64 protein-coding genes and 1 other RNA gene (1 of these 65 only partly in view) are annotated in these 55,845 nt (G+C 39.2%); 34 read left to right on the forward strand and 31 right to left on the reverse strand.

Annotated features, from left to right (window positions below; all coding sequences use genetic code 11):
* Positions 1–307: 307 nt before the first annotated feature.
* From AAEY62_RS03865 to AAEY62_RS03875, 3 genes are all read right to left on the reverse strand, one after another.
* Positions 308–736 carry a secondary thiamine-phosphate synthase enzyme YjbQ gene (locus AAEY62_RS03865; RefSeq protein ID WP_010554254.1) on the reverse strand — a complete coding sequence of 143 codons (429 nt, stop codon included), beginning with the start codon at positions 734–736 and terminating at the stop codon, positions 308–310.
* Positions 733–1,200, reverse strand: a complete 468-nt coding sequence (locus AAEY62_RS03870; protein WP_350634614.1) for a chemotaxis protein CheX — start codon at positions 1,198–1,200, stop codon at positions 733–735. Before AAEY62_RS03870 ends, AAEY62_RS03865 begins: the two co-directional genes overlap by 4 nt.
* A 75-nt stretch (positions 1,201–1,275) precedes the next feature.
* The gene (locus AAEY62_RS03875; protein WP_007580267.1) at positions 1,276–1,713 is read right to left on the reverse strand and encodes a transcriptional repressor; all 438 of its coding nucleotides are present in this window, start codon (positions 1,711–1,713) and stop codon (positions 1,276–1,278) included.
* 95 nt (positions 1,714–1,808) lie between these two features.
* On the opposite strand from AAEY62_RS03875, the gene AAEY62_RS03880 reads away from it, so the two are divergent.
* The 8 genes from AAEY62_RS03880 to AAEY62_RS03915 all read left to right on the forward strand — a co-directional run bounded on the left by AAEY62_RS03880 (position 1,809) and on the right by AAEY62_RS03915 (position 7,483).
* A complete protein-coding gene (locus tag AAEY62_RS03880) occupies positions 1,809–2,429 on the forward strand; it encodes a MarC family protein (protein WP_024589771.1) in 621 nt (206 codons plus the stop codon).
* Between the two features lie 123 nt (positions 2,430–2,552).
* Positions 2,553–3,485 carry a tRNA dihydrouridine(20/20a) synthase DusA gene (dusA, locus tag AAEY62_RS03885; RefSeq protein WP_024589770.1) on the forward strand — a complete coding sequence of 311 codons (933 nt, stop codon included), beginning with the start codon at positions 2,553–2,555 and terminating at the stop codon, positions 3,483–3,485.
* Positions 3,486–3,729: 244 nt separating this feature from the next.
* Entirely contained in the window at positions 3,730–4,410 is a 681-nt protein-coding gene (locus AAEY62_RS03890; RefSeq protein ID WP_024590182.1) for a PspA/IM30 family protein, read from the forward strand.
* Positions 4,411–4,419: 9 nt separating this feature from the next.
* Entirely contained in the window at positions 4,420–4,626 is a 207-nt protein-coding gene (locus tag AAEY62_RS03895) for a PspC domain-containing protein (protein ID WP_010554259.1), read from the forward strand.
* Between the two features lie 172 nt (positions 4,627–4,798).
* Complete coding sequence (locus tag AAEY62_RS03900; RefSeq protein WP_010554260.1) at positions 4,799–5,125, forward strand: hypothetical protein; 327 nt, start codon at positions 4,799–4,801, stop codon at positions 5,123–5,125.
* Between the two features lie 79 nt (positions 5,126–5,204).
* On the forward strand, positions 5,205–5,714 hold the full coding sequence (locus AAEY62_RS03905; RefSeq protein WP_024590184.1) for a copper chaperone PCu(A)C: 510 nt from the start codon (positions 5,205–5,207) through the stop codon (positions 5,712–5,714).
* A gap of 8 nt (positions 5,715–5,722) precedes the next feature.
* Positions 5,723–6,709, forward strand: a complete 987-nt coding sequence (locus AAEY62_RS03910) for a DUF2333 family protein (protein ID WP_007580283.1) — start codon at positions 5,723–5,725, stop codon at positions 6,707–6,709.
* Positions 6,710–6,712: 3 nt separating this feature from the next.
* Positions 6,713–7,483, forward strand: coding sequence for a TIGR04219 family outer membrane beta-barrel protein (locus AAEY62_RS03915; RefSeq protein ID WP_350634615.1), 771 nt, complete (start codon positions 6,713–6,715; stop codon positions 7,481–7,483).
* Positions 7,484–7,516: 33 nt separating this feature from the next.
* On the opposite strand, the gene AAEY62_RS03920 is transcribed toward AAEY62_RS03915, so the two are convergent.
* Entirely contained in the window at positions 7,517–8,404 is an 888-nt protein-coding gene (locus AAEY62_RS03920; protein WP_024594005.1) for a TIGR03899 family protein, read from the reverse strand.
* Entirely contained in the window at positions 8,373–8,954 is a 582-nt protein-coding gene (locus tag AAEY62_RS03925; protein ID WP_007580289.1) for an SRPBCC family protein, read from the reverse strand. Before AAEY62_RS03925 ends, AAEY62_RS03920 begins: the two co-directional genes overlap by 32 nt.
* A 111-nt stretch (positions 8,955–9,065) precedes the next feature.
* Between AAEY62_RS03925 and AAEY62_RS03930 the strand changes: the two genes are divergently transcribed.
* Positions 9,066–11,255, forward strand: a complete 2,190-nt coding sequence (locus AAEY62_RS03930) for a bifunctional diguanylate cyclase/phosphodiesterase (RefSeq protein ID WP_165721145.1) — start codon at positions 9,066–9,068, stop codon at positions 11,253–11,255.
* A gap of 130 nt (positions 11,256–11,385) precedes the next feature.
* Positions 11,386–13,563: a YgiQ family radical SAM protein gene (locus AAEY62_RS03935; RefSeq protein WP_350634616.1), complete on the forward strand. Its 2,178-nt coding sequence runs from the start codon at positions 11,386–11,388 to the stop codon at positions 13,561–13,563.
* Positions 13,564–14,020: 457 nt separating this feature from the next.
* On the opposite strand, the gene AAEY62_RS03940 is transcribed toward AAEY62_RS03935, so the two are convergent.
* The 13 genes from AAEY62_RS03940 to AAEY62_RS04000 form a co-directional block, all read right to left on the reverse strand.
* Entirely contained in the window at positions 14,021–14,572 is a 552-nt protein-coding gene (locus AAEY62_RS03940) for a protein disulfide oxidoreductase (protein WP_024590188.1), read from the reverse strand.
* Positions 14,573–14,628: 56 nt separating this feature from the next.
* Positions 14,629–15,987, reverse strand: coding sequence for a magnesium transporter (mgtE, locus tag AAEY62_RS03945; protein ID WP_010554268.1), 1,359 nt, complete (start codon positions 15,985–15,987; stop codon positions 14,629–14,631).
* Between the two features lie 130 nt (positions 15,988–16,117).
* Entirely contained in the window at positions 16,118–16,390 is a 273-nt protein-coding gene (locus tag AAEY62_RS03950) for an HPr family phosphocarrier protein (protein WP_002957937.1), read from the reverse strand.
* Positions 16,391–16,432: 42 nt separating this feature from the next.
* Positions 16,433–17,278, reverse strand: coding sequence for an RNase adapter RapZ (gene rapZ / locus AAEY62_RS03955; RefSeq protein WP_024590189.1), 846 nt, complete (start codon positions 17,276–17,278; stop codon positions 16,433–16,435).
* 18 nt (positions 17,279–17,296) lie between these two features.
* Complete coding sequence (gene ptsN / locus AAEY62_RS03960; RefSeq protein ID WP_024590190.1) at positions 17,297–17,749, reverse strand: PTS IIA-like nitrogen regulatory protein PtsN; 453 nt, start codon at positions 17,747–17,749, stop codon at positions 17,297–17,299.
* A 4-nt stretch (positions 17,750–17,753) separates the two neighbouring features.
* Positions 17,754–18,041, reverse strand: coding sequence for a ribosome hibernation promoting factor (gene hpf, locus AAEY62_RS03965; RefSeq protein ID WP_007580301.1), 288 nt, complete (start codon positions 18,039–18,041; stop codon positions 17,754–17,756).
* 25 nt (positions 18,042–18,066) lie between these two features.
* Positions 18,067–19,566: an RNA polymerase factor sigma-54 gene (locus AAEY62_RS03970; RefSeq protein ID WP_007580303.1), complete on the reverse strand. Its 1,500-nt coding sequence runs from the start codon at positions 19,564–19,566 to the stop codon at positions 18,067–18,069.
* A gap of 69 nt (positions 19,567–19,635) precedes the next feature.
* Entirely contained in the window at positions 19,636–20,361 is a 726-nt protein-coding gene (gene lptB, locus AAEY62_RS03975; protein WP_007580304.1) for an LPS export ABC transporter ATP-binding protein, read from the reverse strand.
* Positions 20,358–20,903, reverse strand: a complete 546-nt coding sequence (gene lptA, locus AAEY62_RS03980) for a lipopolysaccharide transport periplasmic protein LptA (protein WP_007580307.1) — start codon at positions 20,901–20,903, stop codon at positions 20,358–20,360. The genes lptB and lptA overlap by 4 nt, the downstream gene beginning before the upstream one ends.
* Positions 20,893–21,447, reverse strand: coding sequence for an LPS export ABC transporter periplasmic protein LptC (gene lptC, locus AAEY62_RS03985; RefSeq protein WP_350634617.1), 555 nt, complete (start codon positions 21,445–21,447; stop codon positions 20,893–20,895). The genes lptA and lptC overlap by 11 nt, the downstream gene beginning before the upstream one ends.
* A complete protein-coding gene (gene kdsC / locus AAEY62_RS03990) occupies positions 21,444–21,995 on the reverse strand; it encodes a 3-deoxy-manno-octulosonate-8-phosphatase KdsC (RefSeq protein WP_007580311.1) in 552 nt (183 codons plus the stop codon). Before kdsC ends, lptC begins: the two co-directional genes overlap by 4 nt.
* Entirely contained in the window at positions 21,996–22,967 is a 972-nt protein-coding gene (locus AAEY62_RS03995) for a KpsF/GutQ family sugar-phosphate isomerase (protein ID WP_350603129.1), read from the reverse strand. It abuts the gene before it with no gap.
* A gap of 3 nt (positions 22,968–22,970) precedes the next feature.
* Positions 22,971–23,939, reverse strand: coding sequence for a calcium/sodium antiporter (locus AAEY62_RS04000; protein WP_010554272.1), 969 nt, complete (start codon positions 23,937–23,939; stop codon positions 22,971–22,973).
* A 255-nt stretch (positions 23,940–24,194) separates the two neighbouring features.
* Here AAEY62_RS04000 and AAEY62_RS04005 point away from each other — a divergent pair, with 255 nt between their 5' ends.
* From AAEY62_RS04005 to murA, 7 genes are read left to right on the forward strand one after another with little or no spacing between them, the layout of a single operon-like run.
* Positions 24,195–25,010, forward strand: coding sequence for an ATP-binding cassette domain-containing protein (locus AAEY62_RS04005; protein ID WP_081709149.1), 816 nt, complete (start codon positions 24,195–24,197; stop codon positions 25,008–25,010).
* The gene (mlaE, locus tag AAEY62_RS04010) at positions 25,010–25,789 is read left to right on the forward strand and encodes a lipid asymmetry maintenance ABC transporter permease subunit MlaE (RefSeq protein WP_024590196.1); all 780 of its coding nucleotides are present in this window, start codon (positions 25,010–25,012) and stop codon (positions 25,787–25,789) included. Before AAEY62_RS04005 ends, mlaE begins: the two co-directional genes overlap by 1 nt.
* Positions 25,790–25,802: 13 nt before the next feature.
* Entirely contained in the window at positions 25,803–26,351 is a 549-nt protein-coding gene (gene mlaD, locus AAEY62_RS04015) for an outer membrane lipid asymmetry maintenance protein MlaD (RefSeq protein ID WP_024590197.1), read from the forward strand.
* 5 nt (positions 26,352–26,356) lie between these two features.
* On the forward strand, positions 26,357–27,037 hold the full coding sequence (locus AAEY62_RS04020; protein WP_007580315.1) for an MlaC/ttg2D family ABC transporter substrate-binding protein: 681 nt from the start codon (positions 26,357–26,359) through the stop codon (positions 27,035–27,037).
* Positions 27,030–27,323 carry an STAS domain-containing protein gene (locus AAEY62_RS04025; RefSeq protein ID WP_010554274.1) on the forward strand — a complete coding sequence of 98 codons (294 nt, stop codon included), beginning with the start codon at positions 27,030–27,032 and terminating at the stop codon, positions 27,321–27,323. Before AAEY62_RS04020 ends, AAEY62_RS04025 begins: the two co-directional genes overlap by 8 nt.
* Positions 27,324–27,328: 5 nt before the next feature.
* Entirely contained in the window at positions 27,329–27,586 is a 258-nt protein-coding gene (locus tag AAEY62_RS04030; protein WP_002957953.1) for a BolA family protein, read from the forward strand.
* Between the two features lie 13 nt (positions 27,587–27,599).
* Positions 27,600–28,859, forward strand: a complete 1,260-nt coding sequence (murA, locus tag AAEY62_RS04035; RefSeq protein ID WP_350634619.1) for a UDP-N-acetylglucosamine 1-carboxyvinyltransferase — start codon at positions 27,600–27,602, stop codon at positions 28,857–28,859.
* Positions 28,860–28,952: 93 nt separating this feature from the next.
* Here murA and AAEY62_RS04040 read toward each other — a convergent pair whose 3' ends face one another.
* The 3 genes from AAEY62_RS04040 to AAEY62_RS04050 all read right to left on the reverse strand — a co-directional run bounded on the left by AAEY62_RS04040 (position 28,953) and on the right by AAEY62_RS04050 (position 32,065).
* Positions 28,953–30,035 carry a trypsin-like peptidase domain-containing protein gene (locus tag AAEY62_RS04040; RefSeq protein ID WP_350634620.1) on the reverse strand — a complete coding sequence of 361 codons (1,083 nt, stop codon included), beginning with the start codon at positions 30,033–30,035 and terminating at the stop codon, positions 28,953–28,955.
* Between the two features lie 102 nt (positions 30,036–30,137).
* Entirely contained in the window at positions 30,138–31,490 is a 1,353-nt protein-coding gene (locus AAEY62_RS04045) for a Do family serine endopeptidase (RefSeq protein ID WP_010554276.1), read from the reverse strand.
* Positions 31,491–31,621: 131 nt separating this feature from the next.
* The gene (locus tag AAEY62_RS04050; protein WP_007580324.1) at positions 31,622–32,065 is read right to left on the reverse strand and encodes a Z-ring associated ZapG family protein; all 444 of its coding nucleotides are present in this window, start codon (positions 32,063–32,065) and stop codon (positions 31,622–31,624) included.
* 134 nt (positions 32,066–32,199) lie between these two features.
* Between AAEY62_RS04050 and zapE the strand changes: the two genes are divergently transcribed.
* From zapE to AAEY62_RS04090, 8 genes are all read left to right on the forward strand, one after another.
* Complete coding sequence (gene zapE / locus AAEY62_RS04055; protein ID WP_010554277.1) at positions 32,200–33,288, forward strand: cell division protein ZapE; 1,089 nt, start codon at positions 32,200–32,202, stop codon at positions 33,286–33,288.
* Between the two features lie 285 nt (positions 33,289–33,573).
* Positions 33,574–34,002: a 50S ribosomal protein L13 gene (gene rplM, locus AAEY62_RS04060; protein ID WP_007378318.1), complete on the forward strand. Its 429-nt coding sequence runs from the start codon at positions 33,574–33,576 to the stop codon at positions 34,000–34,002.
* A gap of 8 nt (positions 34,003–34,010) precedes the next feature.
* Positions 34,011–34,403, forward strand: a complete 393-nt coding sequence (rpsI, locus tag AAEY62_RS04065; RefSeq protein WP_024590200.1) for a 30S ribosomal protein S9 — start codon at positions 34,011–34,013, stop codon at positions 34,401–34,403.
* A gap of 580 nt (positions 34,404–34,983) precedes the next feature.
* Positions 34,984–35,574: a ubiquinol-cytochrome c reductase iron-sulfur subunit gene (petA, locus tag AAEY62_RS04070; RefSeq protein ID WP_024599269.1), complete on the forward strand. Its 591-nt coding sequence runs from the start codon at positions 34,984–34,986 to the stop codon at positions 35,572–35,574.
* On the forward strand, positions 35,574–36,839 hold the full coding sequence (locus tag AAEY62_RS04075; RefSeq protein ID WP_007580335.1) for a cytochrome b: 1,266 nt from the start codon (positions 35,574–35,576) through the stop codon (positions 36,837–36,839). The genes petA and AAEY62_RS04075 overlap by 1 nt, the downstream gene beginning before the upstream one ends.
* Entirely contained in the window at positions 36,836–37,585 is a 750-nt protein-coding gene (locus tag AAEY62_RS04080; protein WP_007580337.1) for a cytochrome c1, read from the forward strand. The genes AAEY62_RS04075 and AAEY62_RS04080 overlap by 4 nt, the downstream gene beginning before the upstream one ends.
* Positions 37,586–37,665: 80 nt before the next feature.
* The gene (sspA, locus tag AAEY62_RS04085) at positions 37,666–38,292 is read left to right on the forward strand and encodes a stringent starvation protein SspA (RefSeq protein WP_002957965.1); all 627 of its coding nucleotides are present in this window, start codon (positions 37,666–37,668) and stop codon (positions 38,290–38,292) included.
* Positions 38,292–38,729 (forward strand): ClpXP protease specificity-enhancing factor, encoded by a 438-nt coding sequence (locus AAEY62_RS04090; protein WP_007580339.1) that lies wholly within the window; start codon positions 38,292–38,294, stop codon positions 38,727–38,729. Before sspA ends, AAEY62_RS04090 begins: the two co-directional genes overlap by 1 nt.
* A 59-nt stretch (positions 38,730–38,788) precedes the next feature.
* Here AAEY62_RS04090 and dolP read toward each other — a convergent pair whose 3' ends face one another.
* From dolP to AAEY62_RS04110, 4 genes are read right to left on the reverse strand one after another with little or no spacing between them, the layout of a single operon-like run.
* Entirely contained in the window at positions 38,789–39,355 is a 567-nt protein-coding gene (dolP, locus tag AAEY62_RS04095) for a division/outer membrane stress-associated lipid-binding lipoprotein (RefSeq protein ID WP_350634622.1), read from the reverse strand.
* On the reverse strand, positions 39,348–39,941 hold the full coding sequence (locus AAEY62_RS04100) for an SIS domain-containing protein (protein ID WP_002957968.1): 594 nt from the start codon (positions 39,939–39,941) through the stop codon (positions 39,348–39,350). The genes dolP and AAEY62_RS04100 overlap by 8 nt, the downstream gene beginning before the upstream one ends.
* Positions 39,942–39,973: 32 nt before the next feature.
* Positions 39,974–40,345, reverse strand: a complete 372-nt coding sequence (locus AAEY62_RS04105) for a YraN family protein (RefSeq protein WP_010554278.1) — start codon at positions 40,343–40,345, stop codon at positions 39,974–39,976.
* A 19-nt stretch (positions 40,346–40,364) separates the two neighbouring features.
* Positions 40,365–42,242: a penicillin-binding protein activator gene (locus AAEY62_RS04110; protein ID WP_350585843.1), complete on the reverse strand. Its 1,878-nt coding sequence runs from the start codon at positions 42,240–42,242 to the stop codon at positions 40,365–40,367.
* Between the two features lie 61 nt (positions 42,243–42,303).
* Here AAEY62_RS04110 and rsmI point away from each other — a divergent pair, with 61 nt between their 5' ends.
* Positions 42,304–43,161, forward strand: a complete 858-nt coding sequence (rsmI, locus tag AAEY62_RS04115) for a 16S rRNA (cytidine(1402)-2'-O)-methyltransferase (RefSeq protein WP_024607458.1) — start codon at positions 42,304–42,306, stop codon at positions 43,159–43,161.
* Between the two features lie 42 nt (positions 43,162–43,203).
* An RNA gene (gene rnpB / locus AAEY62_RS04120) (RNase P RNA component class A) lies at positions 43,204–43,582 on the forward strand.
* Positions 43,583–43,657: 75 nt separating this feature from the next.
* On the opposite strand, the gene AAEY62_RS04125 is transcribed toward rnpB, so the two are convergent.
* Entirely contained in the window at positions 43,658–44,737 is a 1,080-nt protein-coding gene (locus AAEY62_RS04125; protein ID WP_350634623.1) for a mechanosensitive ion channel family protein, read from the reverse strand.
* Between the two features lie 117 nt (positions 44,738–44,854).
* Here AAEY62_RS04125 and AAEY62_RS04130 point away from each other — a divergent pair, with 117 nt between their 5' ends.
* Entirely contained in the window at positions 44,855–45,808 is a 954-nt protein-coding gene (locus tag AAEY62_RS04130; protein WP_007582878.1) for a YihY/virulence factor BrkB family protein, read from the forward strand.
* 3 nt (positions 45,809–45,811) lie between these two features.
* On the opposite strand, the gene AAEY62_RS04135 is transcribed toward AAEY62_RS04130, so the two are convergent.
* Positions 45,812–46,699: a LysR family transcriptional regulator gene (locus AAEY62_RS04135; protein ID WP_350634624.1), complete on the reverse strand. Its 888-nt coding sequence runs from the start codon at positions 46,697–46,699 to the stop codon at positions 45,812–45,814.
* Between the two features lie 89 nt (positions 46,700–46,788).
* On the reverse strand, positions 46,789–49,893 hold the full coding sequence (locus AAEY62_RS04140) for a bifunctional diguanylate cyclase/phosphodiesterase (protein ID WP_350634625.1): 3,105 nt from the start codon (positions 49,891–49,893) through the stop codon (positions 46,789–46,791).
* 201 nt (positions 49,894–50,094) lie between these two features.
* Here AAEY62_RS04140 and AAEY62_RS04145 point away from each other — a divergent pair, with 201 nt between their 5' ends.
* Together AAEY62_RS04145 and AAEY62_RS04150 are read left to right on the forward strand one after the other, a co-directional pair.
* Positions 50,095–50,937 carry a pirin family protein gene (locus tag AAEY62_RS04145; RefSeq protein WP_350634626.1) on the forward strand — a complete coding sequence of 281 codons (843 nt, stop codon included), beginning with the start codon at positions 50,095–50,097 and terminating at the stop codon, positions 50,935–50,937.
* A 21-nt stretch (positions 50,938–50,958) separates the two neighbouring features.
* On the forward strand, positions 50,959–51,933 hold the full coding sequence (locus tag AAEY62_RS04150; RefSeq protein WP_197236763.1) for a glutathione S-transferase family protein: 975 nt from the start codon (positions 50,959–50,961) through the stop codon (positions 51,931–51,933).
* Between the two features lie 3 nt (positions 51,934–51,936).
* Here the strand turns inward: AAEY62_RS04150 and AAEY62_RS04155 are convergent, their stop codons facing one another.
* Genes AAEY62_RS04155 through AAEY62_RS04165 form a run of 3 tightly spaced genes read right to left on the reverse strand, consistent with a single transcriptional unit; the run spans position 51,937 to position 52,981 of the window.
* Positions 51,937–52,179, reverse strand: coding sequence for a hypothetical protein (locus AAEY62_RS04155; RefSeq protein WP_024590207.1), 243 nt, complete (start codon positions 52,177–52,179; stop codon positions 51,937–51,939).
* A gap of 10 nt (positions 52,180–52,189) precedes the next feature.
* Positions 52,190–52,636: a threonine/serine exporter family protein gene (locus tag AAEY62_RS04160; RefSeq protein ID WP_024590208.1), complete on the reverse strand. Its 447-nt coding sequence runs from the start codon at positions 52,634–52,636 to the stop codon at positions 52,190–52,192.
* A 6-nt stretch (positions 52,637–52,642) separates the two neighbouring features.
* On the reverse strand, positions 52,643–52,981 hold the full coding sequence (locus tag AAEY62_RS04165; protein ID WP_010554292.1) for a hypothetical protein: 339 nt from the start codon (positions 52,979–52,981) through the stop codon (positions 52,643–52,645).
* Positions 52,982–53,478: 497 nt separating this feature from the next.
* On the opposite strand from AAEY62_RS04165, the gene mraZ reads away from it, so the two are divergent.
* The 4 genes in view from mraZ to AAEY62_RS04185 are tightly spaced (at most 28 nt apart) and all read left to right on the forward strand, a layout consistent with a single transcriptional unit that may run on beyond the window.
* Entirely contained in the window at positions 53,479–53,937 is a 459-nt protein-coding gene (mraZ, locus tag AAEY62_RS04170; protein ID WP_197187820.1) for a division/cell wall cluster transcriptional repressor MraZ, read from the forward strand.
* Between the two features lie 28 nt (positions 53,938–53,965).
* Positions 53,966–54,904 (forward strand): 16S rRNA (cytosine(1402)-N(4))-methyltransferase RsmH, encoded by a 939-nt coding sequence (gene rsmH, locus AAEY62_RS04175; protein WP_008167099.1) that lies wholly within the window; start codon positions 53,966–53,968, stop codon positions 54,902–54,904.
* The gene (gene ftsL / locus AAEY62_RS04180) at positions 54,901–55,227 is read left to right on the forward strand and encodes a cell division protein FtsL (protein ID WP_007582915.1); all 327 of its coding nucleotides are present in this window, start codon (positions 54,901–54,903) and stop codon (positions 55,225–55,227) included. The genes rsmH and ftsL overlap by 4 nt, the downstream gene beginning before the upstream one ends.
* On the forward strand, positions 55,224–55,845 hold the beginning of the coding sequence (locus AAEY62_RS04185; RefSeq protein ID WP_010554293.1) for a peptidoglycan glycosyltransferase FtsI. The gene runs 1,196 nt beyond the window's last position; the window shows 622 of its 1,818 coding nt (coding positions 1–622); its start codon is at positions 55,224–55,226; the stop codon falls past the right edge of the window. The genes ftsL and AAEY62_RS04185 overlap by 4 nt, the downstream gene beginning before the upstream one ends.

The following is a 55,845-nucleotide window of genomic DNA, read 5'->3' on the forward strand; positions in this document are numbered from 1 at the left end:
CGGTACTAGCTCAGTTGGTAGAGCGCGACCTTGCCAAGGTCGAGGTCACGAGTTCGAGCCTCGTGTACCGCTCCAATCTTTTTATATCCTTTCAAAATTTTCTGTATTAAAAATCATAAATAAAATTATAATTTAAAATCTCTCTTATCTACTTTATTCTATGTGCAATATTCAGCATTGAAGTTTTGGTTGTTAGAAGCTATCGCTTCGCGCGAGCTCTTCGCCTACAAGAAAGGTGTCGTACTTTGAAGTTATGAGATATGAGTGAGGTACAGAAGAGTTAATACTTTGAAACCTGAAGCTTTTGTTAAAATAGCTCCCCCTGAATAGTTGCTATAACTCGTCTAGAGCCACCAGAATCACGATGTTCACCTAAATAAATGCCTTGCCATGTACCTAACGCTAAATAACCATTTGAAATAGGAATACTTAGCTCGCAGCCTAACGTACTGGTTTTTATGTGTGCAGGCATGTCGTCGTCACCTTCATAATCGTGGCGATAATAAGGTTGACGCTCAGGAACGAATTTATTGAAATGGCTTTCCATGTCCATACGAACAGTGGGATCTGCATTTTCGTTTATTGTAAGGCTCGCTGAGGTATGCTGAATAAATAAATGTAACAAGCCTATTTTGTAACTCGCCAGTTCAGGAAGTTGAGATAATATTTCGTCATCAATTATATGAAAACCTCGCTGGCGAGGTTTTAATGTAATTTGCTTTTGCTGCCAACTCATAGTTTATCGAAGCTAACTTCAATGTTTGCATTACCAGCGTCACAGCTAAATGGCATGATGATTTTTTTACCTTGGCTTTTGTGAGTAATTGTATGACCCTTACCCGATACCACAATAGGCGTTGCCATATCAAAGTCGAAGCCTTTCTCGCCAAGTAAATTTTTAGCACCACCAGTTACCATGTTGGTTATTTCGCCAACCATATCGGTAACTTCTTCATCTATGGTATCAGGGCGTTCGCCAAGCATACGCTCCATGATGGTTAATGCTAATCCTTCATCAAATGTAATTGAAAATGATCCACGCGTTTGCGGGCCAACCATACCAATCAAACCTGATATATCACCACAGGCTATCTCATCAGTTTTAATGCGAGGTTTACCCGGCTTCAATTGAGTTTGAGCCATAGTGCTTAAAACATTAATTAAAGAAGATAAAAAAGGATTGATGAATTCTACATTCATAGTGGCTACTCTTAAATTTGTTCTGTGAAATGACTATATAGTTTGAGTATAGTCACTAAGGATAACTTTGAAGGATTATGATGCTCTGCAAGATTCACATTTACCATGTGCTTCTATTGTTTGCCCTGATACGACAAAGCCACCTTCGGCAGCTAGATTATTAAGCTCATGCGAAATTACACTCGAGTGTAATTCTTTAACAAAGCCACATGTATCGCAAATTAATAATTGTACCGGGTGAATATGATCAAAATGATGGCACAGCATAAATGCATTTGTGCTTTCAATTTTATGAATAAAACCTAGTTCAGCTAAAAAGTCTAATGCACGATAAATAGTTGCAGGTTTAGCACCTGTTTCAGTTACTTTTAATTGCTCAAGCAAATCGTATGCACCAACACCACCTTGTGCACTGGCTAATAGACGAAATACTTTCTCGCGGATAGGCGTAAAACGCGCACCACGGTTGTCACAAACTTGTTTTGCTTTACTTACGAGTGATTCTATATTCATCATTACTCTTATCCTTATGCTACCGTGATATACTAACATACTGTGTTGTAGTTGCAGCGTTTTTATTAAGCGCTTTTTACCTAGGAAACCCAGTAATGCACGAACTATTGGCTATATTTATTTTCTTTTTTGCGGTTATTGACCCCATTGGCACTGTACCTGTATTTATTGCAGTCACACGTGGTGATGATGAGAAATTTAAACGTAAAGTTATATTTAAAGCGGTAGGCGTATCTGCATTAGTGCTCTTATTTTTTGTACTCGCAGGTGAGCAATTACTTAACGCAATTGAAATTCCACTTTCGGCTTTTCAAATAGCCGGCGGTATCATATTACTTATTTTTGCGCTTTCAATGATATTTGGTGAAAGTAAACCTGAAGCCGAAATTAAAAGTGTACGCGACAGCACTGAAACCGCTATTTTTCCGCTTGCGATTCCGTCTATTGCGAGCCCTGGCGCTATGTTAGGCGCCGTATTAATGACTCGTAATGAAGAATATACCTGGGTTGAGCAATTACTAACGTCTTCAATGATGCTTGCTGTATTAGCGGTTGTACTAGTTTTGTTACTGCTTGCAACGCATGTACATAAATTAATTGGTGATAGTGGTGCAAGTATAATAAGCAGAATTATGGGGCTTATTTTAAGCTCGGTTGCCGTTACTAATATTTTAAATGGCATAGCCCATTATTTTGGCTTGCAGGTGTTCTCTTAACATTGATGCCTGCCAGGCTTTTGTGTAAAATGCAGCGCCTTTTAAGCTGTGCTTAATAACTTTAATACCCTGAGGTTTGCTTTGAATAAATGTACTTTGGATAGACGCTTTTCTGTGGCACCAATGCTTGATTGGACTGATCGCCATTGTCGTACTTTTCATCGCAAAATGACTAAACATACTGTGCTTTATACTGAAATGATAACCACAGGGGCTATTTTATTTGGTCGAGGCGACTACTTACATTTTAATAAACACGAAGGCCCAGTTGCACTGCAACTTGGTGGCTCTGATCCTAAAGCGCTTGCGCAATGTGCAAAACTGGCAGGTGAGCGTGGCTATGACGAAATAAATTTAAATGTAGGTTGCCCGTCAGACAGAGTTCAAAATGGTCGATTTGGCGCATGCTTAATGGCTGAGCCTCAATTAGTTGCTGAGTGTGTTGCAGCAATGAAAAGCGAAGTAAGTATTCCTGTAACTGTTAAAACGCGTATTGGTATTGATGAGCAAGATTCGTATGAGTTTTTATGTGCGCTTATTGAAGCGTCTCATAAAGTAGGGTGTGATGATTTTATTATTCATGCTCGTAAAGCATGGCTCAATGGTTTAAGCCCGAAAGAAAATCGTGAAGTCCCACCGCTTGATTACCCACGTGTTTATCAACTTAAAAAAGATTATCCGCAGCTAGACTTAAGCCTAAATGGCGGCGTTAAAACAATTGAGCAGAGCCTAGAACATCTACAACATATCGATGGTGTAATGATTGGGCGTGAAGCTTACAGTAACCCATTTATGCTCAATGACGTTGATGAGAAAATTTATGGTGATGCTGCAAACACACAATCACGCCACGACGTAGTGCGCTCAATGTACAGCTACATTGAAGAAGAAATGCGTTTGGGTGCTAATTTTTGGCATATTGCACGTCACATGCTCGGTATTTTTCAGGGGCAGCCTGGTGCACGCGGTTTTAGACGCCACCTCTCTGAAAGTGGTCATGGTAAGCAAGCTGATTTATCGGTAATGGATAAAGCATTAAGCTTTGTACCAGAATAAAGCTAAGCTTTTAAAATTCTAAACTTAAGCCACTTTCGAGTGGTTTTTTTGATCCTAAAAATTAGTCAAAATCATAATTTATTGGCCAATTACACTCTATGTTGTTCAGCTGGAAGTCACTAAAAACTAGAGTGCTTGTTGTTTATCACTATGATTTTAAATGTTTTATTTTTATTTATATGAACTTGGCACAACTCTTGGAATCTCCTTGTTGAAATTAATTAAAAATCAACTGGAGAATACCATGGGAATATTTAACCGCGTAAATGATGTAATTCAATCAAACATTGTCGCTATGCTTGATAAAGCAGAAGACCCAGAAAAACTTTTAAACTTAATGCTTACCGAGATGCAAGATGCGTTGAATGAGTGCCGTAGTACAGCAGCCGCTTTATTGTGTGAAGAGAAAATAATTAATCGCCAAATTGATACTAAAAAAACAGAATTAGCAGCTTGGCAAATTAAAGCAGAACGTGCGGTTGAGAAGGGCAGTGATGACCTTGCTAAGTCTGCCTTACTTGAAAAGCAGCGCGTTAACGAAAGCATTGAAAATAAGCAAACTCAACTAGAAACACTGCAAGAGTCTATTGCAAAAATTAAGGTTGATTGTGAGCGTCTGCAGCAAAAAATGGCTATGGCTAAAACTAAGCAAGCTCAGTTAATGCAGCGTCATAATGTTGCTATTGCTAGAGGGCGAATCAGTACGCAACTACAAAGCGATAAAGTAGCTCATGCGTTGTCTCGTTTTGAACAAATAGAGCAGCGTGTTGAAGGTATTGAAGCTCAAGTAGAGGCTTATGAGCTGACTGATACAGCAAGCTCTACGAGTGCCCAAATTGAGTCGTTAGTTAAAAATGAAAAAATTGATGCTGAACTGGCTCGCTTAAAAGCGAACTTAAATACTAATTTAAAACAAACTGCTTAGGAGATTGCTATGAACAGCTTTAATCGTCAACGAGGTTGGTATAAAGATACTCTAAATAAAAAAATATCGGGTGTTTGTAGTGGTTTAGCTCGTAGATTGGACTTTCCTGTATGGGCAACACGCGTAGTTACTATTTTGTTGTTTTTGAGTTTTCCGTTTGCAATTGCACTTGGTTATTTTATAGCGCATTGCTGCCTTGAAAATAAAGAGTATTAATACCAATAGGCATAAATATTTGAACAATTTAACGAATTAAATCACTCTATAACGTTGTTAAAAATTTTTATTTAGAACAAGTAGATATAAAAATTTTTGCCTAGTTATAGCGCAATTTTCTTATCGTTAAATAGACCTCATATATAAGCTGGTTGGTATAAGGAGAATTACTATGAAAGCTTTGGCAGTATGTGTAATTATCTATTTATTACTGTTTACTGATTTAATAACGTTTGTGCAGATTGATTCCTGGCAGTTGCCGTTATGGATTGCTGATATTAGCTGGGCTGGGCTCGAGCTTGTAGGTGCTTTGGCCGCAATTGTTGCTGTAGTTGCTGTAGTGGCTTTAATTACTATGGGATTAGTTGGTGCGGGTGTAGTGGCATTAGCAGGGACTGTTTTAGCGCTTTTATTCGGATCTATAATGATTGCATGGCCGTTACTATTTGTTGCAGTGTTGTGTTGGCTTGTTGCCGATAACAAAAAAGTAGCCTCTTAATCCTTAATTTGACTGACTATTATAGGTTAACTATGTTAAATTTAGCCTGTAATTTAAAGTTTTCATAAGGATAAGAATGATGACGAAACTATGTTTTTCGATGGCTTCTGCATTAATATTTAGTTTTTTTTCGTCATCGTTGGCGGCGCACTCAGGGCACGATCATGGTTCTGATGTGGCTGTGCTCGAAGTAACTAACGCGCAAATTAGAGAGTTTTTACCTGGCAGTACTTCAACTGTAGGTTATTTAACGCTAATAAATCACAGTGGAGCCGCAGCAACTTTAACTAAGGCAACTATTGATGGCTTAGGGCGTGTTGAAATACACGAGCATTCACATGTAGACGGCATGATGAAAATGCAACAAGTTGAATCAGTTGAAATTAAAGCGCACGAAAGTGTCAGTTTTCAACCTGGCGGTTATCATTTAATGGTATTTGAACCACAAGAGCCATTAAAAGTAGGGCAAGAACGCAAACTCACGCTATATTTTAGTGACGGTAATCGCTTGTTCACTAATGCTCAAGTCGTGTCGCTTGAAGCGCAAGCTACGCAGTCAAAACCATCTACTCAACACGCTCATCACTAGGAGTACACATGTCGCAACACAAAGGAAAAATAGCAGGAATAGTTGTTTTACTGCTTATCATATTTTACGCAATTGCTGTTTATTGGAGCACTGAGCCTTCACGTTTTGATGTTGTTGCAAACGCCAAAGAGCAAGCGCAGCTTCGTAATGAAAAAATAGTTACGGGTTATGTAACTACTTCTACATTAATTACAGTAGCAAATACCTTACTAGATAAACCCGGTGGCTACTTATCAAATGATGTAATACCACCAAGTATTATTATGGATGATATGCCAGCGTGGGAATATGGCGCACTAGAAATGGTACGTGATTTATCGCTTTCTATGCGAAAAGATTTTAGCCGTTCGCAATCACAGTCTACGGAACATGAAGCACTTAAAAAGGCGCAGCCACAGTTTAATATAAGCTCTGAAGCATGGGCATGGCCAAGTGCTGAAGGTGAGTACCAAAAAGGTATTGACTACTTAATGGTATATCGTGGACAAATTGCTAACGAGCATGAGCGTGATAGTCAATTTTATGCACGAGCAGATAACTTACGTAGTTGGCTTAAAGAAGCTGAAAAACGTTTAGGTAGTTTAAGCCAGCGTTTAAGTGCCAGTGTAGGTCAAGAAAAAGTGAACACCGATTTAGCGGGTAATTCATCTAATAAACAAGCAACTCTTGCTCCACTGCAGCAGCAAGTAAGAACACCGTGGTTAGAAATTGACGATGTATTTTACGAGTCGCGCGGTGCTACTTGGGCGTTACTACATTTTTTACAAGCGATAGAGTACGACTTTGCTGATGTACTTGAAAAGAAAAATGCACGTGTAAGCGTTCAACAAATCATACGTGAACTTGAGGCAACTCAAGAAACAGTATGGAGCCCACTTATTTTAAACGGGAATGGTTTTGGCTATGTTGCTAACCACTCTTTAGTTATGGCAAATTATATTTCTAGAGCCAATGCGGCTTTAATCGAACTTAGCGAACTACTAGCTCAAGGATAAAAAATGAAAAAGTATTGTTTAGCAGCAGCCCTTTCAATGGCATGTTTAGCACCTGCAGCGCAAGCTGACACTCTACTAGGTTTATATGTAGGTGTTGATGGGTGGAAGTCAGATAACGATGGCCAATTTTCTTACAAAAATAATGCATCTCAATATTTTAATTTTGAAGATGAGACTTTTGTAAGTTATTACGCGGCGCTTGAGCACCCAGTGCCGTTAGTACCAAACATCAAATTAAAGTATACAGAGCTTGAGTTAAATGGTTCTGCGCTGCTTACAGATACATTTAGCTTTAATGGTTCTGATTATGTTGTTGGTTCTACTGTAAATACGGTAAGTGATTTAACGCATATTGATTATATTTTTTATTATGAAATTTTTGATAATGACTTAATTTCAATAGACCTAGGTTTAAATGCTAAACAGTTTGACGGTGATATTGTTGTAAGTGGCACTACCCAAAATGGTGGTACTAACTTTACCGAAACCAAAGACTTCTCTGGTTTTGTTCCTCTTGCATACGGCCGTGCCGAAGCAGGCTTACCATTTACTGGTTTAAGTGTATTTTTTGAAGGTAGCTTTTTGGCTATTGACGACAGTAAAGTACAAGATTACCAAGTAGGTGTAGCATGGGAACTTATTGATAACCTAGCAGTAGATGTTGCTGTTAAAGCAGGTTACCGCTCTATGGTATTAGAACTTGATGATGTAGATGATATTACTACTGATATTGATGCATCTGGCCCATTTGCGGGTATTCAGGTTCATTTTTAATTAGTATTTTCTAATTAAACAAAGCGTGGCATATTATTTTATTGCGTGCCACGCTAAATCAAACTCTCCCTCTAGCGCATTATTAATCAACTGCTTATAGACCTTATTGACAGGGAAATTAATGAGTTTAGATAGCTCGTCACCTGTTTGCGTAAACTTGTAATAGCTTAATACCAAATCACTACTCTTTGCTTTTAACGTTACCTTTTGCGATAAAAATGAAAGGGTAAGTTCTTGTCCCGCTTTAAGCACTGCAGATTCAATTTCTTTTCTATACAGTAAATTAAGATCCATGAGCGTTAAAATATCAGGAAAGCTAATACCCGTTTTTCCTAAATTTAAAGATACTTTATTTCCTTTTCGTAGCAAATCAAACAAGGACGGTTTTTTGTAAAAGCCGAGTAATATAAAGTGGCTGTCGTCTTTTTCGTTATAGCCTGAGAGCGACACACATTTTTGCAAAGAGTCTGCTTCTCGCTGTGTCATATGCTTTAAAGTTTGTAGGCTTTTAATTGAAAACGTACCAGGATTGAGTGTTTCTCCTGTTAAAATTTTTGCCCATAAAATTTGCATTGATTCATTAGAAGTATCTTCACACAGAGCTATAAAATGCTCTACCCAATCAACATCGGGCTGTTTACTACTTGCTACATCAGGGCAAAACCCCATAGCCATTGCTAAAATTGATTCTATATTTTGTTGTTGTTTAATAAGTAATAAATCTTGGCGTTTTTGAGCGCGAGCTAAAACAGAGTTTTCACTGTTGATATGATAAAGCGGCTTAATTTGGCCCTTAATATCGTAACTTTGCTCGTTAGTGGGTAGTACACCGTTACTACCTACTTTTGTTATAGGGTAACCAAGTAAGGATTCGATGATGTTGGCAAGATTAATTCTCGCCTGTGCTGTTTTGACTGTCATGACTGTGCATTATCCTTTGTGGATCACTAAGCTGTGCAACAGTTTGAAGGTTATTTAACCCCAGTGAAACTGTATTACTGAGTACGTACTCGCTTAAAATTGCAGTGTAACCAGATATTAAAGGAGCAGTTGTTTGACCTTTAATATTACATATTAACGTAACTATACCGTTTTGCTCGCTAAGGTTAAAAGTGCCTCTAATAATATGTTCAGCATTTAAAAGTATGTTGAAGCTGACTTTATTTTGGCTTACCGAAGTTATGATCATTTCACCATATCCCCATTTTCCTTTCCAAGACTGATGAGCCCCTAGGCCAGAACTGGGTTCGCCCAAAGTAAAACGTATGCTGGGGTCTACTTTTTCCCATGGAGACCATTTTTGCCATTGGCTAAAGTCGGTGATAAGCGGCTTTATTACTTTAAGATTGGCATTAATTTCGATTGTTTTATTTACACTATAACTTTGAGGCAGTATTAGCCCTACCAGTGCCAATACTAATAGTAATAACAGTACGCATTTGATTAATATTTTTAATGGTTTAATAAGCACACCTTTTATTAGTTTTTCAAGTTGAAATACAACAACTTTTTATTAATCGACTATAGTATGAATTAGATTATAAACCAAAAATAATTTATTGATTGCTACTTAGGAGAGCGAATGTCGTCAGATCAAAACGATTTTTTATTTTTTGAACAAGATTTTGAAGACGATGCTGTTGTTGAGCAGACTAAGTTTTGGGATATTTTAATTGTTGATGACGAACCTGAGATTCATTCTGTAACAAAATTAGCTTTGTCTGGCGTTGAGTTTTTAGGGGCAGGCTTGCGATTTCACGATGCTTATTCGGGTGCAGAAGCAATAGAAGTGCTAGCTAAAAATAAAAATATTTCGGTTATTTTTTTAGACGTTGTTATGGAAACTGACGATGCCGGTTTGCAGGTTGTAAAAAGGGTGCGTGACGAATTAAATAATCAACATGTAAGAATTATTTTAAGAACAGGGCAAGCAGGTATTACACCAGAAGAAAAAGTAATACGAGAATACGACATAAATGACTATAAAACGAAAACAGAGCTGACTCGTTCTAAGTTAGTAACTTCGCTTATAACCGCTATTCGCTCATACGAGCAGGTATGTCAGCTTGAATATCAAAGTGATGCAATGAACACGATTGTTTCAGCATCAAAGTCTATTTTAGGACTTACTGATGTTAAGCAATTATGCAAAGAAATCATCAAGCACATGAGTATTATTTTAAAATGTTCACCTAGAGGGCTTGTTTGCAGTAAGTTAGATGGCGATGATTTTATTCAGGTCTTAGGTGGTTGCGGGCATTACGAAAGCTATTTTGGTAAAAAATTAATTAATGTTGATAGCAAAGTATTTGAACAAGTTGAGTCGTGTTTTGGTTTGTCAAAGCACCAACACATAGACTCAAGTTCAACATTTATATTAAAAAGTAAGCATCGAAAAGCGGCTTTATATATAGAGTGCGACCACATTCCCTTACAAGCACAGCTACAATTTGCTGAAATTTTCTTAACTAATGTAAGTGTAGCACTTGATAACATAAGGTTATTTGTAAAGTTAAGAGATGCTGCTTATAAAGATGTGCTTACTGGTATTTCAAATCGTACTAACTTTATTGAGCGTGTGGTGAGTTATCAAAAGCCACACGTGAACGATCATGTATTTGTATTACTTGATGTAGTTAATTTTGCAGATATTAATAACGGCTTAGGGCAAGAGGTCGGCAATAAAGTATTAATTGGCATTGTGCAAAGGTTAAGAGAAAATTACCCAACAGCTAAATTACTATCACGTATTGGCGCTGATGTTTTTGGTTTTATTATTCGCCAAGACGAATTTGACTTAAAAAAATTGAATGAGCAATTAGGTATTTCATTTTACGCAGAAGAACATTTACTCCCTATCGATTTTAGAGTGGGCTTATGCCAACAACAAGACTTTCAAAGTAGCGGTATTGATACACTGAAAGTTGCTTATATTGCACTTGACCAAGCTAAAAAAGCAAAGCATAAAGAAGGCGTTTATTACAATATTGATATGCAAGATAAGATGGCTTGGCGGATAGGGATTATTAGGCAGTTACGTCATGACTTTGCTCGAAATAAATTAGAGGTATGGTACCAACCTCAACTTGCACTAGATGACTTATCACTAATTGGATGTGAGGCATTATTACGCTGGCCGGCAAGTGATGGCGTGTATATATCACCGGCTGTGTTTGTGCCACTTGCAGAGGATGCGGGCTTAATTGTTGATATAGGGCAGTGGGTATTAGAACAAGCTTGCCAACAGCAAAAGCGCCTAGAAAATATGGGCACAGAAATTTGTATTGCAGTTAATGTGTCTGTTCCACAGTTTAAAGTAAAAGGTTATGCGCAAACTGTTAAAAATACATTGTTAAAATATGGTGTTAAGCCAAAAAACATAGAATTAGAAATCACCGAGAGCGTAGTAATGGATGAGCTGGAAACGGTTATTAGTACGCTAAGTGAGCTAAAAGAACTCGGAATGGAAGTTGCTATTGATGACTTTGGTACTGGTTTTTCGTCGCTGAGTTACATTCAAAGTTTACCTTTGGATCGGTTGAAAATAGATCGTGCATTTATTAAAGATTTACCAAATGACGACACTGGCGCTATTGCTGCCTTAGTTATATCACTTGGTGCTAAGTTGGGCTTAAAAACAATTGCTGAAGGGGTCGAAACACAAGAGCAAGCCCAGTTCTTAAAAAATTTAGGATGCGATGAAGTACAAGGTTTTATGTATGCTAAACCCATGCCTGAAAATGAATTAATAGAATTTATAAATAAACGCTAAAAAGATTAACTTATTATTTAAGCTAATGAACGATTTAGAATTTAAGGCGCGATATGCTTTGACTACTTTGTATATATAAACAATTTAGTAGGGTATAATTCGCGCCTTTTGTTATTCTACGGCCACAATTATGAGCACACTCAAAGCTAAGCGCGCCTTATTTTCATACCCTAAATACTGGGCTGAATGTTATGGCACCGCGCCATTTTTACCAACTACACGTGAAGAAATGGATGCACTTGGCTGGGATAGCTGCGACATAATAATAATTAGTGGCGACGCGTACGTCGATCATCCTAGTTTTGGTATGGCGGTAATTGGCCGTGTACTTGAAGCGCAAGGCTTTAGAGTAGGTATTATTGCCCAGCCAGCATGGGACTCTAAAGATGCATTTATGGAACTAGGCAGACCGAATTTATTTTTTGGTGTAACAGCTGGCAACATGGATTCGATGATCAATCGCTATACAGCTGAAAAGCGTATGCGCTACGATGATGCTTACACGCCAGATAACGTAGGTGGTAAACGTCCAGATCGCGCCGTAATGATTTACTCGCAAAAATGCCGTGAAGCATACAAAGGTATCCCAATTGTTATTGGCGGTATTGAAGCGAGTCTTCGTCGTATAGCTCATTATGATTACTGGCAAGAAAAAGTACGTCGTAGTATTTTGTTTGATGCAAAAGCTGATATTTTAATTTACGGTAACGCAGAGCGTCCGTTAGTTGAAGTTGCACACCGTATTGCCGCAGGCGAAACAATGGATACTATTCAAGATATTCGCGGCACGGCTGTTATCAGAAAAGAACCTTTACCAGGTTGGCGTGGAAGTGACTCCACCTCTATAGATAAAATTGGTAAAATCGACCCTATTCCAAATCCATACGGCGCTGATGATGTTGGCTGTAGTAAATCTGAATTTAAACAAGCGGGTATAGACTTAAAGGCAGAAGCTGCAAAACCGATTATGGTTCAGCCTGCGCGACCTAAGCCATGGGAAAAAACTTACGTTAAGTTACCTGCTTATGAGCAAGTAAGTGTTAACAAACCTTTATACGCCCACGCTTCGCGTATTCTACATCAAGAAACAAATCCTGGTTGTGCAAGAGCACTGTTTCAGCGACACGGCGATCGTTCTATTTGGGTAAACCCGCCAGCATACCCATTAGAAACACATGAGATGGATGCTGTGTTTGGTTTACCGTATCAGCGTATTCCTCACCCAAGTTACGGCGACTCTAAAATTCCTGCTTACGACATGATAAAAACGTCAGTTAATATTATGCGCGGTTGTTTTGGTGGTTGTTCGTTTTGCTCAATTACGGAGCATGAAGGGCGTATTATTCAAAGCCGTTCGCAAGAATCAATTATTGAAGAAATTGAACAGATTAGAGATAAGGTACCCGGTTTTACTGGTGTTATCTCTGATTTAGGTGGCCCAACGGCAAATATGTATAAACTGCGTTGTACTAGCAAAAAGGCAGAAAGTACCTGTAGACGTTTATCATGTGTGTATCCTGAAATTTGTAAGCATATGGATACAGATCATACGCCAACAATAGACTTATACAAAAAAGCACGTGAAGTTAAGGGTATCAAAAAGGTATTGATTGCTTCTGGTGTTCGTTACGACTTAGCTGTACGCGACCCGCGTTACGTTAAAGAATTAGTAACGCATCATGTAGGTGGCTACTTAAAAATAGCGCCAGAGCATACAGAAGATGGTCCATTATCAAAAATGATGAAACCAGGTATGGGGGCGTACGATCAATTTAAAGAATTATTTGATAAGTACTCTAAAGAAGCCGGTAAAAAGCAGTATTTAATTCCTTACTTTATATCTGCTCACCCAGGGACAAAAGATGAAGACATGGTAAACATGGCGTTATGGCTTAAATCGAATGACTTTAAGCTTGATCAGGTACAAAATTTTTACCCGTCACCTATGGCTAATGCGACGACTATTTACCACACAGAAATGAACTCTTTACGTAATATAAAAAACAATACAGAAGTTGTTCCAGTACCTAAAGGTGCTCGTCAACGTAGATTACATAAAGCTATTTTACGCTACCATGATGCAGCAGGTTGGCCGATGATACGTGAAGCACTGCGTAAAATGGGTAAAGCTAATTTAATTGGTAAAGGGCCTAACTGTTTAGTGCCTGAAGAAGGGCGTGATGAAAAAGCAGGTAAAGGTGGCAGTAAAGGCGGACGTCCGGCACTAACGCGACATACCGGTTTTAGCCAATTTAAAAAGGCAAACACTAAACCAAAAGTAGGCGGTAATCGTCAAAGTACACGTTAGTGATTCAATCTATTAATAACTAGGGCGTGTTGATCTTTGGTGGGTGAATTTGCAGCAGTATGTTTGGTTTTTAGGCAAGGCGGAGCCTATGTAGTGTGGTTATTCCCCATGAATAGGCGATAACGCAGCATAAATACCAAACATGCGCTGCCCTTTGGGTTCTTTCTAGGGACGATTAACTCTTTGTTGCTCGGTTTTTACTTAGCCCACTAGGTTACAAACCTCGCGCCGCGATTTAATCGCCCCTAGATTGAACAAATTTCAATCCACAAAGATCAACACGCCCTAGTAGATTAGTTTAATTACGCTAAGGGTTTTTAAGCCCTTTTCATGCGTAAATTAAGTAAACCTTGCTCTTTATTATCTATATTATTGTAGGTGATAAAGAGCGAGCTTTTAGAAACCCCTCTTGAGATAGCACGTATTTAGTGTCTATATACTTGCAGTTAGTTTTTTCTTAAAACGTTGATGATAACCACAAACGTAATTTAAGTGACCATAACGGCTGAATGCCTGTTAGCCCTTGCGTCATTTTATTATCTTTTAAGATTATATAAGATGGCGTGACTTGCCCTTGCCAATCGGCAAATATCTCACCGTGTTGATCGTTGACAGTGATAAAACTGTAGCCATGATCATTTAGATACTCATGTATTTTTTGATCCGAACCTGATTTTATTGCGATGCTCACTACAGGGTAGTTATTCTCGTTCGCGAGTTTGTTTATGGCAGGGGAGGTAATACTACAAATAGGGCACCAAGTTCCCCAAAAATAGACAAGTGTTGGTTTATCTTGGCTCATTGCTGCTAAATCAATGTTTTGCCCTTTATAATCTATTAATTGTAATTGAGGATTTGCTGGCATAACAGGTTGTCGCCACCAATTTACAGCGTTATAAATTACGAAAAATATGAGACCATATATCAACACACTTTTTAATATTGATAGGCCTTTTTGTTTTGGCGTTTTTTTAGGTGTGTCTTTTTTATTTTTGGTATCCGTTGTCATAGTTGCAGCTTTACCCTAAGTGTTTTTTACTTTAGTTATTTGCAAAAGTTTCTAATTTAAACCAGCAACCAAGTAGCAGTACCTAAAAAGGCGAATATACCCACAATATCTGTCACCGTGGTTAGCACCACACTCCCTGCAAGTGCTGGGTCTATATTCATTCTTTTAAGAATAATAGGGATACTCGCACCAGCAACACCTGCCACCACTAAGTTCATAAACATAGCGAAGGCGAGTACGCCACCAAGCATAAAGTCCCACTGCCATAGGGCAATAACACCTGCAATTAACAACGACCACAAAACACCGTTTAACGCGCCAATAGCAAGCTCTTTCATCATCAAGAAACGTTGGTTTGTTTGATTTATATGACCTACCGCAATACCACGAATAACAAGCGTTAATGATTGGCTACCTGCAACACCGCCCATAGAAGGGACAATACCGTTAAGTACAGCTAAAATAGGTAAAACATCTAAAGTGCCTTCAAAAAAGCTAGCTACAAAAGCAGCTGCAAGTGCAGTTAGTAAGTTGACACCTAACCAAACTGAGCGTTTTTTAGAGCTTTTTAGTACTGGCGCAAAGGTATCTTCTTCATCATCAAGGCCGGCTAAGCCCAATAAACTATGCTCAGCATCTTCGCGGATTACGTCAACGATGTCATCGATAGTGACACGACCAAGGAGCTGATCGTTATCATCAACTACGGGGGCCGATATCCAATTATGACGTTCAAATAATTGCGCGACTTCACTTTCATCCATAGAGATTGGAATGGATTCACAATCTTCATCCATTAAATCGCGAACAATTTTTTCTGGCGGGTTAGTTAATAATGTACTTAGCGATAAAGCGCCTATAAAGCAGTTATGCTTATCAACAACGTACAAGTCATCGGTACCTTCTGGCAACTCACCGCGTAGCCTAATATACCTAAGTACAACATCGAGCGTAACGTCAGGGCGAATGGTCACCGTATCGGTGTTCATTAGCGCGCCAGCAGAACGCTCTTGATACGAAAGTGCTTGTGTTGCACGTTCACGGTCTTGAATGTCCATCGCGCTAACAACGTCTTTATAAACGGTGTCTGGCAGACTACGTAATACTTCACCTAAGTCATCGTGGCCCATATCTTCTGTTGCGGCTGCAATGTGCTTAGGTTCCATTTGGGCAATAATGCCTAAACGAACATCTTCTGATAGTTCTTCAAGAACATCGCCTTGCACATCAGGATCAACCAACTGCCAAAGGAGTCGGCGAATTTTATGCGGTGATGATTCTAATAATAATGCGGTATCACAAGGAGCTGTTTTTGCGAGCATGCGCCTAACTTGAACAAATTGACCACTATTGAGTGACTTAGTCACCTGTTTTAGTTGCTGTAGTGGGTAATCTTGTTCAAAAGCTTCAGGCATTGGCGTCCTTTATAAATTTTTATATTATTTTATGGGGAGAGGTGAGTTAACTGGCGTCACTAACCGTATTTATTTTATATATCTGTTTTAGTTGGGGCATTAGTAATGCGAGCATTATTTTTATAACTGTTTATTCTTGTTCATTAAAACGTTGTGCTATTAATTCTCCAACAGCATGTAAAGCTTGCTCAGAATCGGGGCCTTTGCATACAACTTTTACTTCTTTGCCTTGGCTACTTTCAAGTAACATTAGTGCAAGTACGCTATCGCCTGCAGCTTCTTTGTCATCTTGAAATAATGTAATTGTCGCATCAAACTGCACAGCCAATTGGGCAAGCACGGTGGCTGCTCTGGCATGCAATCCTAATTTGTTTTTTATTAAAAAAGTGTCTTCACAATGCATAACTTACTCTACCTAAGCTGAACAGGTGATTATTCAGCTATATTATTTTTCTTGTTCGCGATGGCGAATTTTCACATTGGGATGTGTCATTGCAAAACTTTCACCGATAGTTTGCGCTAAATATACAGAGCGATGTTGTCCGCCTGTACACCCAATGGCAATGGTTAAATAACTGCGGTTATTTCGCTCTAAGTGCGGTAACCACGTTTGTACAAATGTTTGAATTTGCCATGTGAATTTTTGCACTATACTGTGATTGGCCAAATAATCTTTAACGGGTTGATCTAACCCATTTAAAGGTTTTAATTCAGGTTCCCAATGTGGATTTGGTAAAAAGCGTGCATCAAATACGTAATCTGCTTCTTTTGGTATGCCGTGTTTAAAACCAAACGATTCAAAAGTGACAATCAGTTGTTTATCTTTTTTACCTAAAATCTTTTCACGAATAGATTCAGCGAGTTGATGAACACTCAAATCAGTCGTGTCTATCATAAAGTCGGCGCGGGTGATTAATACATCAAGTAATTCTTTTTCTTTTTTGATGGCTAAATCAAGAGGCAACGAGTCAATTGATAGTGGGTGTAATCTACGAGTTTCAGAAAAACGTTTTATCAATGTTTGATCGTCGCTATCTAAATAAAATAACGTAGGGTTTGCAAAGCCTGGCAAGTATTCAAGAATATCGTTAAATTCATCTTGTTGTTTAGGGATGTTCCGTACATCAATGCTAACAGCAATTTTATCGTAGCTATCAGACACACTGCGAACTAATGAAGGAAGCAAGTTAACTGGAATATTATCTACGCAATAATAACCTAAATCTTCTACAATGCGTAAAGCAACCGACTTTCCAGAACCAGAACGGCCGCTTATGATAATTAACTCCATTTAACACCCTTTATAAAACTATGATTGATTGACAATAACTTGGTAAAGCTCAGTATCTGATTTTGCACTGCGTAACTGTTTACAAAAATCTTTGTTGTTTAGTTTATCAGCAATGGTTGCTAGAGTCTTTAAGTGCTGCTGGTTATCGCCATCTGGTACGATGAGTGCGACGAAAATATCAACAGGGCGATTATCGATTGCATCAAAATTTATTGGAGTTTCGCTAACGAGTACTAAAGCCAAAGGCTCTTCTGCACCGCTCATTCTTCCATGAGGAATGGCAATGCCACGCCCTATACCTGTACTACCCAATTTTTCTCTGCTCATTAAAGCATTAAGAATATCTTGTTGCGGTAAATACGGAAGTTTGTCGTGAGCAAGTTCGCTAATGAACTCTAAAATTCTTTTTTTGCTATTAAAAAGGACCGCAGCTTTGCTGCAGTCCTGGCATATAAGTGAGCTTAATTTCATCATATTAGTGTCGAGCAAGCTTCTCTTTGTGTTTAATTACTTGTCGATCGAGCTTGTCGATCAACGAGTCAATGGCGGCATACATATCTTGATGTTCTGTAGAGGCAAATAACTCAGCACCGCTTACGTGTATGGTGGCTTCTGCTTTTTGATTTAATTTTTCTACATCGAGAATGACATGAACATTATTAATATGATCAGAGTGTCTTTCTAGCTTCGCAAATTTGGTATTAATATAGTCTCTTAGTGAATCGGTTAATTCTACGTGACGACCAGTTAAGTTTAGTTGCATAAGCATTACCCTCTTTTTTTGCGTCTTAAATCAAACTTTTACGTTGATTTGACGGTGGAATAGCCAGAGATTCGCGGTATTTTGCGATTGTACGTCTCGCTACTTTAATTCCTTGCTCAGCCAATATATCCGCTATTTTGCTATCACTCAATGGTTTTGCTGAGTTTTCTGCTGCGATTAATTTTCGGATAAGCGCACGGATTGCTGTAGATGAACATTCACCACCGTTTTCGGTGCTTACATGGCTTGAGAAAAAGTATTTAAGCTCAAATATACCACGGGGTGTGTGCATATACTTTTGGGTTGTTACGCGCGAAATTGTTGATTCGTGCATTTCTACCATTTCAGCAACATCATTTAAAACCATTGGTTTCATGGCTTCAGGACCGTGTTCAAAAAAGCCTTGTTGTTGCTTAACAATACAATTTGTTACTTTTAATAGCGTGTCGTTTCTACTTTCTAAGCTTTTAATAAACCATTTAGCTTCTTGTAAATGCGAGCGAATAAACTGGCTGTCACCACTGGATTTTACAGTGCGAGACATTGCCGCGTATTGGCTATTAACACGAATTTTAGGCATGCTGTCTGGGTTTAACTCAACAACCCAGCGGCCTTTAATTTTTTTAACTGACACATCAGGAATAACATACTCAGATTCTTCTCTTACAATAGTATCTGCAGGTTTAGGGCTTAGAGTATGTATTAATGTCATTACTTCCTTAAGCTCTTCTTCTTTGAGCTTAGTTTTCTTCATTAATGTACGATAGTCACGAGCAGCTAATAAATCAATATGCTCGGTTAAAATCATTTTTGTTTCATTAATGTAAGGTGTTTCTTTATCAAACTGGTTAAGCTGAATACACAAACACTCTTGTAAACTACGTGCAGCAATACCAACAGGATCAAACAGTTGGATGCGTTTTAATACAGCTTCAATTTCATCAAGTTCGACTTCGTTATCATCTTCGTTTTCTTGATTAAAGCTTTCTAAAATCTCTTCGCAGCTTAGTGTTAAAATACCTGAATCATCGACGGCTTCTACAATCGCAATAGCAATAGCTTCGTCTGTAGGGCTAAATGGCGTTAGTTGTAACTGCCACATTAAATACTCATGGAGCGTTTCAGTAGAGGCGCCTTGGTATATTGATTCGTCTTCAGGCATCGGACCCGATGATGCTGCTGGGGCGGCACTCATGTACTCATCCCAACTAACATCCATAGCCATGTCGTCACTTAGCGTGTCTTTTGCAAGTGCTTCACCACTATCTTGTTCGTATTCACTTGGAGCATCATCGGCAGATGCGCTAACAGTTATGTCATCTGTATCTGCTTTTTGCTCGTTTTTACCTGCAGCGTCTTCTGAATAGTCTGCTTCTTCAACCTCTAATAGCGGGTTGCTGTCGAGAGCTTCTTGTATTTCTTGCTGGAGATCCAATGTACTGAGTTGCAACAAACGAATAGCTTGTTGCAGCTGTGGAGTCATTGTAAGTTGCTGGCCCATGCGCAGCTGTAGTGATTGCCTCATGTATCTCTAACAATCCTTTTATGTTGTTATAATTAATACTAGCAGATGCTTAAAGACATGGCGTAAATGTTACAGCCTAAATTGCTCGCCTAAGTAAACATCGCGTACTGTTTTATCATTTAATACGTGTTCTGGAGTACCTGATGCAATCAGCTCCCCATGAGAAACAATGTAGGCTTTTTCACAAACATCAAGGGTTTCTCTTACGTTATGATCGGTAATTAATACACCAATCCCACGATTTTTAAGATGTTCTATTATTTTCTTTATATCTAATACCGAAATCGGGTCAACACCTGCAAATGGTTCATCCAGTAATATAAATTTAGGATCTGCTGCCAGGGCACGTGCTATTTCAACACGACGACGTTCGCCTCCTGACAATGCCATACCTTGGCTATCACGAATGTGTTGTATGCTAAATTCATCTAATAATTTATCGAGAGTGTCTTCTCTAGCTTGTTTATTTAACTCTTTGCGCGTTTCTAAAATGGCCATTAAGTTTTGATAAACAGTCAGCTTTCTGAATATTGAAGACTCTTGCGGTAAGTAGCCAATGCCTAATCTAGCACGACTATGCATAGGTAAAAGAGTAATATCGTTATCGTCTATCGATATTTTACCTTTGTCGCTAGGTACAAGTCCTACTATCATATAAAACGTGGTGGTTTTACCTGCGCCGTTAGGGCCAAGTAAGCCAACAATACTGCCAGCTTTGACTTCAAGGCCGACGTTTTTTACAACTTCACGGCCTTTATAGCTCTTTGCTAATAGCTCTGCTTTTAATGTGCTCATGGTTGACCTTTGTCGCTTTTTTTACTTTTTTTAGTCTCGATTGGCACTAAAATTGTGTGAACGCGGTCAGTTGAGTTTTCATCTTTTTCGGCACTGATTAGCTGCTGCTCTATATCGTAGGTAATGCTTTTAGCATTTATTTTTTGTCCCGCTTGCGATACTTGTGCATTACCAACAAGCGTTAAAAAACGCTTAGATACATCATAACGTACTTCGTCAGCACTGGCGCTCATAGTCGTGCCATCTGATTGCTTTTCTTCAAAGTGCGCAGGGCTACCTGTAGCAATTAATAATTGTTTATTATCACCAAGTTCATCGCGTTTATGTACTTCTAAGCGGTCGGCTGTGATACGGCGGTTACCGTGAATAATTTCAACGTTTTTCTCAAAAATTCCGACATTAGCTTTTAATTGACCTTCTTGCTTATCGGCGCTTATTGAAATTTGATTTGCAGTCGGTTGCGTGTTTTGCTCTGCAGCACTACTATTAAATGCTAGTATAAGTGTAGGAATAATAAGTGATTTTAATATTTTATTGGTCATAATATATGGTTCGCGTATGGTTAATTAGTTTTATCACTTCGGTTTTTAAGTCGGCTTCTAGGCCTTTACCAGTGATTTTTAAATTGGGTCCAGTGATGATAACGGGTTGCTCCGAACGCATTGTTAATAGCTTTATATCTACCTGAATATTATCAGCATTGATTTTGTCTATCATGGCGTTATCGGTTAAGTTTTTGGCAACCACATTGCCTTCTAAAATTAATTGTTTGTCTTCGTATAATGTTGCTTCGTCTGCATTTATTTGCCACTTTTGCTTTTCGTTATATAAAGTAAAAATAGGTTTTTCAAAAAACGTAAAACCTAATTGTTGATATAGCTCCATTTTAGCCGCAGTGACTTTGTGGCTAATTTTACCTTGTTCGTCATAGGCTGTTTGTTTGAGTTCTATGGCTATGTAATCAGGCTTGGCAATAACTTCAGGCTCAGTCTGAGGCACAATATTTGTTTGTGTAAAATAAGGGTACCAAAGCCAAACCATACAGCTAATGAATAAAACGCTTAATATTATGCGCGCTGCATTCATGAACTAGTGCCTTGTGTAGTCAACGCTTTACCATTTTCAAGCATAAGTAAGTCTGTGAGCTCTCTTACTGCACCAAAGCCGCCAGGCATTTGCGTTACATAGTGTGATAAACGTTTAATAAGTGGATGGGCATCATTTACTGCAACAGCAAAGCCGACTAATTCCATAACGGGCATGTCAGGACCATCATCACCGATATAAGCAATTTGTTCATCGCTAAGGTTGAGTTTGTCCTTTAATTCTTGATAGGCAATGAGCTTATTTTCTTGGCCTTGATAAATATGCTGTACGGTTAAGCTGCTCATACGTTGTTGCACTATTTGTGAATGACGACCAGTAATTACAGCCACTTCAAAGCCACTGTTTATAAGCGCTTTAATGCCAAAACCATCTTTTGTATTAAATGCTTTTAGCTCTTCACCTTGATTACCAAGATAAATACGGCCATCAGAAAATACACCATCAATATCGCATATAAGTAGTTTTACTTTTTTAGCGCGTGCTTTTGCATCATCGCTCAGCGGTTGATAGAGTTCTTCAAATTGCATTTATAATACTCCTGCTTTTAATAGGTCTTGCATGTTTAATGCGCCAATAGGTTGGTTTTCCTCATTGACGACGATTAAGCCATTTATACGTTTGTTTTCCATAATATTAAGCGCTTCAGCAGCCAAAATATCTTGCGTAGCCGTAGTGCATGACTTAGTCATAACAACATCTATTTGTGTTGTATGAATATCAATTCTTTGTTCTAAAATACGACGCAAATCGCCATCGGTAAATAATCCCACGAGTTGCTGATTTTCACCAACAATGGCTGTCATGCCTAAACCTTTAGCAGACATTTCAATAAGGGCGTCTTTAACTGTTTGTGAAACGCTAATAATAGGTGTATTTGCGCCGCTGTGCATAACATCTTTTAAAGTAAGTAATAAGCGCTTGCCTAAACTACCACCTGGGTGAGATAGCGCGAAGTCATCAGCTGTAAAGCCGCGAGCTTCTAATAATGCAACCGCCATGGCATCGCCCATCGCAAGCGTTGCAGTGGTACTTGATGTAGGAGCTAGACCCAATGAACAGGCTTCTTTTTCTACTTTAATACACACATGTACATTAGCAAGGGTCGCCATGGTTGATTGCGTATTGCCAGTCATCGATATCATTTTGGCACCAAGTCGTTTTAAAACCGGAATTATATTTAAAACTTCGCTGGTCTCCCCTGAATTAGAAATAAGCATAACCACGTCATTTTTAGTGATCATACCTAAATCACCATGACTTGCTTCACCAGGGTGAACAAAAAATGCTGGACTGCCAGTGCTTGCAAGGGTTGCCGCTATTTTATTGCCAATATGACCTGACTTACCCATACCAATGACAATAATACGGCCTTCGCAGTCGTACATTAATTGGCACGCGTTATGAAAATTTTCATCTACATATTGTGCAATATCACTAAGTGCTTGGCGCTCAACATCTAAAACGCGAAGGCCTTGTTCAATAAAATTTAGCGTTGCCATAATTTATCCTACTTGACTAAAAATATACCCTTGGTAACCCAAAAATGCTATTAGCAATAAGCCGCCTTCTACTCTATTGATACGTTGGGTGCCTCTAAAGTTCAATGACATAATAATAAGAGCAAGTGTTGCACCAATCATAATTAATACGTCTCGGCTTACTAATGATGGGTCAATGGCAGAAGGGTTGATAATACCGGCAAGTGGTAATACCGCTAGAATATTAAATATGTTTGAGCCGACAATATTACCTAGTGCTAAATCATCTTCATTTTTAAGTACACCTGCAACCGAAGCGGCAAGTTCAGGCAAACTAGTACCGATGGCAATAATTGTTAAGCCAATGACTAAATCGCTTAGGCCAAAATATTTAGCAATATCGACAGCTGAACCTATTAAAAAGTGTGAACTAACAGGTAGGAGTATCATGCCGACAACTAACCAAAATACCGCTTTTTTTGTAGGTACATCGTTTGGTACATCGTCGCAGGCTTCTGACACAAATGGATCATCTTGGTTTTTTGCACGCATAGATACAATAATTAACCCACCGATGAATACGATAAAGCCAACCAAAAGTGCAACACCTTCATTAAATGAAAAGTAGTTATCTGAGAACACATACCAAGTAACTAAAGATACGAGCATCACTAATGGCATTTCACGTTTTAATGTACTTGATGAAACTGAAAGAGGGCGAAATAAAGCAGTGATGCCTAACACAAGTAAAATGTTTGTAATGTTAGAGCCAACAGCATTGCCAACGGCTGTGTCGGTTTTGTTAGCCAGAGCGGCAGAGGCTGAAACCATCATTTCGGGCGCTGAAGAGCCCATAGCTACCACGGTTAAACCAACAATAAGTGTAGGTACACCAAAGTTTTTAGCAAGAGCCGCAGCGCCATAAACAAACCTGTCTGCACTCCAAACAAGAGCTGCAAAACCAAGAATTAAAATAACAAACGAGGTAACCATTGTGTTAAGCCAGTTATACAAAATACGGATGGCGCGAATAGTAACAAAAGCCAAGATGAAAGTATAAATAAAAGAGTAAGGTCAACTACGTAACAATGCTGCTTTTAAACAGCTAATTTAAAAATTTAAGCCGGGGTTAAGCTGTTTTGAGCGAGTCTTATAATCCTTTTCATGGGTGTATTACAAAATCTTACGAATTGTTTTTTCCATCTTTGACAAAAAAGCTTTAAAATAGGTGCACTAGTGAACATTTTTATGGAGAGCGACTTGTCGCAATCAATAGTAGAAGTCAAGGATGTTAGCTTTTCGAGAGGCAATAGAATCATATATAAAAATATGAGTTTTAGCGTTCCTAAAGGTAAAATTACTGCGATCATGGGGCCAAGCGGAATTGGCAAAACCACTATGTTGCGTTTAATTGGTGGTCAGCTTAAACCAGATTCAGGTGATATTTTATTTGAAGGTGGCAGCATTCCTAAAATGTCTCGTAAAGAGTTATACGAAGCACGTACTAAAATGAGTATGCTTTTTCAAAGTGGTGCGTTGTTTACTGATATGTCGGTATTTGACAATATCGCATTTCCTATAAGAGAGCACACAAAGCTAAGCGAAGACCTTATCCGATTAGTTGTGTTAATGAAGCTGCAAGCAGTAGGGCTACGTGGCGCTAAAGATTTAATGCCCTCTGAGTTGTCCGGCGGTATGGCAAGGCGTGCTGCACTTGCGCGCGCTATAGCACTTGATCCTGAGCTAATCATGTACGATGAGCCATTTGCAGGACAAGATCCTATTTCGATGGGCGTATTGGTTAAGCTAATTAAGTCGCTTAATGAGGTATTGGGTTTATCGTCTTTAATCGTGACGCACGATGTGACGGAGGTAATGAGTATTGCCGAGCACGTTATAATTATCGCCGATCAAGGGGTAATTGGTTGTGGTACTCCTGATGAAATGCGTAATCATGAATCCCCTTTAGTTCAACAGTTTTTAAAAGGCTTGTCGGATGGTCCAGTACCATTTCATTTTCCGGCTCAAGCTTATGCAGACGAACTACTTGGAGAAAAAGCATAATGCTGGATTTATTTCAAAAGCTAGGGCATAAAACGCTAGGACGCTTTGCGGCTCTTGGCCGTTCGGCTTTTATGCTGTTTAGTGCATTAGTGCATGTTCCTAATTTTAAAAAAGGCACACCGTTACTTGTTCGCCAGCTTTATATGGTGGGTTCGCAATCGTTACTCATTATTATGGTGTCGGGTTTGTTTATCGGCATGGTATTGGCTTTACAAGGTTACACCGTATTAGTTGGTTATGGCGCTGAGGATAGCTTAGGGCCGTTAGTGGCACTGAGTTTATTGCGAGAACTGGGCCCGGTTGTTACTGCATTACTATTTGCAGGACGCGCAGGTAGCGCATTGACTGCTGAAATTGGCTTAATGAAAGCAACAGAGCAACTCTCATCACTTGAGATGATGGCAATCGATCCGCTAAAACGTATTATTGCACCACGCTTTTGGGCGGGTTTTATAAGCATGCCATTGCTTGCATTGATATTTTCAGCCGTAGCAATCATAGGCGCTCATTTAGTAGGTGTAGATTGGCTGGGGGTTGATACAGGTAGTTTTTGGTCAATCATGCAATCACAAGTGTCGTTTCAGCAAGACATACTAAACGGTATTATTAAGAGTTTTGTATTTGCCATAGTGGTGACCTGGATTGCGCTTTATAAAGGATATGACTGTGTGCCGACCTCAGAAGGGATCAGCAAAGCAACCACCGAAACGGTTGTTCATTCGTCATTAGCAGTTTTAGGTTTTGACTTTATTTTGACAGCGGTAATGTTTACCAGCTAATAGGGTATAGATAATGAATTCACGGAAATTAGAAATTTTAGTTGGTTTTTTTGTAGCACTTGGCATTTTAGCTTTTGCGATGCTTGCACTTAAAGTTGCCAATTCAGGTATTAGTGGCTCTGGCGAAACATATACGCTTAATGCCAAGTTTGAAAACATCGGCTCGTTAAAAGCGCGTGCGCCGGTAAAAGTAGGTGGTGTTGTAATTGGTCGTGTTGAATCAATTTATGTTCACCCACAAGAGTTTTTACCAGTCGTTAATATGACTATTGATGCACAGTACTTATGTCGTTTTTCAGACACGAGTTCAATCTCTATTTTAACGTCGGGTATTTTAGGTGAGCAGTACTTAGGTATTCACCCTGTAATTTCTCCAGATTCTGCTAAGCAACGTTGTTTAGGCGAAACAGTGACTGAAAACAAGCAAGACGAAGCAATTGACGACTTATTTGGCATAGAAAGCAAAGCACTAGGTGATGGCGATTCAATCACTGATACTAAGTCTGCTATTGTACTTGAAGAATTAATCGGGCAGTTTTTATTCAACCAAGGTAGTGAGTAATTATTATGTTGAAAAAGTTTTTAGCTATTGTAGCAATTGGCACAATGACGCTAACTCAAAGCGTAAGTGCAGCAGATGTGAAATTAATCGATCCAAATAAAATGGTACGCCAAGTTGCCGATAATACATTTGCACGTATTAAAAAAGATCAGCCATTAATTGTTAAAAATCAAGAGCATCTTCGCGTAATCGTTGAAGAAGAATTAATGCCTTATATCGACTACAAATATGCAGCACTTCGCGTACTAGGTAGTGAAGTATCTAAAGTACGTGCAATTACCGACGAAGCTGAAAAAGCCAAAGCAATTAAAGAAATTCAACGCTTTATTGGTGTGTTTAGAGAGTATTTAGTGGCTACTTATGCAGGTGTATTCACTCAATATACAAACCAGAAAGTTGAGTTTGGTGCAGAACAAGCATTTAAAGGCAAAGATGTCGTTGTTGTTAAGACTAAAATTATTGAAGATGGTAAACCTGATATCAGAATCGATTTTAAAGTACGCGAAGACCGTGACGGTGAATGGCGCGCGTACGATATGATTGCTGAAGGTATTAGTTTACTAGATGCAAAACAAAGTGAGCTACAAGGTATTTTGCGTCAGCAAGGTATTGATAATGTAAGTAACCTTTTAGAGCAAAAGAGTCAGCTACCAGTTCAGTTTAGAGGCAGTAACTCGAATGACTAAATTGGCAATAAGCCAAGTTGATGGACAACATTTTCGAGTAAACGGTGAGCTTACTCGAAATTCAATTGGCGATGAACAGCTTCTGAACAACAAGCTATTAACCAAGCATAAAATCATCTATTTCGACCTAAGTGGTGTATCTAGGGTTGACACAGCGGGCTTAGCTTGGTTAATTCACTCTTTTGCAGAATTAAAGCAGCAAGGCATTCGCCTTGAATTGCAAAACCTACCTGAGCAATTGCAAAATTTAATGCAATTGGGTCAGGTTACAACCCTATTTGAGTGAGAGTTATGGAAACTAGCCAAGTCGAAACATTATTACGCGAAGAACTTCAATTAGCTGAAGTACATGTAAAAGCCAATGGTAGTCATTATGAAGTTGTTGCAGTCGGTGAATGCTTTGACGGTTTAAGCCGAGTTAAAAAGCAGCAGCTAGTTTATGGCCCATTAATGAATACAATTTCAGATGGCACAATTCACGCAGTATCTATTCGTGCATTTACTCCTGTAGAGTGGAAGCGTGAACAAAAATTTATTTTACCGCAATAAATAGGGCCTCTTAATGGATCAATTTGTAATTCAAGGTGGTACTTCACTTGCTGGTGAAGTGACTATTTCTGGCGCTAAAAATGCCGCACTTCCTATTTTGTTTGCTTCATTATTAGCTGATGGAAAAAGTACATTTACTAATGTACCGCGCCTTCGCGATATAGTGACCACTGAAGCCTTATTAAAAACTCTAGGCGCTGATGTTAATTGGCACGGCGATACGCTAGTGATTGACGGCGCAACGGTTAATAAAACATTAGCGCCATACGACTTAGTTAAGCAAATGCGAGCCTCAGTACTTGCATTAGGCCCTTTAGTTGCACGTTTTGGTGAAGCTCAAGTGTCTTTACCTGGAGGGTGTGCTATTGGTGCTCGTCCTGTTGATATACATATTCAAGGTTTGGAGCGCATGGGCGCACAAATAAACGTTGAAAATGGTTATATTAATGCCAAGGTAAACGGTCGCTTAAAAGGCGCAGAAATCTTTATGGAAATGGTAAGCGTAGGCGCTACCGAAAACCTATTGATGGCAGCTGCGCTAGCTGATGGTAGAACCATACTTGATAATGCTGCACGCGAGCCCGAAATAATTGATTTAGCTAACTGCTTAATTGCTATGGGCGCTAAAATTACGGGTGCAGGCACTAGCCGCATTGAAGTTGAAGGCGTTGAACGTTTAGCCGGATGTGAGCACAGCATTTTACCAGACAGAATAGAAACAGGTACATTTTTAGTCGCTGCAGCAATGGCAGGCGGTGAAGTACTTTGTAAAAACACTGACTTTCATTCTCTTGAGCCTGTGATTGAAAAATTACGCGCTACGAATGCACACCTAGAAGTACATAACGACAGTATTTATCTTGATATGCGTGGCCGAGAACTGAGAGCCGTGAATATTAAAACAGCTCCACACCCAGGTTTCCCTACGGATATGCAAGCTCAGTTTACAGCATTGAATGTAGTAGCAAATGGTAGTGCAACGATTACAGAAACGATTTTTGAAAACCGTTTTATGCATGTACCAGAGTTGCAGCGTATGGGTGCTAATATTCGTTTAGAAGGGCATACCGCAATTTGTGGTGAGACTGAAAGCTTAACGGGCGCGCAAGTTATGGCAACCGATCTACGCGCTTCAGCTAGTTTAATTTTAACGGGTATAGTGGCACAAGGTGAAACGGTTGTTGACCGTATTTATCACGTTGATAGAGGTTATCAGCGCATTGAAGATAAACTAAGTGCATTAGGTGCAAATATCAAACGTAGAAGTAGTTAAGTAGATATTTAACAAGATTTTAAAAAGGTCGGATATGCAAATTGCTATCCGACCTTTTTATTGACGATTTATGCAGGTTGATATTATTCTTTATTAAAGCTTTGTTTCAAGCTCAGCTACTACCACCATGATTTTTTCTATTTTCCCATCTCTGTAAAGCTCAAATTCTATTTCTTTACCTGGTTCTGTATTACCTATTTTTTCAAGCACTTTTTGTGGATTTGCTACCGAAAGCCCTGCAATTTTAATAACAATATCTTGCTCTTCAATACCCGCTTGCCATGCTGGTCCCAAAGGGTCTAAGTTAGTAATTCGCATGCCCGTAACGGGAGTTAGGCTGTCGTTTACTTCTTTACCGGTACTATCTACTGCTGTGCCTTCAAAGCCTAAATAGCCGCGCACAACGCGACCATGACGAATGAGCTTACCCATTACTTTTTTAGCAAGTGAGTAAGGAACCGCAAAGAATATTCCTTGAATATTCAAGTTCTCACGCGTTTTAAACTGCGCAGAAGTAATGCCGACTAAATCACCATTGGAGTTAACTAATGCGCCGCCAGAGTTGCCCACATTAATAGCCGCATCCATTTGCAATAAGTTATTGTACGGACTGTCTGTAATTTTTTGCTTACCCGTTGCGCTAATAATGCCTTGCGTGATTGTTTGGCCTAAATTAAGCGGGTTACCTATGGCAAGTACAACATCGCCTACACTGGATACATAGCTATCATTTACAGGAATTACCGGGAGGTGATCTGCATTGATTTTAAGTAAGGCTAAATCAGTAATAGTATCAAAACCAATTAGCTGTACATCAAAAAAGCGTCTGCCATCGGTTAGAATAACCATAATTTGATCTGCATTATTAACAACATGGTAGTTGGTAAGAATGTAACCGTCTTGCGACATGATGACGCCAGAGCCTAGCTCTTGTACCGTGTTTTTTCTTTTATAACGAGGTTCTTTGGAAATACTTTCTGAAAAAATAGTAACCACAGAAGGAGCAGCTCGTTTAACTGCATCAGAAAAGCTCAGGTGACTCGAACTCATTGCGCTTGGTAGGGGAACATTTGGAAGTAAAGCCGCTCGCATATTAGGGCTGAAAAAAACCACTAAAAAAGCAATACTTAGGCCTGCAAATAAAGGGGGAAGAATAAATTTTATTAGTTTCAGCACGATTTTCTTATTATGTAAGTGAGCAATCTCTTTATGATGACATAAAAAAAATAACAGCGGCAAGTGCCACTGTTATTTTTATTACATTAATAGTGCTATTTATTACTGAATTAAAATAAATATAGACTCACGACCACGTTGCACGCCAAGTACTATATTACCTTTTGTACTGTCGATGATTTTATTCATGTCGCGAATTGTTTCTACTCGTTGACGATTCACTTGCATAATAATATCGCCTTCTTCAAGGCCAACACGGGCAGACGGTGAGCGAGGATCTACAGAAGTAACCTCAACACCTTTATTACTATTTTTTTGTACATTTTCAAGTGTCGCGCCTTGGAATGCAGGATGCAGCTCTTCACCGGTCGCTGTAACACCTGATGCACCATCAAGGGTTACTTTCACTGTTTTAATTTTACCATCGCGGTAAATGCCTAGTTTTATCTCACGGCCTTCACCTAGCGTAGCAATTTTACTACGTAGTTCATGGAAGCCACTAATGTCGCCACCGTTTATGCTAACAATAACGTCACCAGCTTCAATTCCAGCCTTACTTGCGGCAGTGTCGTCCATTACTTGCATTACATAAGCACCTTGTTTGACATCAAGTTGCTGTGCTTTTGCAAGTCCAGCATCAAGTGGACGACCAGAAATGCCTAACGAGCCTCGACGCACTTCACCATGTTCAATAATTTGATCGACTAGATTTTTCATCATATTAGATGGAATCGCAAAACCAATGCCCACGTTGCCGCCAGAAGCACCTAAAATAGCGGTATTAATACCAATCAACTCACCATTGAGGTTAACTAAGGCACCGCCAGAATTACCTTGGTTAATAGCTGCGTCGGTTTGAATGAAATCTTCGTAGCCCTCAATGTTTAAACCACTTCGACCAAGGGCACTAACAATACCTGATGTAACTGTGTGGCTAAGACCAAATGGGTTACCAATAGCGACAGCAAAGTCACCCACTCGTAAATTATCTGAGTTAGCGAGTTTGATTTCAGTTAAGTCATCAGCGTCTATTTGTAAAAGAGCGATGTCTGATTCTGTGTCAGTACCAATTTTAGTTGCTTCAAATTCACGGCCATCTTCGAGAGTAACTACCATTTTTTCGGCGTCTTGGATTACGTGGTTATTAGTCACTACATAGCCCTCATCAGCATCAATAATGACCCCAGAACCTAATCCACTAAATTGGCGTTTTTGACTGCGAGGCTGCTGTTGTCCAAAAAAGTATTCGAGAGGATCTGCACGGCGGCGTACTTCTTTAGAGCCTGAAACTTGGATACTTACAACACCAGGAGATATTTTCTCTAGCATGGGCGCAAGAGTGGGTAGTTGTTGACCATTTACTGCAATTGGCATTTTTGCATAAGACGCTACAGGGCTCATTAATAAGCTTGTAGATAAAATAGCTGCGCTGATAAGTGATAATTTCATTTTCATAGTCAGGGGTAACTCCACTTAAGATAAAGCAAAAACAAAAAGGGCTACTTTAAAAGCAGCCCTTTTTGGTTTATTAAGATAAAACAACAAAGCTGTTATATCTAAAGACTATGGGGTCTAAAAAAAGTTCATCAAGATACTTTAGAATGTTCTGAAACTTTATTTTGACCAGCAAATAAACCAGATTCACCCGATACATAATCAGCTGGTTGTGCTGCGGCTGAAGAACGATCTGAACGACGCTCTTTTAAAGACGCTTGTAGTTGTTCTGTTGTTTCTTTAGAAAAATAAGGTTCTGCTGGTGCTTTATTTCTATCTTCTAGAAGAAGTTGGTTTGTTTCTTCAACGTGACTAAGCAGTTGATCATAGTTTTCTTTCATTTTATTTACGAGCTTGCCAGTATTCGCTAAATGATCAGCTACATCTTGACGATACTGCTCTAACGCATTTTCAGCTTGCTCTGCCTGCTCTTTTAATTCATCTTGTTTGAATTGTTTTTTAGTAACAAATGCGCCAATAAAAAATGCTACAACAGCAGCAATAACAATTAAACCTACCCACATAACTGTGCCCATAAAAACTACCCCTTTGGGAAAATAACTAACGAATGCCGATTCAATTATAAATCATACTAAGTGTAATATACCCCGAGTTATGATGCGTGTTAATATGCTTTGCAAATTAAACTGTGTTTTAACTGTAAATAGATATGACTCCTTGGCAAACATACCAACAAGACTTAAAGCGAGATGACTTTGTACACGACGCAGCACAAGAAAATGCTGTGCGCCATTTACAACGTCTATACGATGACCTAACTCAGGCAAAGCCAAAACAAAAAGGTTTTTTTGCTAAGTTATTTAGTAAAGATGAACCTGCGCCTATAAAAGGTTTGTACTTTTGGGGTGGAGTAGGGCGTGGTAAAACTTATTTAGTTGACACTTTTTACGAATCACTACCGGGCACACGTAAAATGCGCGTGCACTTTCATCGATTTATGCACCGAGTGCATAATGAGCTTAAAAAACTAAACAATACGGCTAATCCATTAGAAAAAATAGCCGACACTTTCAAAGCAGAAACAGACATAATTTGTTTTGATGAGTTTTTTGTTCAAGATATTACCGATGCTATGTTGCTAGGTGGCTTAATGGAAGCGCTATTTGCACGGGGTATAGTACTTGTTGCTACATCTAATATAGTGCCTGATGAGCTTTACAGAAATGGCTTGCAGCGCGCCCGCTTTGTCCCTGCTATAGAACTGGTTAAGCTCAATACAGAAATAGTTAATGTAGACTCAGGTATTGATTATCGGTTGCGTACCTTAGAGCAAGCCGAAATTTTTCATAGTCCGTTAGATAAAGAAGCGGATAAAAACTTATTTGAATACTTCGATAAGCTATCGTCAGAGCCTGGACAATTAGATGAGCCGATAGAGATAGAAGGTCGTTTAATCAAAACGCGAAAAGTAGCTAAATGCGTGGTGATGTTTGAGTTTAGTGAATTATGCGAAACAGCGCGTAGTCAGGTTGATTACATGGAGATTAGCCGCTTATATAATACGGTGATTATTTCTAACGTAAAACAGCTTGGGCAAACTAATGATGATGCCGCTAGACGCTTTATTGCTTTAGTAGATGAATTTTACGAGCGCCATGTAACTTTAATTATATCGGCTGAAAAACCTATTACCGAACTTTATACCCAAGGTAATTTAAACTTTGAATTTAAGCGCTGTATAAGCCGTTTGCAAGAAATGCAGTCTTTAGAGTATTTAGCTAGAGAGCATTTGGTTTAAATTAGTAGGTAAAAGTGTAATAGGTTAGCCATTAAAAATAAGAGGTGCATATATAGTACTTCTTATTTCTAAAATTTCTTGTGGAAAAAACAACCGGCGAGTAGCAATGTGTTTTAAGTGCTGGTATACTCCCGCGTCTGCCACGTTGCGTTCTATGCCCTCATATAGTCTAGCCACTTGTGAGCGGCGCAAAAGTCTAAAACTCGAAGGGGTTATAGCAAACTTAGAGCAGTAGTTAATATTAACTACTTGTGGTTTTAATTGAAAAACATTGGATTTTTATAAATGAAAACGTTTGTTGCTAAACCAGAAACAGTAAAACGTGACTGGTACGTAGTTGACGCTGAAGGTAAAACTTTAGGTCGCATCGCTACTGAAATCGCTCATCGCCTACGCGGTAAGCATAAAGTTGAATATACACCGCACGTAGATACTGGTGATTATATCATCGTTATCAACGCTGAAAAAGTTACTGTAACTGGTAACAAATTCAAAAACAAAGTGTACTATTCACACTCTGGTTTTCCAGGTGGTCTTAAGTCTACTACTTTTGATAAACTTCAAGCTGCAAAGCCTGAAATGATCATCGAGAAGGCTGTTAAGGGCATGTTGCCACGTGGTCCTTTAGGCCGCGCTATGTACCGTAAACTTAAAGTTTACACAGGTACTGAGCACAACCATGCTGCACAACAGCCTCAGGTTCTAGACATTTAAGGAGCACCATCATGGCAAATCAATACTACGGTACAGGTCGTCGTAAAAGTTCAAGTGCTCGCGTATTCTTACGCCCAGGCACTGGTAACATCGTAATCAACAAACGCTCTCTAGAAGAGTATTTTGGTCGCGAAACAGCACGCATGGTTGTTCATCAAGCTCTTGAGCTAGTTGATATGACTGAAAAATTTGACCTTTACATCACCGTTTCTGGTGGTGGTACAACTGGTCAAGCTGGTGCTATCCGTCATGGTATCACTCGTGCACTTATGGAGTTTGACGAATCATTACGTTCACAACTTCGTAAAGCAGGTTTTGTTACACGTGATGCACGTAAAGTTGAACGTAAGAAAGTGGGTCTTAAGAAAGCGCGTAAGCGTCCACAGTTCTCAAAACGTTAATCTATACGTTATCAAGAATTCAAAAACCCAGCTTATGCTGGGTTTTTTGTTTTCAAATCAAAATGTTTACATTTGCAACTTAATATAAAGTTATTTATATCGACGGTGATACTGGGTGATTGCAGCAATTAATGATGATCAAATTGATTAATAACTGCGTATTAATTAAACGAAAGTTAAAAAACACTCAGATAGCTGCAAAAAAGTTAAATAATTATCGTAATTAGTTTAAATCCATCAGTTAATTGGTGGAATTTTTTGCTACAATTGGCATTGAAGTAAAATGAGTGAGTTTAACCGCACTATGTACAGTTTTTACTGTTTCCTCTTAGTGGTGTTGATCTTGGTCAGTATATTGTTTTTACAGAAGCGTTATTATAGTCGTTCGGCTTTATTCTCGAACCTACTTAATCAAATTTTGATCAAGTTAGTTTTATTCGAGCATAGGGCTTTGAATAACCTTGTTTTAATCAAGGGTTTTAATTATGATCGCTTCTATTTTAAAAATTCGAATAATTAACCTGCTGTAACTGATGTTCTCAATATAGCAAGTGTTGAGAATCATAGTGGAGATAAGTGGATGAGCAATGCGCCTGTAGACAATGGCCGACGTCGCTTTTTAACCATAGCTACCTCTGTTGTAGGTGGTGTTGGTGCGGCTGGGGCTGCTGTTCCTTTTATTGCGTCTTGGAATCCAAGTGAGCGAGCTAAATCTGCGGGTGCGCCTGTAGAAGTAGATATCAGCAAACTTGAACCGGGACAATTAATACGTGTCGAGTGGCGTGGTAAACCTGTATGGGTTGTATCACGGACCCCAAAAATGCTTGAGCAAATGAAAGAACATGAAGGTCAACTTCGTGATCCGCAATCGCAAGAGCCACAACAATTAGAATCATCAACAAATGATTACCGTTCATTACGTCCAGAAATATTTTTGGCTGTAGGTATCTGTACGCATTTAGGGTGTTCGCCAGGCTTTTTACAAGGTAACTTTGGTGAGAAAGTAGAAGGAACCGACGATGGTTTCTACTGCCCATGCCACGGTTCTAAATTTGATATGGCTGGCCGTGTGTTCCAATCGGTACCTGCGCCATTGAACTTAGAAATACCACCTTATACTTTTCTAGATGAAACCACTATTTTAGTGGGCGAAGAAAGAGGGGTTGCCTAATGTTTGGTAAGATTATTGGTTGGATTGACGACCGAATCCCAATGACACGTGTTTGGAACATGCATATTGCACAGTATCCAGCACCTAAAAACTTTAACTTCTGGTACTTCTTTGGCTCGCTAGCCATGTTAGTACTAGTAAACCAAATCCTTACAGGTATTTGGTTAACGATGAACTTTGTTCCGTCTTCTGAAGGTGCATTCGCTTCAGTAGAATACATCATGCGTGATGTAGAATATGGCTGGTTATTACGTTACTTGCACTCAACCGGTGCATCAGCGTTTTTCATCGTTGTATATATGCATATGTTCCGTGGCATGATCTACGGTTCTTATCAAAAACCACGTGAGTTACTGTGGTTATTTGGTATGTTTATTTTCTTAGCGCTAATGGCTGAAGCATTCATGGGGTATTTATTACCATGGGGGCAAATGTCGTTCTGGGGTGCACAGGTAATCATCTCCTTATTCGGGGCTATTCCGGTTATTGGTGATGACTTAACACTTTGGATCCGTGGTGACTATGTAATATCAGGTGCAACGCTTAACCGCTTCTTTGCATTACATGTAATTGCACTACCACTGGTTATTGTAATCTTAGTTTTCTTACACATTGTTGCTCTACACGAAGTGGGTTCAAATAACCCTGAAGGTATTGAGATTAAACGTAAGAAAGGCTCAGTAGCTGAAGAAGATAAGCCTAAATTTAAATTTCATGAGTATTACACTGACAAGAAAGATATTGTTGATGCGATACCGTTCCACCCTTACTACACAGTTAAAGATATTGTGGGTGTGGTTGGTTTCTTAATATTGTTCTGTTGGGTTGTGTTCTTTATGCCAGCGATGAATGGCTTCTTTTTAGAAGGTCCAAACTTCGAGGCAGCTAACCCACTTAAAACACCTGAGCATATTTTCCCGGTTTGGTACTTTACGCCATTCTATGCAATCTTACGTGCAATCCCTGATAAGTTAATCGGTGTTGCGGCGATGGGTGCATCGATTGTGGTACTTGCGTTACTACCTTGGGTAGACCGTGGTAGAGTTAAATCGGTTCGTTACCGTTGTGGTTTCCATAAATGGAACATTGCAGGTTTTGTTGTAACTTTCGTTCTTCTAGGTTGGGTGGGTGCAACTCCACAAACTGATATGAAAACGATTATTTCTCAAATCTGTACTGTGACTTACTTTATGTTCTTCGTACTGTTGTTTGTATACAGTAAGAACGAAAAAACTAAGCCATTGCCAGAGAGGTTAACGAAATGATGAAGAAGCTTATTATTGGTTTATTTGCTTTATCAGTAAACTTGTTGCCGAACATGGTTATGGCAGCGGGTCCATCGGTTCCTTTAATGGAAGCGAACAACGACCTTACTGATCAACCATCTTTACAACGCGGTGCAAAGTTGTTCATGAACTACTGTCTTGGTTGTCACCAAATGCAGTATCAACGTTATGAACGTACTTTTCGTGATATCGGTATCCCAACAGAGGTTGGTTTAGAGCAGTTGATTTTTGACGGTTCTAAAGTTGGTAGTCATATTACTAACGCGATTACAAAAGACGATGCAGCAAAATGGTTTGGTGCGGCTCCGCCGGATTTAACTCTAATTGCTCGTGTAAAATCACCAGATTATATTTACACGTACTTAAAATCGTTTTATAAAGATGAATCTCGCCCGTTTGGGGTTAACAACATTGTTTTCCCATCGGTAGGTATGCCTCACGTTCTTCAAGAACTACAAGGTTTACCAACACCTATCACTAAAGAAGTACAAGAGCATGGTCACACTGTGACTAAAGTTATTGCTACTGAAACAGATGGTACGGGCGAATTAAGCATAGATGAATACGACCAAGCGGCTCGTGATTTAACAAACTTCCTTGAGTACGTGGGTGAACCTTCACGTCTTGAATCGGAAGCGCTAGGTATTAAGGTAATAGGATTTTTAATTATCCTGTTTATCTTGGCATTTATGCTTAAGAAAGAATACTGGAGAGATGTTCATTAGGTTGAACATTTTTAAAGGTAATTTTGCAATAGGGGCTTAAGCCCCTTTTGCTGTTTTAGTTATTTAATGGAGGTATAGGCATGGCCGTAGCTGCCAATAAGCGCCCTGTAATGACCCTTTTTTCTGGTGCTAACTGTATGTATAGCCACCAAGTACGTATTGTACTTGCGGAAAAAGGTGTAAGTGTAGATATTCATTTGGCTGAAAAAGATAACTTGCCAGAAGCACTTCACGAAATTAACCCTTACGGTACAGTGCCAACACTGATTGACCGTGAGCTTGGTTTATACCAGGCAAACATCATCATGGAATACCTTGATGAACGTTTTCCTCATCCTCCACTAATGCCTGTTTACCCGGTAATGCGTGGTCGTAGCCGCTTAATGATGCATCGTATTGATACTGATTGGTACAGCCTAGCTGACAAAATCAGTAACAACACGTCAGATGCTGCTCAAGCTCGTAAAGAGCTAACAGAAGCATTGCTTGCTGTAGCACCTATTTTTAGCGAAGCACCTTACTTTATGAGTGAAGAGTTTAGCTTAGTAGACTGTTATTTAGCTCCACTGTTATGGCGTTTACCAGAGTTTGGTATTGAGCTTAATGGTGCCGGTTCTAAAGAGCTTAAAGAGTACATGATCCGTTTATTCGAACGTGAGTCATTCCAAGCCTCTTTAACTGAAGCTGAGCGTGAGATCCGTTTATAATGACGCCTAATCGTCCTTATTTATTACGTGCTTTTTTTGATTGGATAGTCGATAACGAGTGTACACCGCATTTAGTGGTAGACGCTGGATTTGCAAATGTACAAGTGCCAACACAATTTGTTCAAGACGGACAAATTGTTTTAAACATAAGTCCATCAGCGGTCACACAGTTTTCGTTAGACTTAACCCAACTTAGCTTCAGTGCGCGCTTTGGTGGTCAGCCAATGCAAGTGTATGTACCTCTAGGTGCTGTGCTTGCAATATACGCGCGTGAAAATGGCGAAGGAACAGTCTTTACCGCAGATGAGTTTTTAGAGGACGAAGACGATTTTGTGCCAGAGCTTGAAAGTGTTGATTCATCAGCTGAGTTTATTGACGAAACACCACCAGAAAAGCCTGAGAAGAAAAAAGGCTCTCATTTACGCGTTATTAAATAATAAGTAAATGCCAAAAAAAACCGCTGAATAAGCGGTTTTTTTATGTCTGTATTTTGTGTTTACAAGTATTCAAATACTTTAATTACACGCTCTACGCCAGAAACATTGCGGGCAATATTTACAGCTTGAGTTGACTCAGAGTCAGATACTAAGCCCATTAAAAAAACTTCAGCATTTTCTGTCACTACTTTAATGTTATTACTGCTAATGTCTTTTGCTGTTAGTAGCTGGGCTTTGACTTTAGAAGTTAGCCAAGAGTCGTGAGTCTGTGTAGTAATGCCAGTATTTGAGCCAATACGAAGTTGGTTATGTATTTTACGAATACCTGAAACGCCCTCAATGGTGCGCTGCGCTTCGTTTCTCATTTCTTCATTAGATACTTGGCCAACAAGTAAAACAATACCGTTAACGCTTACAGCGCTTATATTGGCAAACTTTTCAAGACGTTCTACTTCGCTAAGTGCAATACTGGCTTTTATTTCAATATTGTTATCGTCAATTTGAGAGCCAATAGTACGGCGGTCGTTCGCTGCCGTTACTGCACTGGCTGTACCTGCAACAACAGCGGCTGCGCAGCCTTGCAGTAATACAACAGTACCTAAAACAATAAGAGAGCGTTTAAACATAATTTTCATCCTGAGGGAAAAGCGTTAAATCAACAAGTTCGCTTAAACAATGTAAGTTAACTAAATGGGATTCGATAATACGGCTAGGGCGTTTAGATGGCGATCTAATTTCAACATCGTTAGGGCCAAGTAGGCCTACCAACTCGCCACCATCATCACCAACCATAACTATGACCTTCATATCTTTAGTTAGTGCAGCTTCAACGGCAGAAATAACATGTTTTTCGTTACCGTTTATAGCCAGTACAAGCAATAAATCACCTTGTTGGGCAAAAGCGCGGACTTGGCGAGCAAATGTATCGTGATCGTCTACTTGAGTACTTTGCCCCAGATTAACGTTTTCTTGCGATAGAGCAATTGCAGGTAAGCAGGGACGTTCGGTTTCATAATGATTAACCAACACACCCGCCATATGCTGAGCGAGCATGTGGCAATTTGCAGTACCGCAGCAAATGAGTTTATTTCCGTTGATCAGACTTTGTGCAATAGTAAATGCAGCTGACTCAAGCGCACTAGGTAGCACTTCACCAGCAGCGATTTGAACTTGAATGCTTTCTGTAAAAATTTCTTTAATTGTGTCTTGCATAGCCTACCAATAATTTATCTTTGTATTTGCGTTTAAAATACATTTTTAAGCCAATTAATATTAGGAGATGCTTCTCCTGTAATGGCTACATAATCAATTCTTAGAGCTTGGTTAGTTAAATTTTTAGCTGCTAAGTAATGATAAATACTACGTTTTAATCGAGCTTGTTTTTGTGGACTAAGCGCATAGTTGGCACCGCCACGAGCATTATTTTTGCGAAACTTAACCTCAACGAATACAAGGGTATCGCCTTCTTTCATAATGACATCAAGCTCACCAAAGGGGCAGTAATAATTACGCTCAATGGGTGTTAGCCCTTGAGTAACTAAGTATTTTTGCGCTTCAAGCTCATAATACTGGCCTTTTTCGCGACTATTGTGCCACAGCTCTTTAAACCACGACATGCCGCCCCCTTAATTAAATTTAATTGATAGTTTGTATGTCACCCGCTGATTGCATAAACAATGGTACAGGGCGTTTTGTTTCTAATTGCACAGGCTTAATGCGACGGTTTGTATATTGAGCCCAGTCGAGCGTGCGTTCTATATGGCCGCTGGTATTAACAGATAACTTACCGCTTAAACCACTATATTGATTGCCTGGCATTACGCTTAACTGCCTGATGTCATGTAATATTGATACAGCATCGTACGCCATTGCAAATAAGCGTTGGCTAATATCTACTTGCTCTGGCCATAACGAATCATACTGCTGGCGTAAGTTATGTTGTTTAATTTGCGAATCGAGCATCCACGGCAATTCAGTGAAGTATAGGCCGTCTAAGTCGCCTTTGTCAGTACTGTCAATTTGTTTACTATGACTTTTAGAGCTGGCATAAAGTGGAATACGATCTGCAAATGTACTTACGTTAACATCAAGGTAAGGTTTAATTAAGCGTGTTTCTATTGCATCACCCAAAATATAAATAACGTCTATATCACTACGCGAACGGGTTTCGTTTTCTACTTCCTGTTTAAATAGTGCTTTAATCGTTTTTATGCGCTCTTTTGATTTATCAACTTCTAACAAGCTGGTAATTGTATTAGGCATATCTTTTTTATCGTTATAAAAACCTATTTGCGGCTTGGTTTCGCTATAGCGTTGCCACTGTAAGTTAAAGTAATCAACCAAGCGTTGGCCATTTGCGTTATTTGGTGCAAGCAACATAGGTTTTTGATAGCCCTTAGTTAAAAAGTGTTCTAAGGCTTGTTGTACTTCGTGCTCAGGGTTTAGTGCAAAGTAATAATGCTGAAGCGAAATGCGCTCACCATCAAAGGTGTTTAAATGCAGTACCGGAGTATCAATAAGAGTTTGTGCATTGGCAAGTTTATCAATATTTGCTTTAAGTAGAGGACCAATTACAAAGTCAGGCTTTATTTCTTCAAGTTGCGCTGCAATTTCTTCTGTACTTAGGTTTTCATCAATAAAAATAGTGTCGTTGATATTTTGCGTATCAAGTGCAGCTAATACGCCAGCTTTAAGGGCATCACCTAAACGTTCGTTAGGGCCCGATTGTGGAAACAGCACAACTAAGCGCTCTATATTGATAGGAGCAAGTTCAGTAAGCATTTCATCTTGTTCAGGTAATACAGTAAAAGCCGGATGCCCAATATAGCGTCTGCGCCAATTGTTGATCGCTTGATCTAACTCTACGCCACTACTTGCATATACTTGATGATATAACGCTAGGTTAGCCCACCCTTGCTGAATAACCGAACCACGGTTAAAGCGTTCAAGCGCGTAAGAAGAAAGTTGCTTTAAGTTATCCCACAAATTTTGATTAAGTTGAGGGATTTCTATATTATTTTTTGTTGCTGTTTCAGAGGCTCTAAAAAAGTAGGGTGCAGCTTTTTTAGGAAAATTTTGCGATGCGTAAATGCTGGCCGTTAAAAACTGATGCCAAGCAAAATGCTCAGGTTGAGTCAGTTGTCCGTCTAGCGACTGTAAAATAACCAAAGCTTGATCATTTTTATTCTGTTGTTTTTGTGCAAATGCAATATAAAGGCGGTTCTGGATTTGATCAACACTTGCGGTTAATTCAAGCTCATTCCCAATTATCTCTAATAAAGGCCAGTTTTGCTCACTAATTGCTGCATCACGGGCGCTATACAATAACTGTATTTTATCGGCACCTTGGCGGTTTTGCGCCAATTGATAGATAGATTGCGCACTGGTTGCCTGATTTTGCAGTGCATTAGTGCGGTTACTTACGTTATCGCTGTTTTTAGTTGGTTTTTCGGTTGTGCTACACGCCGATAACCCTGACAATATAATTAATAGACTAACTAGTTTAAGTCGCACAATGATTTCCCAATACGTTAACGCGATTTGCTTATATTACTGACTGACGCAGGAGACCTCAATGTTAAATGAGGAGAATTCACAGAAAATTGGCACTCTTTACATTGTTGCCACCCCAATTGGCAATTATGACGACTTAAGTCACCGTGCCATTGCGACATTATCGCAAGTTGACTTAATAGCTGCTGAAGACACTCGCCATACCGGCAAGCTACTTAGCCACTTTGGAATTAAGGCAAAAACGTTTGCATTACACGACCACAACGAAAAGCAAAAAGCACAACAAATTATTGATCAACTTAATCAAGGTTTAAATATTGCTTTAGTATCTGACGCTGGTACACCACTAATTAGTGATCCAGGCTACGCTGTTGTAAATCTGTGTCGCGAACAAGGCGCTCATGTTACACCTGTTCCAGGTGCATGTGCTGCAATTACAGCCGTATGTTGTTCAGGCTTACCAACCGACCGCTTTCAGTTTATTGGTTTTACGCCAGCTAAAAGCAAAGCTCGCCAAGACTTTTTTATCGAAGCTGTTAACTCAGGCATTACCAGCATAATGTACGAAAGTACGCACCGTATTATGGCAAGCCTTGATGATTTAGCACTAGCCCTAGGTGATGAGCAGCAAGTTGTGTTTGCTAAAGAGCTAACCAAAACCTTTGAAACATTTTTTAATGGTAGTGTAAGTGAGCTTAAACAGTTTTTAACTGATGATCCTACCAAGCAGCGCGGCGAAATAGTGCTTATGCTTCCGGGCAAACCAAAGCAAATAGACGATGTTCCGCCTGAAGCGCGAAAAATGCTGGCACTTCTTGAAAGCGAAATGCCAATGAAAAAAGCCTGTGGCGTTGTTGCTGAATACTTTGGAATGAAGAAAAACGCTTTATACAAAACAATTATTGAAGAAAAAGAGTAAATTTTACTGCGCTTGGTATTAGCCTCATGTATACTGCGCGCCGAGTCAGCCAAGATGATCGCTGCCTGTGACGAAAATGATCAGGGGGAGGAAAGTCCGGGCTCCATAGGGCAGAGTGCCAGCTAACGGCTGGGGGGCGTGAGCCCACGACAAGTGCAGCAGAGAGGAGACCGCCAATCTTCGGATTGGTAAGGGTGAAAGGGTGCGGTAAGAGCGCACCGGGCCGCTAGTAATAGTCGGTTGCAAGGTAAACTCCACTCGGAGCAAGACCAAATAGGGTTCTATCATTTTAAATAATGAACGCGTGGCCCACGTTGGAACCGGGTAGGTTGCTTGAGCCATAGAGCGATTTATGGCCTAGACGAATGATTATCACTTTCTTCGGAAAGGACAAAACCCGGCTTATACGGCTGACTCACTCATTCAATAAAAAGCCCGCAGTTAACACTGCGGGCTTTTTTGTGTTTAAATTTTAGTTAATAAAATTTAAGTATTATTAAATAATATTTTTCCCTTGTTCTGGATCGCGAGATTGCTCTGCTTGTTCACGTATTTCGTCGGTATCACTACTTACATCATCAAGCGTTTTAGTTTGCTCAACAGTTTCACTTTTTTCGCTTTGTATTTGCGATGGTTGTTTTTCCTCTAAACTAGAAACACTTTCACTAGGGTCGGTGAGTATAATTCTCTCTCGTGCGTCATCAGGCATGCTGATGTTTTGTTTTGTGAACTCATTGACTAATTCGCGCATAAGCTGGGAGGCTACTTTTAATGGGCTGTGCTGCTCGCTATTAACCCAAAAATACAAAATGAAGTTAATAGTAGATGAGCCTAAGTTTTTTATTAAAACTTGCGCGGGTGGGTCGCTAAGTACTGCATTTTGTTGATTGGCAATATCGAGGGCGAGGGTTTGTGCGCTGCGTATATCGTTATCGTAGCCAATACCAATTTCTACTTTGCCGCGCATTTTTGGATTGGCAGTCAGGTTTTTAATGGTATTTTTATATACAGTCGCATTAGGTATTTGAATATGATTGCCATCGTAATCAACAAGTGTGGTTGCTCTTGCTGTTACTTTTTTAACAATACCTAATCGGCCATCCACTTCAATTACGTCGTCAATTTTAAAAGGTCTTTGTACGCTCAGTAATAAACTAGCAATAAAGTTCTCTGCTATGTCTCTAAAAGCAAAGCCGAGTATTAAACCTATCAACCCAGTCCCACTCATAATAGCAACAGCAAACTGAGTGAGCCCAGCTAAACGTAAAAATAAATATACCCCAAATAAAATTATTAGGGTGCTTATGCTGCGCCTTATGACTAGGTGAACAAGCTTGCTGTCAGTCATATAGTCAATGGGTTTGATTAGTAATCTAGAAAGTGGTCCTGAAATTAAGTAACTGAGTACTAAAAGCATTATGCCGAGTAAAATAGTGGGTAATATTTGCGCTGTTACGTGAAGTAATTGCACGCCTTGCTCATAAAAGAAATTCCACGAAAGTGTATCAACTTTGATCACGTCAGTTATTGGTGTTGTATTATTTAGCGCTACACTGCTTTTTAGGGTACCGAGCATGGCTTATCTTCCGTGTTAGAGTCATTTATAGATAAATATTAGCAAGTTTGGTACCAAACGCTTATAACTTGGCAAATATTTTGCTGTAGTAACGTAATACAAATATTGAGGTTTAGAATGAAAGAAGCTAAACGAGGACAGCAAGCAGAGCAGCCTGCACATATCCCTTTTATAGGTTGGTGGGATATTGTTAAACGTATTTTTAAGCAAATGAGTGAAGATAACTTATCTATAGTGGCAGCCGGTGTGGCATTTTATGCGTTACTTGCTATTTTTCCAGCCATTGCGGCGATGGTATCAGTGTATGCGTACTTTTCATCCCCAACAGATATAAGTGAGCACTTAAGTAAAATAGTTACTTTGCTTCCACCAAGCACCAGTGAACTGATTTTATCTCAGGTTTCTAGCCTTGCTAAAACATCAAGTGCAAGCTTGAGCTTAAGTGCAATTGGTACGCTCATACTTACTATTTGGAGTAGTTCAAAGGGCAGCCAAGCACTTATTACTGCATGTAATATTAGTTATCGTGAATATGAAAAACGCTCATTTTTTCAGGCTCAACTAGTGCGCTTTTTATTTTCGGTAGGAGCGATTGTAGTCGCAATTTTTGCGCTATTAATTATTGGTATTTTACCTATTGTACTTAATTTAGTGGGACTAAAAGAAAGTATAGATTTATTAATTAAACTCATTTCTTGGCCATTATTGGCTTTTACCTTTAATTTTGCATTGGTACTTTTATATCGTTATGCCCCACATCGTAAACCGGCTAAATGGCGTTGGATCACAATGGGGTCGTCTATTGCTACTGTGCTTTGGATTTTGGCATCTATAGGTTTTTCTTTTTATGTGTCGCGTTTTTCTAGTTACAACGAAACGTATGGCTCACTAGGTGGTGTAGTGATTATGCTGATGTGGTTGTATATCAGCGCTTATATAATCACATTAGGTGCTGTTATTAATGCAGCTACTGAGCAGCAAACAGGTAAAGATAGCACTGTAGGGCCGGCTAAAGAGCGTGGGCAGCGAGGCGCCTATGTAGCAGATCACCTCGATGTAAAAAATGAATAGCTATTAATTAGTTAAATTAGTAAGTGCAGTAATTTGCTCTTTAAATTCTTGTGCTGCAGGACCAAGCCTGTCGTTGTCGTTGCACATTAAATATAAATTAAGAGTGCGGGTTGTACCTTGATCTAAATTAAGTGCAATGAGGGTTTGATCTTCAATTAAGTGTGCAATTTGTGTTTTTGGCAGCCAAGCGTAACCTAAATTTTGACTAACCATATCAATAGAGTTGCGTAAATGGCTTACTGTCCAGCGCATATCTGCACCTAACCAGCCATCATTGTGACTGGTGTGGGTTGCTGAATCGCGAACTACTATTTGCCGGTGTAGCTTTAAATCGCGAAAGTTGAGTTGTTCAGTTTGTTGGTGTAATACATGGTCTTTATGCGCAACGGCTATAAACTCTATATCGCATAACGTACTGCAACTAATTCCATAGATAGGAATTGATGAAATGGCTAAATCAACCACTGAGTTATGTAGTAATTCGTTTGCACCGGTTAGCACGCTTTCTACTAAATCAATTTTTAAAAGAGGGTAAAGCTCACTCGTTTTAGCAAGTGCTTGATATAAAATAGCGTGTGGAAAAACTTCATCAACAGCTATTTTTAATGTGCTTTCGACGCCTTCGCTTAGTGTACTTGCTACCGATTCTATTTTAGTCGCTTCTTCAATTAAAAACTCGGCTCTGCGTAAAATCAGCTTACCGCTATCGGTTAAAAATGCTTTACGGCCTTTTACTTCAAGCAACTTAATTTGCAAGGCGGCTTCAAGTTTTTGCACCGCATGGTGTACGGTTGACTGACTTTTATGTACAGCTGCGCTTGCGCCTGCAAACCCGCCATGATCCACAACCGCTTTAAACATTCGCCATTGCTCTAATGTTGCTTTTGCCATTTTTAAATCCTGTTACTACTTTATATCTGATTGCTTAACTTGACCGCGCAGACGCATTATTTATTGCGTAACAGTGATTTTTTGTCTATTTATTTTAACAAAGCTACTTTTTTATCAGCTAGAAGTGCCATAAAACTGCTTTTATTTAAAGGTCTTGAAAATAAATAACCTTGACCGTAATCACATCCTGCTTCAAGCAGTAGCTGCATTTGTAATTTAGTTTCAATTCCTTCGGCGATTACTTTTAAGCCCAACTGATGCGCCATAACAATGATGGCTTCACACAATGCAAGTTCTTGGCTGCCTATTTGAATATTATCAACAAAACGTTTATCTATTTTTAAATAGTCGGTGTCCATTTCTTGTAAGTAAGCGAGCGACGAATACCCGGTACCAAAATCATCAAGAGCAAGCTGCATTCCTGATTTTACTATTTCTTTTAGGCGTCTTTGCGTAAGTGCTTCAGGATTAACCATTAAGCCTTCAGTTATTTCTGCGACAATTGACGAAGCAGGTAGTTTTGCTGCTTTTAGCATATCGTACCATTCATCTATGCCACTCTCTGGCGTGGATAATTGCACTGGCGATACGTTTACACTTATTTGAAAAGTATCATCGGTTAGTGTTTTTATATCGTTAAGTGTTTGCAAAGCTTGGGCAAATACAAATTGACCAATTGCATTTATTTGCCTGGTTTCTTCAGCAAGTGGGATAAATGCGATAGGGCTAATTAGGCCTTTTTCGGGATGTTGCCAACGAATAAGCGCTTCAGCTTTATGAATATGTAAATCATTTAAAGCAACTATGGGCTGATAAAATAACTCAAACTGTTCAAGTTCTATGGCACTTCGTAAGTCTTTTAATAGCACCATGCGCGCGTGTGCATATTCGCGCATGTCAGCAGAGAAAAACTCAAAACAGTTACGACCATTACTTTTTGCTTTATACATAGCCTGATCGGCTGCCTTTAAAAGCTGTTCAGTATTTTCACCATCATTAGGAGCGCAAGCAATGCCTATGCTTGCACTAATAAATAACTCTTCGTTTTCAAGATGCAAAGCTGACGATAGACTAAGTAAAATATTACTCGCAATTTGATTAATATGGCGCGTACTTTTAATGTGACTAAATACAATAACAAACTCATCTCCCCCAATTCGTGCCACAAACTCAGCGTTTTTTGCCGACTGGACTATACGCTGAGATACGAGTTTTAATAAGTTATCGCCATAGTGATGGCCTAATGTGTCATTAATATCTTTAAAGTGATCAATATCTAAAAGCATGACAACCAATTGATTATCTGGAGTAACAACATTTGAAAATCGTTGATTTAATCGCTCCTTTAACTCTAAACGATTTGGTAAGTCAGTTAGGTGATCAAAATGAGCTTGTCGCCAAATGGTTTCATCAGCTTGTTTTTTTTCTGTGAGGTCTGTGAATATCGCGATACGACGAATAGGTGCGTTGTTTGTATCATAAATAGTATCGATTGTGAGCCACTCAGAGTAAAGCTGCCCGTTCTTTTTACGGTTAATAACCTCGCCTTGCCAGCGGCCTGTTTGCTGTAATTCAGACCACATTTTATTGTAAAAATTCTTATCATGTTTTCCTGATGAAAGAATTGAAGAGGACCGGCCAATAACTTCTTCTTTACTATATAAAGTCGTTTTACAAAACGCAGGATTTACATCAAATATAATGCCCGTTGGATCGGTGATTGCCATGCCTTCACTACTGTTGTTATACACTAGTGAGGCAAGGTGGAGTGCTTCTTCATTTACTTTTCGTTGTGTTATATCTCGTAGCACAACAACGTATTCATTTTTACTTTGCATTGCGCTAATACGTGCTTCAAAGCTGCGTTTAGGATCTGATTTTTCGAGTGTGAATTCTAAATTGCTCGAAACATCAAGTTTAGATAACTGCGATAACAAAAGCTGAACATTGCTGTGTGAAAGAATTGATGATAAATGAGGTACTACAGTGCTGTTAGGATTTACTTGAGGCTTAAACTGTCCTGTTATGTTGAGAATATCGCCATGGATGTTAATTCTAACGTAACTATCGGGCAGAGTATTAAGCAAGCTAGTAAGCTCATCATGCTTGTTTTTTAAATTAGCTTCAGCTGTTAACCGAGTTTGCGCCATTGATTTAAAACGCTGATAGAGAGTATTTAGCTCTGGATTATTGGGTTGTATTTTTTGTGACGGCATTTCGCCCTTAGCCAATACGTTTGTTGCATTTGTTAGATTATTAATTGGGTCAATAATGCTGGTTTTAAGTAGTTTACGTGCAATTAAAGACAGTATCAGCAGCGATAAAATAAACACACCAATCGCTATAAAAAAATTATTATTTATTTGCTTTAAAGCATGTGTGACAGGAAGTGCGATATGTATATTTAAGCTGTTATTACTTGGATCGCTGTAAATAACAGAGTGATGAAGCATTCGGGCTTCACCTTCAATGGATTTTACTTTTGTTGATGCCTCATTATCAATCGAAGAATCAGTTGCTAATAAAGTCTGTGCAATATTATCGCCAAGCGCGGCCGTTGTAGGTGGATAACGCGCTAAAATTTTTCCGTTAGAATCAGCAATTGCAGCAATAGAACCTGGCGGAAGTTCAATGTCATTAAAAGCATTGTTCCACCAGTCAAGCGCAACAACGATAACTACAACGCCCTGAATTACATTTTTTTTATTAATAATAGGTAACGCAAAATTAAGGGTGTTTTTTTGCAGACTTCGGTCGTGCTGAAAATAACCTACCGACAATTGGTTACTTTTTAAGGCGTTTTGGAAATACGCCCGATCGGCAATATTAATTGTTTTGGCTAACCCGCTTGTTGTACATATAACAATGCCATTTGGATCTATAATCCCGATATTGGCAACATGTGCGTAAATAGATCTAAATTGATTAAAATAATTAGGGCAGGTCGTTGCTAAATTTTCTTTCTTACTTTCCTCTTTAGCCAAATAACGCGCTAAACGGTCAATATCATCGACTAAGTGCTTTTGCTGTAAAATTAATTGCTTAGCAATATTTTCTACTTTTTTTTCGCTTTGCTCAATAGAGTGATCGCGTTCAAGCAGCAGTGTAAAAATAATTACAGCGGTGCCCGGAATACTTAGCAATATAAGTAAACGATAAAGCTGATGTTTGAGAGAATAAGTAAAAATAACCATTCCTTAGTTTTGTATTTTGCAATAACAATTGTAGCCAAATTCACTCCAAATAACCATAGTAATTATAAGGTTGAAAATGTAACCAATGAATCATTATGGTTCTATTTTTTGGAATGTTAAGGTCGATTTAAAGACATAGTTGTTTTGTTTAATGAATGATTTAATAGCCTCATAAACTTATTCTTTAGAGTGAATTAAAAAATGAAAATATCAAAAATACTTACAGCTTATGCAACTCAAGATGGCGACGGCGTAAGCATTAGCCGCATACCAGGGTTTGATGGTAAATATTTAGATCCCTTTTTAATGATTGATGAACTTAAGTCAGACGACAAAAAAGATTATATGGGAGGCTTTCCTGAGCATCCGCACCGAGGTATTGAAACGTTTACTTATATTCTAAAAGGTGGCTTTGAACATCGTGACCAAATGGGTAACAGAGAAGCAATTAAAGCAGGTGATGTGCAATGGATGAGTACAGGGCGCGGCGTCATGCACAGTGAAATGCCACTCGCGGATGCTGTAGATGGACTGCATGGCTTTCAAATTTGGATCAACATGCCAAGCGCAGAAAAAATGCGTGATTCACGTTATCAAGATACTACTAAAAACCCAGCTCCGAGTTTTACAAATACGCAAGGTGTGACGTTAAAAGCACTTGCGGGATCGTGGCAGTTCGAAAGTGAAACGCTTACAAGCGCTCTGCAAAGTTTAGCTGCTAATGCGGCGCTCGCTGATATTACATTACCCGCTGGTAAAAGCATGAATTTAGAACCTATTAGCCAACAAAAAGTAATGCTTTATATTCATAGCGGCTCACTAATAATGAGCGACAATCAAACAATACCAGCGGGCAAGTTACTTATTTTAGAACCAGGTAGTGATATTAATATTAGCTCTGAACAAGGCGCTGGTGTATTGGTTTTAGCCGGCGATCCACTCAATCAACCGATTGCTCATATGGGGCCGTTTGTAATGACGACTCAAGCTGAAGTACAGCAAGCAGTGCGTGATTATCAAAACGGCGAGTTTGGCAAAATTTAACGGTATTTTTAGGAGAGTTTTATGGGATTATTAGTTAACGGTCAATGGCAAGATAAATGGTACGACACCGATTCAAGTAACGGTAAGTTTGAGCGCGAGGCGGCGCAGTTACGTCACTGGGTAACTGTTGATGGTAGCGCTGGAATAACGGGCGAGGCCGGTTTTAAAGCACAAGCGAACAGGTATCATTTATATGTATCACTTGCGTGTCCTTGGGCGCATCGAACGCTTATATTTAGAGCGTTAAAAGGGTTACAAGATTTAATTACGGTGTCGGTTGTTAGCCCTGATATGCTTGATAGTGGTTGGGCTTTTGATACGCAAAACCACAGTACTGGTGATGCTTTATTTAATAGTAACTACTTACATCAAGTGTATACAAAAAATAATCCTAAGTATTCCGGGCGAGTCACCGTACCTGTATTGTGGGATAAAAAGTTAAATAAAATTGTCAGTAATGAGTCTGCCGATATTATACGTATGTTCAATAGTGCATTTAATGAATTAACAGGTAATAAAGATGATTACTATCCTGAGACGCTGCAACCAAAAATTGATGAATTAAACGCGTTGATTTATCCAAGTATAAATAATGGTGTTTATCGTACGGGGTTCGCAACAACTCAGGATGCGTATGAAGAGGCATTTAATGATGTATTTAAAGCACTCGATACAGTAGAGGGGATACTGAGCAAGCAGCGGTATTTAACAGGGGATAACCTCACAGAGGCAGATTGGCGATTATTCACCACTCTCATTCGGTTTGATAGTGTGTACGTTGGTCACTTTAAATGTAATTTACGCACAATTGAAAGCTATCCTGCTTTGAGCGGATACCTTAGAGAGTTATATCAGGTTAAGGGAGTAGCAGAGACAGTTGATTTTTACCACATTAAACGTCATTACTATTTTAGCCATACAATGATCAATCCAACACAAGTTGTGCCAAGTGGCCCAAGTGTTGGTTACTTATCTGATCACGGTAGAAATGTTTAACGTTTAAGCAAACAACCTAACAAGCCAGCCGTATTTTCTTACCAAGCTGGTTTCGCCTTTTCCTGCTTGTACAGCTGCACCGGCTAAAAAGGCACTTGTTAGTCCCACTTTAGTTGCGGCAAAACGCTTTAGTCTATATTGAAACGCTGCATGATGTTGGCGTTTTAACTCACTGCGCGTATCCGTTTGCTTACTCAGAGCATCAACGTTTTCATTAGGTGCTTTAATTAAGTAGTTAACTAACATAGTAATTTCCTTATAAGTTAAACAGTTGTTTTAAGCTTTTAAGTGTTTTACTAAAGCCAATTTTATTGCTTAGGTAAACCGTATTTTTCCAAAGCCATGCTAAACAAGCAACTTGCAGCAAAGTAGCTGTTGCAATACTTAGCCATACTGACCCAAAAAGATCATATACACCGTATCCAACAGCACCTAGAAATCCTGCCCACAACAAAACCAAACCACTGGCAAAACAGCCTAAGAATATAGTGATCAATGCAAGCGATCTAAGCGATAACCGCCATTCAGCTTTAGCAAGCTGATGGGTGATCTTTCCTTGAGTTTGGTAATCATCCTTGAGCTGCTTAGAGTACTCTAAAAGCTTTGCAATATGATCTTGCCAATCGTCCTTTTGGCTCTGCTGCTCAGTTGTTTGGTTTTGCGCTTCACCATCCTTGGCTGCGCTTGTTTGTGGGTTATTCATCACTGATTACTTACGACGAAATAGTGATGTAATCAGCATACCCGCAGCAAAAGCAATACCCGCGGTTGCTAATGGATTTTCAGAAGCAAATGCACGGGTTTTAGCTGTACATTCACTTAACTTTTCGCGTGCAATAAGCTGTTTTTCGCTTAGTGCTTCTGCTGAACTCGAAGCGCCTTTACGAACACTGCTTTCAGCTGTTGCTGCTTTGCTAGAAAGTGCATCTACAGCATCGTGCGCCGCTGATGTTGCTTTCTCTGTAAGAGGTGATTCAGTATTTGTTAGTTTAACGTCAGGCTTAACATCTGAAGTTGTGTTTGGTTTCGTATTTGTTGCAGTAGCCATAATCAATCCTTAATAAGTTAAAAAATTTAAATAGTGATTTAGATGATGCAATGATTAAACCAAACTTGTTATTTGTTTTAACCTATTGATTTTATTGGTTTTTGTTGTTTATATATAACTTTTCATATTTGGTAATTTAAAGCAAACAGTAACTATTACTACACGGTTAGGTAAATTTTACAAAGGGAGTGAAAATGCTTAAAAAGTTGTAAATATTCATTGGTTATTCAGTAAGCAAAGCGTGTAAACAGAAAGTTATAAAAAACAGAATAGATATTTTTTTCATCACAATCCCACTTTTTCCCACGTAATTCAAACGCTTCGCTTGAGCCCTTATTTTTTCTAGCTTTGGGACTTACTAAAGCTGGTCAGCTTACTTGACAAAATGGCTTGTCAAGCCCTAAACTGGAGCACTGTGGTAAAAAGTGGTTTTTAGTGGATCACACTGGATAAAAATAAACAAAAGTTGAATAAAACAATTTTAAAGTAGGTTTTTTATGTTTCGTGGCGCGAGTTCACTGAGTTTGGATGATAAGGGGCGTTTTGCGGTACCGACTAAGTACCGAGAATCTCTATTGTCTGAAGATCAGGGAACGGTTATTTGTACCGTCGCATTAAATGAGCCGTGTTTATGGTTGTATCCGCTGGCTGAGTGGCTCGAAATAGAAAGCCGTTTATCTAAAATCTCCAATATGAACCCACGAGCCCGTCGAATGCAGCGTATGTTGCTCGGGAATGCTACTGAATATCAACTTGATAAAAATGGTCGAATTTTGCTTGCGCCGTCACTGAGGGCTCATGCATCACTTGGCAAAAAAATCATGCTAGTTGGTTTGATGAATAAATTTGAAATTTGGGATGAGGCGCGTTGGCACGAGCAAATGCAGCAAGATACTGAGCTTGAAAGGCTTGGCGATTTTGAACCTAACCAAGATTTAGATAATTTTACACTCTAACAGCACAAAAAAAGGCAAATAATAGCTAATGACAGCGCAATTTGAACACGTATCCGTATTAATGGACGAAACCATCGATGCCCTCGCAATTAAGCCAGACGGTATATACATGGATGGTACGTTTGGACGTGGCGGCCACTCTGGACAAATTTTAGCACGCCTAGGTGATGAAGGTCGCCTGCAAGCAATTGACCAAGATCCACAAGCGATACAATCAGCCGAAAAATTTGCTGATGATCCACGTTTTGCGATTGCACATACTCGTTTTTCAAATTTATACGAAGTAGCAGAGCAGAACGATCTCATTGGTAAAGTGGATGGCATTTTATTAGACATTGGTGTCTCGTCGCCACAACTGGATGACGCTGCGCGTGGTTTTAGTTTTATGAAAGATGGGCCACTTGATATGCGCATGGACCCAACAACAGGTCGCAGTGCTGCACAGTGGTTAGCAGAAGCCGAGTTAGATGATATTACCCACGTAATAAAAAAACTGGGCGAAGAAAAGTTTGGTAAACGCATTGCACACAAAGTACTCGAAGTTCGTGAGCACACGCCAATCACAACAACCAAGCAACTTGCTGACCTTGTTGATGAAGCAGTACCGGTAAAAGATAAGTTTAAGCACCCTGCAACACGTACTTTTCAGGCGATTCGTATTTATATCAATAGCGAGCTTGAAGAGATTCAAACAGCGCTACAGTCTGCAGTTAAAGTGCTAAAGCCAGGCGGACGTTTAGTGGTGATTTCGTTTCACTCACTAGAGGATCGTATTGTAAAACAGTTTATTAGAAAACAGAGTAGGGGAGAAGTGTTACCCAGAGGTCTGCCTTTAACTGATGCGCAAATAAATAAAAACCTGACGTTAAAAGCAGTGGGTAAGGCTATTAAGCCAAGTACTGTTGAAGTAGAACGTAATCCACGTTCTCGTAGTTCTGTACTTAGGATTGCACAGAGGTTGGGATGAGTAAAAAAGCGAGCTATCGTCAACCCAATTTATTCTTTGAAATATTAAAAGGCCTAGGTGCTAACAAGCTAACCTCGGCCTTGTTGGTTGTGATATTCGCTTCTAGTTTAGCTGTTGTGCAAACAACACATTTAGCTCGTGGGCAACTTATAAAGCAAGATCAATTATTACAAGAACGTGATGAACTCGATTTAGAGTGGCGCTACTTACTTGTTGAAGAAGAATTTTATTCGCAACATGCACGCATTGAAGAAGTTGCTATATCACAATTAAAAATGAAACGACCTACGAGTCAAGATGAGCAGGTAATAATAGTACAATGAGAAATAGAGGCAAAAAACCAGTCACTAATTTAATCACATGGCGCTTTATGCTGGTGTGTACAGTTGTGTTTATGGTGTTTGTAACACTCGTATCTCGCGCTGCTTATTTACAAGTGATAGAACCTGATAAAGCACGTTCAGAAAGTGATAAACGTACGGTACGTGTTGAAAAACTGCATGTGCAACGCGGAATGATTTTTGACCGCAATGGTAAAGAATTAGCGGTAAGTGTGCCTGTGGTAAGTGTATATGCTGATCCTAAAGCATTACATAAATCGCTTGTATCTAAAGTAATCAAACAAGCACGCAAAAGCGGCGAAGATCACTTATCTTTAACTGAAAACACTGTTGAGCTTGATAAGCGTACTGCACTTTATTATAAAAACGATTTACGCTGGCGTGAGCTTGCAGATGTGCTGCGTATTGATCCTAAAAAGATTAATTCTCGACTTTTAAACGATCCTTCGCGTCGCTTTGTGTATTTAAAGCGCCAAGTTACTCCTGCTGTAGCAAATTATATTGGTGATTTACGCCTCCCTGGTATCCATTTACTAGATGAATCTAAACGCTACTACCCTGCAGGTGAAGTTACCGCGCATGTTATTGGTTTTACCAATA

The organism is Pseudoalteromonas sp. GW168-MNA-CIBAN-0100, from assembly GCF_040309225.1.
GTDB classification, from domain to species: domain Bacteria; phylum Pseudomonadota; class Gammaproteobacteria; order Enterobacterales; family Alteromonadaceae; genus Pseudoalteromonas; species Pseudoalteromonas arctica.

What these genes read in the sequence shown, in the direction of transcription:
- AAEY62_RS03865 (WP_010554254.1), bottom strand. Translation starts at nt 736, where the DNA reads ATGAGTTGGCAGCAAAAGCAAATTACATTAAAACCTCGCCAGCGAGGT.
- AAEY62_RS03870 (WP_350634614.1), bottom strand. Translation starts at nt 1,200, where the DNA reads ATGAATGTAGAATTCATCAATCCTTTTTTATCTTCTTTAATTAATGTT.
- AAEY62_RS03875 (WP_007580267.1), bottom strand. Translation starts at nt 1,713, where the DNA reads ATGAATATAGAATCACTCGTAAGTAAAGCAAAACAAGTTTGTGACAAC.
- AAEY62_RS03880 (WP_024589771.1), top strand. Translation starts at nt 1,809, where the DNA reads ATGCACGAACTATTGGCTATATTTATTTTCTTTTTTGCGGTTATTGAC.
- dusA (WP_024589770.1), top strand. Translation starts at nt 2,553, where the DNA reads ATGCTTGATTGGACTGATCGCCATTGTCGTACTTTTCATCGCAAAATG.
- AAEY62_RS03890 (WP_024590182.1), top strand. Translation starts at nt 3,730, where the DNA reads ATGGGAATATTTAACCGCGTAAATGATGTAATTCAATCAAACATTGTC.
- AAEY62_RS03895 (WP_010554259.1), top strand. Translation starts at nt 4,420, where the DNA reads ATGAACAGCTTTAATCGTCAACGAGGTTGGTATAAAGATACTCTAAAT.
- AAEY62_RS03900 (WP_010554260.1), top strand. Translation starts at nt 4,799, where the DNA reads ATGAAAGCTTTGGCAGTATGTGTAATTATCTATTTATTACTGTTTACT.
- AAEY62_RS03905 (WP_024590184.1), top strand. Translation starts at nt 5,205, where the DNA reads ATGACGAAACTATGTTTTTCGATGGCTTCTGCATTAATATTTAGTTTT.
- AAEY62_RS03910 (WP_007580283.1), top strand. Translation starts at nt 5,723, where the DNA reads ATGTCGCAACACAAAGGAAAAATAGCAGGAATAGTTGTTTTACTGCTT.
- AAEY62_RS03915 (WP_350634615.1), top strand. Translation starts at nt 6,713, where the DNA reads ATGAAAAAGTATTGTTTAGCAGCAGCCCTTTCAATGGCATGTTTAGCA.
- AAEY62_RS03920 (WP_024594005.1), bottom strand. Translation starts at nt 8,404, where the DNA reads ATGACAGTCAAAACAGCACAGGCGAGAATTAATCTTGCCAACATCATC.
- AAEY62_RS03930 (WP_165721145.1), top strand. Translation starts at nt 9,066, where the DNA reads ATGTCGTCAGATCAAAACGATTTTTTATTTTTTGAACAAGATTTTGAA.
- AAEY62_RS03935 (WP_350634616.1), top strand. Translation starts at nt 11,386, where the DNA reads ATGAGCACACTCAAAGCTAAGCGCGCCTTATTTTCATACCCTAAATAC.
- AAEY62_RS03940 (WP_024590188.1), bottom strand. Translation starts at nt 14,572, where the DNA reads ATGACAACGGATACCAAAAATAAAAAAGACACACCTAAAAAAACGCCA.
- mgtE (WP_010554268.1), bottom strand. Translation starts at nt 15,987, where the DNA reads ATGCCTGAAGCTTTTGAACAAGATTACCCACTACAGCAACTAAAACAG.
- AAEY62_RS03950 (WP_002957937.1), bottom strand. Translation starts at nt 16,390, where the DNA reads ATGCATTGTGAAGACACTTTTTTAATAAAAAACAAATTAGGATTGCAT.
- rapZ (WP_024590189.1), bottom strand. Translation starts at nt 17,278, where the DNA reads ATGGAGTTAATTATCATAAGCGGCCGTTCTGGTTCTGGAAAGTCGGTT.
- ptsN (WP_024590190.1), bottom strand. Translation starts at nt 17,749, where the DNA reads ATGAAATTAAGCTCACTTATATGCCAGGACTGCAGCAAAGCTGCGGTC.
- hpf (WP_007580301.1), bottom strand. Translation starts at nt 18,041, where the DNA reads ATGCAACTAAACTTAACTGGTCGTCACGTAGAATTAACCGATTCACTA.
- AAEY62_RS03970 (WP_007580303.1), bottom strand. Translation starts at nt 19,566, where the DNA reads ATGAGGCAATCACTACAGCTGCGCATGGGCCAGCAACTTACAATGACT.
- lptB (WP_007580304.1), bottom strand. Translation starts at nt 20,361, where the DNA reads ATGAGCACATTAAAAGCAGAGCTATTAGCAAAGAGCTATAAAGGCCGT.
- lptA (WP_007580307.1), bottom strand. Translation starts at nt 20,903, where the DNA reads ATGACCAATAAAATATTAAAATCACTTATTATTCCTACACTTATACTA.
- lptC (WP_350634617.1), bottom strand. Translation starts at nt 21,447, where the DNA reads ATGAATGCAGCGCGCATAATATTAAGCGTTTTATTCATTAGCTGTATG.
- kdsC (WP_007580311.1), bottom strand. Translation starts at nt 21,995, where the DNA reads ATGCAATTTGAAGAACTCTATCAACCGCTGAGCGATGATGCAAAAGCA.
- AAEY62_RS03995 (WP_350603129.1), bottom strand. Translation starts at nt 22,967, where the DNA reads ATGGCAACGCTAAATTTTATTGAACAAGGCCTTCGCGTTTTAGATGTT.
- AAEY62_RS04000 (WP_010554272.1), bottom strand. Translation starts at nt 23,939, where the DNA reads ATGGTTACCTCGTTTGTTATTTTAATTCTTGGTTTTGCAGCTCTTGTT.
- AAEY62_RS04005 (WP_081709149.1), top strand. Translation starts at nt 24,195, where the DNA reads ATGGAGAGCGACTTGTCGCAATCAATAGTAGAAGTCAAGGATGTTAGC.
- mlaE (WP_024590196.1), top strand. Translation starts at nt 25,010, where the DNA reads ATGCTGGATTTATTTCAAAAGCTAGGGCATAAAACGCTAGGACGCTTT.
- mlaD (WP_024590197.1), top strand. Translation starts at nt 25,803, where the DNA reads ATGAATTCACGGAAATTAGAAATTTTAGTTGGTTTTTTTGTAGCACTT.
- AAEY62_RS04020 (WP_007580315.1), top strand. Translation starts at nt 26,357, where the DNA reads ATGTTGAAAAAGTTTTTAGCTATTGTAGCAATTGGCACAATGACGCTA.
- AAEY62_RS04025 (WP_010554274.1), top strand. Translation starts at nt 27,030, where the DNA reads ATGACTAAATTGGCAATAAGCCAAGTTGATGGACAACATTTTCGAGTA.
- AAEY62_RS04030 (WP_002957953.1), top strand. Translation starts at nt 27,329, where the DNA reads ATGGAAACTAGCCAAGTCGAAACATTATTACGCGAAGAACTTCAATTA.
- murA (WP_350634619.1), top strand. Translation starts at nt 27,600, where the DNA reads ATGGATCAATTTGTAATTCAAGGTGGTACTTCACTTGCTGGTGAAGTG.
- AAEY62_RS04045 (WP_010554276.1), bottom strand. Translation starts at nt 31,490, where the DNA reads ATGAAAATGAAATTATCACTTATCAGCGCAGCTATTTTATCTACAAGC.
- AAEY62_RS04050 (WP_007580324.1), bottom strand. Translation starts at nt 32,065, where the DNA reads ATGGGCACAGTTATGTGGGTAGGTTTAATTGTTATTGCTGCTGTTGTA.
- zapE (WP_010554277.1), top strand. Translation starts at nt 32,200, where the DNA reads ATGACTCCTTGGCAAACATACCAACAAGACTTAAAGCGAGATGACTTT.
- rplM (WP_007378318.1), top strand. Translation starts at nt 33,574, where the DNA reads ATGAAAACGTTTGTTGCTAAACCAGAAACAGTAAAACGTGACTGGTAC.
- petA (WP_024599269.1), top strand. Translation starts at nt 34,984, where the DNA reads ATGAGCAATGCGCCTGTAGACAATGGCCGACGTCGCTTTTTAACCATA.
- AAEY62_RS04075 (WP_007580335.1), top strand. Translation starts at nt 35,574, where the DNA reads ATGTTTGGTAAGATTATTGGTTGGATTGACGACCGAATCCCAATGACA.
- AAEY62_RS04080 (WP_007580337.1), top strand. Translation starts at nt 36,836, where the DNA reads ATGATGAAGAAGCTTATTATTGGTTTATTTGCTTTATCAGTAAACTTG.
- sspA (WP_002957965.1), top strand. Translation starts at nt 37,666, where the DNA reads ATGGCCGTAGCTGCCAATAAGCGCCCTGTAATGACCCTTTTTTCTGGT.
- AAEY62_RS04090 (WP_007580339.1), top strand. Translation starts at nt 38,292, where the DNA reads ATGACGCCTAATCGTCCTTATTTATTACGTGCTTTTTTTGATTGGATA.
- dolP (WP_350634622.1), bottom strand. Translation starts at nt 39,355, where the DNA reads ATGTTTAAACGCTCTCTTATTGTTTTAGGTACTGTTGTATTACTGCAA.
- AAEY62_RS04100 (WP_002957968.1), bottom strand. Translation starts at nt 39,941, where the DNA reads ATGCAAGACACAATTAAAGAAATTTTTACAGAAAGCATTCAAGTTCAA.
- AAEY62_RS04105 (WP_010554278.1), bottom strand. Translation starts at nt 40,345, where the DNA reads ATGTCGTGGTTTAAAGAGCTGTGGCACAATAGTCGCGAAAAAGGCCAG.
- rsmI (WP_024607458.1), top strand. Translation starts at nt 42,304, where the DNA reads ATGTTAAATGAGGAGAATTCACAGAAAATTGGCACTCTTTACATTGTT.
- AAEY62_RS04125 (WP_350634623.1), bottom strand. Translation starts at nt 44,737, where the DNA reads ATGCTCGGTACCCTAAAAAGCAGTGTAGCGCTAAATAATACAACACCA.
- AAEY62_RS04130 (WP_007582878.1), top strand. Translation starts at nt 44,855, where the DNA reads ATGAAAGAAGCTAAACGAGGACAGCAAGCAGAGCAGCCTGCACATATC.
- AAEY62_RS04135 (WP_350634624.1), bottom strand. Translation starts at nt 46,699, where the DNA reads ATGGCAAAAGCAACATTAGAGCAATGGCGAATGTTTAAAGCGGTTGTG.
- AAEY62_RS04140 (WP_350634625.1), bottom strand. Translation starts at nt 49,893, where the DNA reads ATGGTTATTTTTACTTATTCTCTCAAACATCAGCTTTATCGTTTACTT.
- AAEY62_RS04145 (WP_350634626.1), top strand. Translation starts at nt 50,095, where the DNA reads ATGAAAATATCAAAAATACTTACAGCTTATGCAACTCAAGATGGCGAC.
- AAEY62_RS04150 (WP_197236763.1), top strand. Translation starts at nt 50,959, where the DNA reads ATGGGATTATTAGTTAACGGTCAATGGCAAGATAAATGGTACGACACC.
- AAEY62_RS04155 (WP_024590207.1), bottom strand. Translation starts at nt 52,179, where the DNA reads ATGTTAGTTAACTACTTAATTAAAGCACCTAATGAAAACGTTGATGCT.
- AAEY62_RS04160 (WP_024590208.1), bottom strand. Translation starts at nt 52,636, where the DNA reads ATGAATAACCCACAAACAAGCGCAGCCAAGGATGGTGAAGCGCAAAAC.
- AAEY62_RS04165 (WP_010554292.1), bottom strand. Translation starts at nt 52,981, where the DNA reads ATGGCTACTGCAACAAATACGAAACCAAACACAACTTCAGATGTTAAG.
- mraZ (WP_197187820.1), top strand. Translation starts at nt 53,479, where the DNA reads ATGTTTCGTGGCGCGAGTTCACTGAGTTTGGATGATAAGGGGCGTTTT.
- rsmH (WP_008167099.1), top strand. Translation starts at nt 53,966, where the DNA reads ATGACAGCGCAATTTGAACACGTATCCGTATTAATGGACGAAACCATC.
- ftsL (WP_007582915.1), top strand. Translation starts at nt 54,901, where the DNA reads ATGAGTAAAAAAGCGAGCTATCGTCAACCCAATTTATTCTTTGAAATA.